The sequence below is a fragment of the Kitasatospora sp. RG8 genome (assembly GCF_017813315.1).
GTDB lineage: Bacteria > Actinomycetota > Actinomycetes > Streptomycetales > Streptomycetaceae > Kitasatospora.
Window position 1 is genome coordinate 1 of the sequence record NZ_JAGIYX010000004.1, and the last position, 57,671, is coordinate 57,671.

Below are 57,671 nucleotides of genomic sequence, written 5' to 3' on the forward strand. Positions count from 1 at the left end.
CGCCGCGGGGAGGCCCCCGCCCCCGACGCCCCGCCGCCGGACCAGGCCGCGCCGCCCCTGGTGGTCGTCGACGCAGCCCCGCCGGCGGGCATCCGCAGCCGCCCCGGCCGGCCCTTCCCCGGCGGCCCCGGCCCGGAGCCGGGCGGCCCGGGCGACCACAACGAGGGCAACCTGCTCGACGTGGTCAGGGTCGCCATCGCGATCCTCGACACCGCGGGCCGGGTGGTCCTCTGGAGCCCGGCCGCCGAGGAACTGCTCGGCTGGCCGAGCGAGCTGCTGGTCGGCCGCCGGATCGACGAGCTGATCCCGGACGAGGAGCAGGTCGGCCGGATCCGCGCGGCGATCCAGGACACCCTGCGGCACGGCCGCTGGGCCGGCCCCGCCGAACTGCGCGACCGCGACGGCGCACCCGTCGCCCTCGACGCCCGGATCTCCCTGCTGGTGGACGGCGACGGCACCCCGTTCCTCCAGGTCAACCTGGCCGAGGCGGGCGCCGTCCGGGCCGTCGAGCGGGACCTCGCCGTCCGCGACGCGCTGTTCGAGCAGTCCCCCCTGGGCATCGCCATCCTCGACACCGACCTGCGCTACACCGCGGTGAACCAGACCCTGGCCGAGATGAACGGCATGGCCACCGAGGACCACGTGGGGCTCACCACCGGCGAGACCCTGCCCGAGCGTGCCGCCGACGAGATCACTGCGATCCAGCGCCAGGTGCTGGCCACCGGCGAGCCGGTCATCGACGTCACCCTCGCCTCGCCGGTCACCGCCCGTTCCGGCTACCGCTCGATCTCCTACAGCCGGATGACCGACCGGGCCGGCCGGGTGCTCGGGATCTCGGGCACCGTGATGGACGTGACCGAGCGCTACCGGGCGGTGGCCAAGGTCGAGCACGCCCGGCGCAGGCTCTCGCTGCTGAACGAGTTCGGCTCCCGGGTCGGCGACCTCCTGGACGCCTCCCGGATCGCCCAGGAGCTGGCCGGTGCCGTCGTCCCCCGGCTCACCGACCACTCCGCGGTGATCCTGCTCCAGGCCGTCGCGCACGGGGACGACCTGCCCCGGCACGGCCACGACCGGCGCACCTCGCTGCTCCAGCTGGGCACCGCCTCCGTCCAGGACGGCCCCGAGGTCGAAGTGATGCTGCGCCGCGGCGCCAGGATCACCTTCGCCGAGGACTCCGCCTGCGGCCGGGTGCTGCGCACGGGCGTCCCGGAGCTGCTCTCCGGCGCCGACCAGCTGGACGACGTCACCTACCCGGGCGACCCCAAGATGCAGGCCGCCCACGACCTGGGCGTCCACTCGATGCTGGTGGTGCCGCTGCGCGCCCGCGGCATCGTGATCGGCCTGCTGCTGGTCAGCCGGGCCGGCTACCGCGAGGGCTTCGACCGCGACGACCTCGCCTTCACCGTCGAGCTGGCCGACCGGGCCGGCAGCTCGCTGGACAACGCCCGGCTCTACGCCCGCGAGCGGACCGCCGCACTGACCCTGCAGCGCACCCTGCTCCCGCAGCAGGTCCCACAGCCGACCGGCGTGGAGGTCGCCTACCGGTACGTGCCCGGCAGCAGCGGCACCGAGGTCGGCGGCGACTGGTTCGACGTCATCCCGCTGCCCGGGGACCGCACCGCACTGGTGGTCGGCGACGTGATGGGGCACGGCCTGCGGGCCGCCGCCACGATGGGCCGGCTGCGGACCGCCGTGCGCGTCCTGGCCGCCCTGGACCTTCCGCCGGACGTGCTGCTGCGGCACGTCCACGAGCTGGCCGACGACCTCGCCCAGGGGCCGGACGAGGCCCTGCTGGCGACCTGCGTCTACGCGGTGTTCGACCCGGCCACCGCCCGGCTGACGGTCGCCAAGGCCGGCCACATCCCACCCGTGCTGATCGTGCCGGGCGAGGGGGCCGAGGAGCCGACCCGCAACGGCGGCCCGCTGCCCGGTGGCGCCGGACGGATCCTCGACCTGCCCTCCGGTGCCCCGCTCGGCGTCGGCGGCGTCCCGTTCGAGGCGGTCGAACTGAAGATCCCCGAGGGCAGCCTGCTCGCCCTCTGCACGGACGGCCTGGTGGAGTCCCGGGACAAGGACCTCGACGTCGGCCTCGGCCGGCTGGTCACCGTCCTCCAGCAGCCCCACGCCTCGATCCAGGCCGCCTGCGAGGCGGTGCTGGACACCATGGAGCAGGGCCGCGAGCCGGACGACGTCGCGCTGCTGCTGGCCAGGCTCGGCCACGGCCAGGCCGGCACCCCGACGGCCGGCTGGACGCTGCCCGCGGAGCCGACAGCCGTTTCCCGGGCCCGCCGGCTGGTCCGCGCCACGCTCGCCGAGTGGGGCGTCGAGGCGCTGACGGACACCGCGGAGCTGCTGGTCAGCGAGCTGGTCACCAACTCGGTCCGCTATGCGAGCGCACCCATCGGCGTACGGTTGACGCTGGGCGAGACGCTGCTGGTCGAGATCTCGGACCCGCTGCCCGACCCGCCCCGCGAACGCCACGCGGCCGAGGCCGACGAGGGCGGCCGGGGCCTGGAACTCGTCCGCCGGCTCGCGCTCCGCTGGGGCGCCCGGGCGGAGGGCATGGGCAAGGTCGTCTGGTTCGAGCAGCCACTGCCGGGTAATGAGCCCGACGAGCCGTGAGCGAACGCGGCGAGCCAACCGTCAAGAGGTGCGCGCGGGCGGACGTCCTCCGCCGGGCGCAGCCGGGCGGGTACCGGGGCCGAGCAGGACGCGAGTAGAACGGAGCCGCATATGCCAACGGGAGGCCGGGGGGAGCGCGCGCTCCGGAAGGGGGCGCGAGCGTGGCATTGTGGTTGCGCGGGCGGTAGGACAAAAACCTTCGCCCGATCTGATGTTGTGATGTTGAGGGCGTGTGAACGTACCCCTCGATGATGAATACTCGGTCTTCTCGGCATCCGGACGGTCGCGGGTTTGGAGGGGTCGGTCCGTTGAACAGCACCCCGGCGCGTAGTGCGCCGAGCAGCAGCGGTCATGCCGCTGTGCCCGGGCAGGCCGGTTCCCCACACCTGCCCGCCCCGGCGGCTTCCCAGGCCGCACCCCCCGGGCAGGGCCAGGCCGCCCGCCCGGCGGCCGGCACCGGCCAGTGGGGCGCCGGGGACCCGGGCTCGATCTACGACTACATCCGGGTCGCCACCTTCGCGATCGGCCCGGACGGCCGGATCAGCCAGTGGAGCGACCGCGCCGCGGAGTTCTTCGGCCTGCCCGCCGTCGAGGCGGTCGGCTCGGACCCGATCACCACCTTCGTGCCGCGCGAGCTCTGGCAGCGCGGCCGCGCCCGGCTGGAACGCACCCTGGCCGGCGAGGAGTGGGTCGGCACCGCGCCCTACCGTGACGCCACCGGCGGCGAGGGCCTCGCCGAGCTCTACCTGATGCCCGACACCGCGCTGCCCACCGCGGGCGCCACCTGTCTCGCCGTCGACCTCGGCCGGCTGCGCCGGATCGAGACCGACCTCGCGGCCTCCGAGGCCGTCTTCGGCCAGACGCCCACCGGCTTCATCCTCTTCGACGACCGGCTCCGGCTCCAGCGCGTCAACGACGCCTTCGCCTCCGGGATGGGCCTCGCTCCCACCGACCTCGAAGGCCTCACCGCGCACGACCTCTTCCCCAGCTCCGAGGCCGACCGGCTGACCGCCGCGCTGCGCAAGGTGCTCGCCACCGGCCAGCCCGTCTTCGACCTGCGCTTCCACTCGGCCGTCCCGACCCGCGAGGGCAACCGGCTCTGGGCCGTCTCGCTCTACCGGCTCGACGGCTCGGCCGGCCGGCCGATGGGCGTGGCCGGGCAGGTCTCGGACGTCACCAGCCGGCACGTGGCCGAGCGCGAGGCCGACGGCGTGCGCCGCAACCTGGCGCTGCTCAACGAGGCCAGCGCCCACATCGGCTCCACGCTCGACCTGGAGACCACCGCCAAGGAGCTGCTGGACGTCGTCGTCCCGCCGTTCTGCGACCTCGCCACGGTCGACCTCTACACCGCGCTGCTCTCCGGCGAGACCGTCCCCAGCGCCGGCCGCTACGGCGACGGCGTGCTCACCGACGGCAGCGGCGAACTGCGCCGGGTCGCCGTCTCCAGCGTGGTCGGCGGAGCCTCCTCGGTGCTCGGGTCGGTCACCGGCCTGCCGATCGCCGAGGCCGGCGGCACCCTCTGCTACCCGCGCCGCTCCCCGCACGCGCGGGCGCTGCGCACCGGCCGCAGCGTCGTCCCCGAGCCCGGGCCCGACCCGCTGTTGCGCTCCACGCTGATCGTCCCGCTGGTCGCCCGCGACCAGGTGCTCGGTCTGGTCCAGCTCTCCCGGGCGATCGGCAGCGAGCCCTTCGACGCCCGCGACGTCGCCATCGCCGAGGAGCTGGTCGCCCGGGCCGCCGTCTGCATCGACAACGCCCGGCTCTACCGCCGCGAGCACGAGCGCGCCCTGATCCTCCAGCGCAGCCTGCTGCCCCCGGGCAACCCGGCCGCCAGCGGACTGGAGATCGCCTGCCGCTACCTGCCCAGCAACAACAACACCGAGGTCGGCGGCGACTGGTTCGACGTCATCCCGCTGCCCGGCAACCGCACCGCCCTGGTCATCGGCGACGTGATGGGCCGCGGCCTGCGCGCCGCCGTCGCCATGGGCCAGCTGCGCACCGCCGTCCGCACCCTGGCCATGCTCGACCTCGACCCCGCCGAGGTGCTGACCGCCCTCGACGAGATCGCCCGCGGCCTCGGCGACGACACCGCGCCCGCGGCGCCGCCCGCCCCGTACGGGCGGCTCACCTCGACCGCCGACGAGGAGGCCCGCGAGGTCTACCTCGCGACCTGCGTCTACGCGGTGTACGACGCCGTCACCCGCCGCTGCACCTTCGCCAACGCCGGCCACCTGCCGCCCGTCCTGCTCAGCCCCGGCGAACCCGCCCGGATGCTCGACGTGCCGCCCGGCCTGCCGCTCGGCGTGGGCGGCGAGCCGTTCGAGGAGGTCGAGCTGACCCTGCCGGACGGCGCCGTGCTCGGCCTCTACACCGACGGCCTGGTGGAGAGCCGCAAACACCAGCTCGACGAGGGCCTGCGCGCCTTCCGCACCGCGCTGTCGGCCGGCGGCAAGGGCCTGGAGGACCTCTGCGACCACGTCCTCGGCGAGCTCAACCCGCACCACGGCGAGGACGACATCGCCCTGCTGATGGCCAAGGTGCACGCCTTCCCCGAGGACGCCGTCGGCCAGTGGTTCCTGCCGCCCGAGCCCACCTCCGTCGCCAAGGCCCGCGAGCAGGCCTGCAGCTGGCTGCTGGCGCGCGGCCTGGACGAGCTGGTGGACACCACCGAGCTGCTGGTCAGCGAGCTGGTCACCAACGCGCTGCGGCACGGCAGGGGCGAGATCCGGCTCCGGCTGCTGCGCGACAGCTCCATGGTCTGCGAGGTCTGGGACGACGGCTACGCCCAGCCGCGCCAGCGGCGTGCCCAGGAGACCGACGAGGGCGGCCGCGGGCTCCAGCTCGTCAGCCTGCTGGCCGAGCGCTGGGGCAGCAGGCGCACGCCCAAGGGCAAGATCGTCTGGTTCGAGCTGTCGCTCTGACCCGGACGGGCTGTCGGCCGTCCGGGTGCAGTCGCCCGCCGGCCCGCCGTGTCGGCGGGCCGGGCCGCGGCCCGGCGGCGTTCGATGGCCGCCATGCGCGTCCGCCAGCCCACCGCAGCCGCCGTCGCCGCGCTGCTGCTCGCCACCGGGCCCCTGGCCGGCTGCTCCGGAGCCCCGGCCCCGGCCCGCACCCCGGCGCCCGTCCCGTCCTCCGCCGCCCCCACCGCCGTCACCGGTGACGTCCGCCCGTACGACCGGGCCGGGGTCCGGGACGGCGGCACGCTGCGCTGGGCGCTGGACGCCGTCCCCGCCACGCTGAACGTCTACCAGTCCGCGGCGACCGCCGACTCGGCGCTGCTCGCGCACGCCCTCTACCCCGCGCTGTTCCGGCCGGACGAGCACGGCCGGGCCGTCCCCGACCCGGACTACCTGCTCGGCGCCGAGTCCACCCCGCCCGGGCGGCTGCCGCAGGTCGTCACCTACCGGCTCAACCCGCACGCCGTCTGGAGCGACGGCACCCCGCTCTCGGCCGCCGACTTCTCCGCCCAGCGGGCCGCCCTCTCCGGCCTCGACCCCGCCTACACGGGCACCCGCCCGGCCGGCTACGACGCGATCGACTCGATCACCCAGGGCGCGGACCCCGCCGAGGTCAAGGTCACCTTCCGGCAGCCCTGCGCCGAGTGGCGGGCGCTCTTCGGACCGCTGTACCCCGCCGCCGTGACCGCCTCCCCGGTGGCCTTCAACCGGCCGCTGGCCGGCGGTCCGCAGCCGACGGCCGGGCCGTTCGTGCTCTCCGGGCAGGACGGGTACGACCCGGCGGGCGGGCGGGTCACCCTGGTCCCCAACCCGCTCTGGTGGGGGGACGAGCCCAAGGCCGACCGGATCGACTTCCTCGCCACCCCGCCCGAACGCCGGCTCGACGCGCTCGACCAGGACCGGCTGGACATCGCACCGATCACCGCGGCCGTCGACCGGGCCCAGGCGGCGCCCGGCACCTCGGCCGACCGCGCCGAGGCCGCCACCCAGGCGTTGCGCCGGGCCGAGGCGCTGCCCGGCGTCACCGTGCACCGGGCCGCCGCGGCCTCGCTCACCCAGCTCACCCTCAACGCCGCCCGCGCCCCGCTCACCGACCCGGCCGTCCGGCAGGCCCTCGCCCGGGCCGTCGACCGACGGCGGATCGCCGACGCCGCCCTCACCCCGCTCGGCCTCGCCCCCGCCCCGCTCGGCAGCCACCTGTTCGCCGGGGACCAGGACGGCTACCGGGACAACGCGGACGCCCTCGGCCCGGCGGACGCGGGCAGACTGCTGGACGCGGCCGGCTGGAAGCGGCCCAAGGGCGGTGGCACCCGGACCAAGGACGGCCGGCAGCTCTCGCTCACCCTGCTGATCCCCTCGGACTCCGCGACCGCCCGCCGCACCGCCGACGCGCTGGCGACCGGCCTCGCCGGGGCGGGCATCGCCGTCCGCCCGCAGGCGGTGCCCGCCGAGACCTTCGTCCGGACCGGCCTCGCCACCGGCGGTTACGACCTCGCCCTCTTCTCCTGGCCGGCCGGCCCCACCCCCGCCGTCGACCAGCGCCCCGTCTACGCCAAGCCCCGCCCCGGTCCGGACGGCGCCCTGGAGACCGGCGCCAACTACGGCCGCTCCGGGACGGAGGAGATCGACCGCCTCTTCGACCGCGCCGCCGCCGAACTCGACCCGGCCGCCCACCTCGCCCTCCTCCAGGAGGCGGACACCCGGATCTGGCAGCTCGGCCACTCGGTGCCGCTGTTCCAGCGCCCGGAGCTGGTCGCCGTCCGGACCGGCATCGCCGGCGCGGGCGCCTGGGGCTACGGCTGGCCCCGCTTCCAGGACGTCGGTCTGCTCACCGGCTGACCGGGGCCGCCCCGGTGCCCGCGGAGGCCCGCCCGGCCGGGGTCAGGAGGCGTCCGCCGGGTGAACGGGACGTGATCCAGCTGTGATCTTGATCCCGCCCGACCTGCTCGTTTCGGCCCACCTGGGCGGTTCCCCGTACGATAGGAGGAAGCCGTGGCATGTCCTGCCCGGCGGGTGGACCGGTAGTAGCAGGCGGAACGGGCGGCGGCGATCAACAGGGATCGCCGGTCGGCGTCTCGCGGCCGGGCGCCGTAACCCACGATTCCGGGAGAATCCGCTAGGCATGCCCACGCGCAACGACATCCGTAACGTCGCCATCGTCGCCCACGTCGACCACGGCAAGACCACCCTGGTCGACGCCATGCTCAAGCAGGCCGGTGCGTTCGCCGCCCACCAGCAGCTCGACGACCGCATGATGGACTCGAACGACCTGGAGCGCGAGAAGGGCATCACCATTCTCGCGAAGAACACCGCCGTCAAGTACCACCCCAAGGACGGCGGGGCCCCGATCACCATCAACATCATCGACACCCCCGGTCACGCCGACTTCGGTGGCGAGGTCGAGCGCGGTCTGTCGATGGTGGACGCGGTCGTCCTCCTCGTGGACGCCTCCGAGGGCCCGCTTCCGCAGACCCGCTTCGTGCTCCGCAAGGCGCTCACCGCGCGCCTGCCCGTCATCCTCTGCATCAACAAGACGGACCGCCCGGACGCCCGGATCGACGAGGTCATCAACGAGACCTACGACCTGTTCCTGGACCTGGACGCGGACGAGGACCAGATCGAGTTCCCGATCGTCTACGCCTGCGCCCGTGACGGCGTCGCCTCGCTGACCAAGCCGGAGAACGGCACCGTTCCCGCGGACAGCGACAGCCTGGAGCCGTTCTTCTCCACCATCCTGGAGCACGTCCCGGCCCCGACCTTCGACGAGGACGCGCCGCTCCAGGCCCACGTCACCAACCTGGACGCCGACAACTTCCTCGGCCGCATCGCGCTGCTCCGCGTCGAGCAGGGCGAGCTGCGCAAGGGCCAGACCGTGGCCTGGATCAAGCGCGACGGCACCATCTCCAACGTCCGCATCTCCGAGCTGCTGATGACCGAGGCGCTGACCCGCAAGCCGGCCGAGGTGGCCGGCCCGGGTGACATCTGCGCCGTCGCCGGCATCCCGGAGATCATGATCGGCGAGACCCTGGCCGACACCGAGAACCCGATCGCGCTGCCGCTGATCACGGTGGACGAGCCGGCCATCTCGATGACCATCGGCACCAACACCTCGCCGCTCGTCGGCCGCGGTGGCTCGGGCAAGGGCGCGGACGCCAAGGCCGCGGTCAAGGACCGCAAGGTCACCGCCCGCCAGGTGAAGGACCGCCTGGACCGCGAGCTGATCGGTAACGTCTCGCTGCGCGTGCTGGACACCGAGCGCCCGGACGCCTGGGAGGTGCAGGGCCGTGGTGAGCTGGCGCTGGCCATCCTGATCGAGACCATGCGCCGCGAGGGCTTCGAGCTGACCGTCGGCAAGCCGCAGGTGGTCACCAAGGAGGTCAACGGCAAGACCCACGAGCCGGTCGAGCGCCTCACGGTGGACGTCCCCGAGGAGCACATGGGCGCGGTCACGCAGCTCATGGGCGTCCGCAAGGGCCGGATGGACAACATGTCCAACCACGGCTCGGGCTGGGTCCGGATGGAGTTCGTCGTGCCGTCCCGCGGCCTGATCGGCTTCCGGACCGAGTTCCTCACCAACACCCGCGGTACGGGCATCGCGCACTCGATCCACGAGGGTCACGAGCCGTGGTTCGGCAACCTGACCACCCGCAACAACGGCTCGCTGGTCGCCGACCGGGCCGGTGTGGTCACCGCCTTCGCGATGACCAACCTGCAGGAGCGCGGCGTGCTCTTCTGCGACCCGGGCACCGAGGTGTACGAGGGCATGATCGTCGGCGAGAACTCGCGCGCCGACGACATGGACGTCAACATCACCAAGGAGAAGAAGCTCACCAACATGCGTTCCTCGAACGCGGATGTTGCCGAGTCGATCGTCCCGCCGCGCAAGCTCTCGCTGGAGCAGTCGCTGGAGTTCTGCCGCGAGGACGAGTGCATCGAGGTGACCCCGGAGACGGTTCGCATCCGTAAGGTCGTCCTCGACCAGAAGGACCGCGGACGCACTGCCTCGCGGGCCAAGAAGGCGTGATCTCTTCCTTCTGAGGGCCCTTTGGCCTGAATCGATCGCCCCCCTTTCCAATGGAGAGGGGGGCGAACGTTTTCAACTACTCCAAGTTGTCGACGCGCGTATAAACGGAATAGCGCTTACCACGGCAGGGTGTCCGCTGAGCGAACGTGACAGTCCGTCATTCATGACGACTGTCCGTTTAATGCCTGTCTGGGTATGCCTCATATGTCCGATTTTCGAAACTTACCGACCGTTCATGTGACCTAATTGAGATCGGCAGTGGTCACTTTCGTGTCCGTGCGTGACACATAGTGGGTGCAGTCAGGCTCGGGTCAAGGGTTAACGCGCAGGGGTGCGCGCCGAAACCACGAGCGCGGACGGCACAACGGAAGCGGCGTCAGCCGCCCGCGGTGCTCTCCTCGTTGGAAAGTCGATTTCAGGAGGCATCCCCCATGCGCGGTGCAACCCAGACCAAGTGGATCGTCGCGGCGACCGCTATCGCCCTCGCGGCTACCGCTTGCAGCACCAGCTCGAAGAGCGAAGACAAGGCTTCTTCTGGCGGTGGCAGCATCGCCGTCCAGCTCGGTGAGCCGCAGCACGGTCTGGTTCCGCAGAACACCGCGGAGTCGGAGGGCACCGAGGTCGAGAACGCCCTCTTCGCCGGCCTGGTCGACTACGACTTCAAGACCAACGCCCCGACCCTGCGCGTGGCCGAGTCGATCGAGACCGCCGACAGCAAGGTCTGGACGATCAAGCTGAAGGACGGCTACACCTTCCACAACGGCGAGAAGGTCACCGCCAAGTCCTTCGTCAAGGCGTGGAACTGGGGCGCCAACCAGGACAACGCCGCCGAGGGCCTCCCCTTCTTCGCGAAGATCGAGGGCTCCGAGGAGCTGGCCCCGGGCAAGGACAAGAAGCCCACCGCCACCGAGCTCAAGGGCCTGAAGGTCGTCGACGACAAGACCTTCACCGTCACCCTGTCGGCGCCGTTCTCGCAGTTCAAGACCATGCTCGGGTACAACCCGTTCTACCCGCTGCCGGAGGCGTTCTACGCCGACCCGAAGGCCTTCGGCGACAAGCCGATCGGCAACGGCCCGTTCGAGATGGACGGCAGCTGGGAGCACAACAAGCAGATCAAGGTCAAGCGCTACGAGAACTTCCCGGCCTCGGACGGCAAGGCGAAGCTCCAGGGCGTCACCTTCAAGATCTACGACAACCTGGACACCGCGTACAACGACCTGCGCGCCGACAACATCCAGGCCACCGACAAGCTCCCGATCTCGGCCCTGGCGACCGTCAAGAGCGAGTTCGGCGACCGCTACATCTACAAGCCGGAGTCCGGCGTCGGCTACATCGGCTTCCCGATCGCCAGCAACCCGGCCGCCTACGGCAAGCCGGAGATCCGCAAGGCGATCTCGATGGCGATCGACCGCGAGGCGATCACCAAGACCATCTTCTCGGGCACCCGCGTCCCGGCCGACGACTTCGTCAACCCGCTGATCCCGGGCTACCGCAAGGGCGCCATGGGCGACGCGGCGAAGTACGACCCGGCCAAGGCCAAGGAGCTGTGGACCACCGCCGGCGGTGTCCCGAACAACACGATCGAGCTCGGCTACAACGCTGACGGCGGCCACAAGGAGTGGGTCGAGGCCGTCGGCAACCAGCTGAAGAAGAACCTCGGCGTCGAGGTCACCTTCAAGCCGTTCGAGAAGTTCGGCAAGATCCTGGACGCGCTGGGCGCGAAGCAGTACCAGGGTGCCTTCCGCATGGCCTGGTCGATGGACTACCCGTCGATCGAGGACTACCTGCGCCCGATCTTCTCCAAGGTCGCGATCGAGAACGGCTCGAACTACGGCGGTTACGTCAACGACAAGTTCGAGGCGCTGCTGGACCAGGCCGACCAGGCCAAGACGGACGACGAGGCCATGAAGCTGTACCAGCAGGCCGACGACGTCCTGGTCCAGGACCTGCCGTACATCCCGGTGTACACCTACATGTCCTCCGCGGCGTACAGCAAGAAGATCAAGAACTTCGACACCGACGCTCAGGGCCGCATGAACCTGGCCGACGTCGAGCTCGCCGGCTGATCCGGTAGTCAGACGAACGGGGGCGGGAGGACCGGACCACAGTCCGAGTCCTCCCGCCTCCCTTCCTTGTCCGAAAGTGTGGAGGTCTGATGGGCCGCTATGTCATCCGCCGACTGATACAGGCGATCCCTGTCCTGCTCGGTGCGACGCTGCTGATCTATGCGTTGGTCCACTATCTGCCCGGTGACCCGGTGCAGGCGCTGGCCGGCGAGAAGCGAGCCGACCCGATCGTGGCGGAGATGATCCGCCAGAAGTACCACCTGAACGACCCCTTCCTGGTCCAGTACTGGAACTACATCTCGGGGGTCTTCCAGGGGGATCTCGGTGAAAGCCTGACCGGTCGCGCTGTGACCGACATGATCAGTGAGGCGTTCCCGTACACCGTCAACCTCGCCCTGGTCGCCTTCATCATGGAAGCGGTCATGGGCGTGCTGGCGGGTGTCATGGCGGCCCTGCGCAAGGGCAAGTTCATCGACCAGCTGGTGCTCATCAGCACGCTGTTCGTGATCTCGATCCCGGTCTTCGTCACCGGCTTCATCCTCCAGCTGGTGCTGGGCGTGAAGCTGAAGAACGACTACGGCATCGACTTCTTCCCGGTCTCCTTCAACGAGGAGGACGGACTGCGGGCCTACCTGCTGCCGGCCTTCGTCCTGGCGTCCACCTCGCTGGCGTACGTCGCCCGTCTGACCCGCACCAGCCTGATGGAGACCATGCGCGCGGACTACGTCCGCACCGCGGTCGCCAAGGGCCTGAAGCGCCGTCGGGTGATCGGCCGTCACGCGCTGCGCAACGCGCTGATCCCGATCGTCACCTTCCTCGGTGCCGACCTGGGCGGCCTGATGGGTGGCGCGGTCATCACCGAGAAGATCTTCAACATGCACGGCATCGGCGGCCTGCTCGCCCAGTCCGTGTACCAGAAGCAGGGCACGGTGATCGTCGGCATGGTCACCCTGCTGGTGATGATCTACCTCATCACCACCCTGCTCGTGGACCTGCTGTACGCCGTGCTCGACCCGAGGATCCGCTATGAGTGACACGATCACGAAGGGCCCCGAGGCCCAGCCCGAGGACAACAGCCCGAAGGCCGACCCGGCGAAGAACCAGAAGCCGGAGCGCGTCGCCAGTCTCTGGTCGGACGCGCTGGGCGACCTGCGCCGCAACCCGGTCTTCATCATCGGCGCCGTGCTGGTGTTCTTCCTCCTGGTCATCTCCGCGGTGCCCGGGTGGTTCACCGACGGCAGCCCGTTCGACGGCGGCGCCTGCGACCTCGCCAACTCCCTGAAGCGCCCGAGCGCGGAGCACTGGTTCGGCTACGACGTGCAGGGCTGCGACGTCTACACCCGCACGGTGTGGGGCGCGCGCAACTCGATCATCGTCGGTGTCCTGACCACGCTGCTGGTCACCGTCGCCGGTTCCCTCCTCGGCCTGCTGGCCGGCTGGAAGGGCGGCATCGTCGACAGCATCCTGTCGCGCTTCACCGAGATCTTCTTCTCCATCCCGCTGCTCCTCGGCGGCATGCTGATCATGTCGATGCTCGGCAAGGGCAACGCCTACACCGTCTCGCTGGTGATGGCGATCCTCGGCTGGCCGCAGATCTTCCGCATCATGCGGGCCTCGGTGCTGTCCAACAAGCACAACGACTACGTGATGGCGGCCCGTGCGCTGGGCGCCAGCAGCAGCCGGATCACCTTCCGGCACATCGTGCCGAACGCCATCGCTCCGGTCATCGTGATCTCCGCGATCAGCCTGGGCGTCTACATCGGCGCCGAGGCGGCGCTGTCCTACCTCGGCATCGGCGTGCAGTCCCCGGAGATCTCCTGGGGCCTGATGATCAGCGACGCGTCGGTCCGCTTCCTGGCGGCCCCGCACGTCCTGCTCTTCCCGTCGGCCGCGCTGAGCGTCACCGTGCTGGCCTTCATCATGCTCGGCGACGCGGTCCGCGACGCCCTCGACCCGAAGCTCCGCTGAGAGAAGAGGTGACGACCCGATGACCACCGTGATCGAGAAGAACCAGAAGAGCGGCCGCCTTGAGGTTGGCACCCCGCTGCTGGAGGTCAAGGACCTCCACGTGGAGTTCCACACCCGGGACGGCGTCGCGAAGGCCGTGAACGGCGTCAACTACTCCGTGTCCGCCGGTGAGACCCTGGCGGTGCTCGGCGAGTCCGGCTCCGGCAAGTCGGTGACCGCCCAGACCATCATGGGCATCCTCGACATGCCCCCCGGCAAGATCAGCCAGGGCCAGATCCTCTTCCGCGGGCAGGACATGCTCGCGATGAAGGAGGAGGAGCGCCGGCTGATCCGCGGCCAGAAGATCGCGATGATCTTCCAGGACGCGCTCTCCTCGCTGAACCCGGTGATGACCGTCGGTGCCCAGCTCGGCGAGATGTTCCGGGTGCACCGCGGCGCCTCCAAGAAGGAGGCGCGGGAGAAGGCCATCGAGCTGATGGAGCGGGTGCGCATCCCCGCCGCCAAGCAGCGCGTGGGCGACTACCCGCACCAGTTCTCCGGCGGCATGCGCCAGCGCATCATGATCGCCATGGCGCTCTCCATGGAGCCCGACCTGATCATCGCCGACGAGCCCACCACCGCCCTGGACGTCACCGTCCAGGCCCAGGTGATGGACCTGCTCGCCGAGCTCCAGGCCGAGTACAACATGGGCCTGATCCTGATCACCCACGACCTCGGCGTGGTCGCCGACGTCGCGGACAAGATCGCCGTCATGTACGCGGGCCGGATCGTCGAGACCGCCCCGGTGCGCGACCTGTACGCCAACCCGGCGCACCCCTACACCAAGGGCCTGCTCCGCTCCATCCCGCGCCTGGACCAGAAGGGCCAGGAGCTGTACGCGATCAAGGGCCTTCCCCCGAACCTGCTGAAGGTTCCGGCCGGCTGCGCGTTCAACCCCCGCTGTGACTTCGCCACCGACCTGTGCCGCACGGAGATCCCGAAGCTGCACCAGGTGTCCGACAAGGACGGCAAGGAGCTCACCGGCCGCCGCAGCGCGTGCCACCTCTGGAAGGAGACCCTCCATGGCTGAGCCCATCCTGGAGGTCAAGGACCTGGTCAAGCACTACCCGCTGACCCAGGGCATCCTCTTCAAGAAGCAGGTCGGCGCGGTCAAGGCGGTCGACGGCATCTCGTTCGACCTGATGAAGGGCGAGACGCTCGGCATCGTCGGCGAGTCCGGCTGTGGCAAGTCCACGCTGGCCAAGGTGCTGATGAACCTGGAGCGGGCCACCTCCGGCCAGGTCCTGTTCAAGGGCGAGGACATCTCCAAGCTGTCCGGCGCGGCCCTCAAGGCCGTCCGCCGGAACATCCAGATGGTGTTCCAGGACCCGTACACCTCGCTGAACCCGCGCATGACGGTCGGCGACATCATCGGGGAGCCGTTCGAGATCCACCCCGAGGTGGCTCCGAAGGGCGACCGCCGCAAGGCCGTCCAGGACCTGCTGGACGTCGTCGGCCTGAACCCGGAGTACATCAACCGGTACCCGCACCAGTTCTCCGGCGGCCAGCGCCAGCGCATCGGCATCGCCCGCGGCCTCGCGCTCAAGCCCGAGATCATCATCTGCGACGAGCCGGTCTCCGCCCTGGACGTCTCCGTCCAGGCGCAGGTCATCAACCTGCTCGACCAGCTGCAGAGCGACTTCGAGCTGTCGTACATGTTCATCGCGCACGACCTCTCCATCGTCCGGCACATCTCCGACCGCGTCGGCGTGATGTACCTCGGCAAGATGGTCGAGATCGGCACCGACGAGGAGATCTACGACAACGCCACGCACCCGTACACCCAGGCGCTGCTCTCCGCGGTGCCGGTGCCGGACCCGACGGCGCGCGAGAGCCGTGACCGGATCATCCTGACCGGCGACATCCCCTCGCCGGCCAACCCGCCGTCCGGCTGCCGCTTCCGCACCCGCTGCTGGAAGGCGGAGGACCGCTGCTCCACCGAGGTCCCGCTGCTGGCGGTGCCGGAGGTGCTGAGCGGCCCGGCCAAGCACCAGTCGGCGTGCCACTTCGCCGAGGTGCGGGAGACGGCCGCCGCCGTCTGATCCCGAGCGTTCCCCGGAAGGGCCCGCGGCCGTCGTGCCGCGGGCCCTTCCGGCGTTCCGTCAACTCCTGGTGGGGTCCCTTGCACCCGTCCGGGGGTACCCGACTCGCGCCGTCACCGGGGCGAGCTTCTCATGGGGTGTGATGCGACACACACCTTGAGGAGGGACCTCCATGCCCGCAGCCACTCGTGCTCGATGGGTCCTCGCCGGCGCGACATCCGTGGCCCTGGTGGCCAGTGGGTGCAGCAGCAGCGGAGGCGGCGGCAGTTCGTCGGACAGCAGCAAGACCTTCAGCTACCAGAGCAGTGAGCCGCAGAACCCGTTGCAGCCGGCGAACGCGAACGAGACCGGTGGCGGTCGCATCATCCAGAACCTCTTCAAGGGGCTGGTGGACTACGACCCCAGCAACGCCACGATCCGGATGCAGGTCGCGGACAGCATCAACACCAGCGACTCGCAGACGTTCAACGTCACGCTGAAGAGCGGCTGGACCTTCCACGACGGCACGCCGGTCAAGTCGAACAACTTCGTGGACGCCTGGAACTGGGCCGCGACCACCACCAACAACCAGATCAACAGCTCCTGGTTCTCCGACATCGAGGGCTACCAGGACGTCCACCCCGCCAGTGGCCAGCCGACCACGACCAAGATGTCCGGCCTGACCGTCGTCGACGACACGCACTTCACCATCAAGCTGAGGAACAAGGTCTCGTACTTCGAGTACAAGCTCGGGTACATCGCCTTCTCCCCGCTGCCGGACGCCTTCTTCAGCGACCCGACCGGGTACGGGCAGAAGCCGGTGGGCAACGGCCCCTACCAGTTCGTCAGCTGGGACCACAACCAGCAGGTGGTCACCAAGACCTACCCGAACTACCAGGGCGTCGACAAGCCGAAGAACGGCGGCGTCGTCTTCAAGATGTACAGCACCGCCGAGGCCGCCTACGCGGACCTGCAGTCCAACAACCTGGACGTGATGGACCAGGTCCCGCCGTCCGCGCTGGCGACGTACAAGAACGACCTCGGCGACCGGGCGATCGACTCCCCGCAGGGTGCCATCCAGAACGTCGGCTTCACGCTGTACCAGGCGGACTGGGCCGCACCGGAGAAGGCCCAGGTCCGTCAGGGCATCTCGATGGCGATCGACCGCGACACCATCACCAAGACGGTGCTCCAGGGGTCGCGCGCGCCCGCCAGCGCCTGGGTCGCCGAGGGAGTCGAGGGGTACAAGGCGGGCCAGTGCGGCGAGTTCTGCACGTTCAACCCGGACAAGGCCAAGCAGCTGATCGCGCAGGGCGGCGGCGTCCCGGGCAACAAGCTGGCCATCACCTACAACGCGGACGGCGGCCACAAGGAGTGGGTCGACGCGGTCTGCAACTCGATCCGGCAGAGCACCGGCGTGGACTGCGTCGGTGACCCGAAGCCCGACTTCAAGACCGCCCGTGCGGCGATCACCGGCCACCAGATCGACGGCATGTTCCGGACCGGCTGGGTGCAGGACTACCCGCTGAACGCCAACTTCCTCGCCGACGTCTACCGCACCGGCGCCGCGTCCAACGACTTCGGCTACAGCAGCGCGCAGTTCGACAAGCTGTCCACCCAGGCGGACCAGGCGGACAGCGTCCAGGGCTCGGTGACCGGCTACCAGCAGGCCGAGGCCGTGCTGGCCACCGACATGCCGGCGATCCCGCTCTGGTACTACCGCACCAACTCGGGCTACTCCAGCAACGTCCAGAACGTGGCGTTCGACTCCTTCGGGAACCCGGCCTGGACCCAGGTCGAGGTCAAGGGCTGACAGTCACCCGTGCCGGCCCCGCCCTCCCCGCACGGGGGGCGGGGCCCGGGCACTAGGTCCGACGGCCCGCCGCCCCCGGTCGCGGGCCGACCAGTCACCCAGTCACCCAGTCACCTAGGAAGGAGGCTCGGATGGGAAGTTACGTGCTGCGGCGGGTGCTGCAGATGATCCCGGTGTTCTTCGGCTCCACATTCCTGATCTTCCTGATGGTCTACACGCTGCCGGGCGACCCGGTCGCGGCGCTGTTCGGGGACAAGGCGGCCGACCCGGCGGTGGTGGCCAACCTGAAGCACCGGTACTACCTCGACCAGCCGCTGTGGAAGCAGTACCTGCACTACATGGGCAACCTGTTCCAGGGCGACTTCGGGACGAGCTTCACCGGCCGGTCGGTCACCGACATCATGGCGGACGCCTTCCCGGTCACGATCCGGCTGGCCCTGATGGCCTTCGCCTTCGAGCTGATCGTGGGACTGGCGCTGGGCCTGGTCTCCGGCCTCAGGCGGGGCAGCATCCAGGACACCCTGGTGCTGGTCCTGACCCTGGTGGTGATCTCGATCCCGGTGTTCGTGCTCGCGTACATCGCCCAGACGATCTTCGCGACCAACCTGGGCTGGGTCACTCCGACCGTCCAGAACTCCAAGGACCTCTCCCAGCTGATCCTGCCCGCGATCGTGCTGGGCTCGCTCTCCCTCGCGTTCGTCGCCCGGCTCACCCGGACGTCGATCGGGGAGAACCTGCGGGCGGACTACATGCGCACCGCGGTCGCCAAGGGCCTGCCCCGGCGGACCATCATCTCCCGGCACCTGCTGCGCAACTCGCTGATCCCGGTGGTCACCTTCCTGGGCACCGACCTCGGCGCGCTGATGGGCGGCGCGATCGTGACCGAGGGGATCTTCAACGTGCAGGGCATCGGCAACGTCCTGTACCGGGCGATCAACCAGAAGGAGGGGCCCACCGTGGTCGGCATCGTGACCGTCCTGGTGATCGTCTACCTCGTCGCCTCCCTGATCGTCGACCTGCTCTACGCGGTCCTGGACCCGAGGATCCGCTATGCCTGACGTGCACGACGAGAGCTCGTACGAGCGGCACCCCAAGCCCGGCGTCGACCACCTGGACTTCGCCGGCGAGCAGGGCATGGCGGTCGAGCTGGAGACCCTGGTGGAGGGGGACCCGGCCAAACGGGAGGAGGCCCGCAGCCTCTGGGGCGACGCCTGGCGGGACCTCCGGCGGCGCCCGATCTTCCTGATCTCGGCGCTGCTGATCGTGCTCCTGATCCTGATGTCGATCTTCCCCTGGGCGTTCACGGACGCCAACCCCCGGAAGTCCGACCTGATCCACGACTTCCTCAAGCGTCCGGACTGGACGGACTTCTTCGGCGCCGGCTGGTTCGGCTACGACGGCCAGGGCCGGTCCATCTACGCCCGGGTGATCTACGGGGCCCGGGCGTCGATCACCGTCGGCATCTTCGTGACCCTGGGGGTCACCCTGCTCGGCGGGCTGACCGGCATGATCGCCGGGTACTTCGGCGGCGCGGTGGATGCCGTGATCTCCCGCATCATCGACATCTTCTTCGGCATTCCGCTGCTGCTCGGCGCGCTGGTCCTGCTGGGGGCCTTCTCCGCCCGCACGGTGTGGAGCGTGGTCATCGCCCTGGCGGTCCTCGGCTGGACGCAGATCGCGCGCGTCATGCGCGGTGCCGTCCTGACCGTCAAACAGGCCGACTACGTGGTGGCCGGGCGGGCGCTCGGCGCGGGCACCGGGCGACTGATGTTCCGGCACATCCTGCCGAACGCGCTCGCCCCGGTGATCGTCGTCGCCACCATCGCCCTGGGCGGCTACATCGCGACCGAGGCCACCCTGAGCTTCCTCGGCATCGGGCTGCAGGACCCGACCATCTCCTGGGGCATCGACATCGCCTCCGCGCAGAAGGTGATCCGGACCGCCCCGTACGTGCTCTTCTTCCCGGCCGCGGCGCTCTCCATCACCGTGCTGGCCTTCATCATGCTGGGCGACGCGGTCCGCGACGCCCTCGACCCGAAGCTTCGCTGAGCGAGGGGACTCATCGTGACCACAGCTGTCGACACCGGCAAGCCGAACCGGGAGGCGCCCTACGAGGGGCCGCTGTTGGACGTCCGCGACCTGCACGTCGAGTTCGTCACCCGGGACGGGGTGGCCAGGGCGGTCAACGGGGTCAACTACAGCGTCCGGGCGGGGGAGACGCTCGCGGTGCTCGGCGAGTCCGGTTCGGGCAAGTCGGTGACCGCGCAGGCGATCATGGGCATCCTGGACATGCCGCCCGCCCGGATCCCCCGGGGCGAGATCCGGTTCCGCGGCCAGGACATGCTCAAGATGGGGAGGGAGGAGCGGCGGAAGGTCCGCGGGCAGAAGATCGCGATGATCTTCCAGGACGCGCTCTCCTCGCTCAACCCCGTGCTCACCGTGGGGTTCCAGCTCGGCGAGATGTTCCGCGCCCACCACAACGCCTCGCGCAAGGAGGCCAAGGAGAAGGCCGTCGAGCTGATGGACCGGGTCCGCATCCCCGCCGCCAAGCAGCGGGTCAACGACTACCCGCACCAGTTCTCCGGCGGCATGCGCCAGCGCATCATGATCGCGATGGCACTGGCGCTGGAGCCGGACCTGATCATCGCCGACGAGCCCACCACCGCCCTGGACGTCACCGTCCAGGCCCAGGTGATGGACCTGCTGGCCGAGCTCCAGGCCGAGTACCACATGGGCCTGATCCTGATCACCCACGACCTCGGCGTGGTCGCCGACGTCGCGGACAAGATCGCCGTCATGTACGCCGGCCGGATCGTCGAGACGGCGCCCGTGCACGAGCTGTACGCGCGGCCCGCCCACCCGTACACCCGCGGCCTGCTGGACTCCATCCCGCGCCTGGACCAGAAGGGCCAGGAGCTGTACGCGATCAAGGGCCTGCCACCCAACCTGCTGCGGATCCCGCCGGGTTGTGCCTTCAACCCGCGCTGCCCGCGGGCCCAGGAGATCTGCCGCGGCCAGGTGCCGGAGCTCTTCCCGGTCACCGAGGACGACGGCAGGGAGATGGCCGGGCGGGGCAGTGCCTGCTTCTTCTGGAAGGAGACCCTCCATGACCGCTAACGGGGCCAGCGCGCTGGGGCCGGTGGTGCCGGAGGAGGTCGCGTTCGCGCAGGAGGTGCCGCCGGGCGAGCCGATCCTCGAAGTCCGGGACCTGGTCAAGCACTTCCCGCTCACCAAGGGCATCCTCTTCAAGAAGCAGGTCGGCGCGGTGAAGGCGGTGGACGGCGTCTCCTTCGACCTCGTCCAGGGCGAGACGCTCGGCATCGTGGGGGAGTCGGGCTGCGGCAAGTCCACGCTGGCCAAGGTGCTGATGAACCTGGAGCCGGCCACCGGCGGGTCGGTGCGCTACAAGGGGGAGGAGATCTCCCACCTCTCCGGGGCGGCCCTCAAGGCCGTCCGCCGGAACATCCAGATGGTGTTCCAGGACCCGTACACCTCGCTGAACCCGCGCATGACGGTCGGCGACATCATCGGGGAGCCGTTCGAGATCCACCCCGAGGTGGCTCCGAAGGGCGACCGCCGCAAGGCCGTCCAGGACCTGCTGGACGTCGTCGGCCTGAACCCGGAGTACATCAACCGGTACCCGCACCAGTTCTCCGGCGGCCAGCGCCAGCGCATCGGCATCGCCCGTGGCCTCGCACTCAAGCCCGAGATCATCATCTGCGACGAGCCGGTCTCCGCGCTGGACGTCTCCGTCCAGGCGCAGGTGATCAACCTGCTGGAGCAGCTCCAGGGCGAGTTCAACCTCTCGTACATGTTCATCGCGCACGACCTCTCGATCGTCCGGCACATCTCCGACCGCGTCGGCGTGATGTACCTGGGGAAGATGGTCGAGATCGGCACCGACCTGGAGATCTACGACCACGCGACCCACCCGTACACCCAGGCGCTGCTCTCCGCGGTGCCGGTGCCGGACCCGACGGCGCGCGAGAGCCGTGACCGGATCGTGCTCACCGGGGACGTGCCGTCGCCGGCCAACCCGCCGTCCGGCTGCCGCTTCCGCACCCGCTGCTGGAAGGCGCAGGAGCGCTGCGCGGTGGAGGTGCCGCTGCTGGCCGGGCCCGTGTGGCTGGACGGGCTCGCCCGGCACGACTCGGCGTGTCACTTCGCGGCGGAGCGCGAAAATGAGCAGAGCGCGGCGGAGCGCGAGATCGGGCAGAGCGCGGCGGAGCGCGAGAGCGGGCCGTCCGCCGCCGAGCGCGAGAGCGGGCCGTCCGCCGCCGAGAGTGAGAACGGTGGGGGGTCCGCCCCACCGCCGCCGGAAACCGGTTGACACGGTCGTCCGGATCCCGAACCAGGGCGCGTCCTCCCATCGGAGGGCGCGCCCTCGCGTTGTCCTGCGGAAACACGGAATTCCCCGACCGAATTTGATCATTACGCTCCGTAAAGCATCGAATACCGGAGAATATTGTTCGTTATCCGGAATCCGGAGTACCGGCCTCCGTGCGCGATATGCAGGAATTTGGCGAGCATTGTCACGACTTGGTCTGAGCATGTAATTGAAAAGAGATGTGACGTGGATTCCGTCGGAGGGGTCGGGTGATCGATAGTTGCTCTGCGCGTATCAGTGGTCACCTCGCCAACTGTGCGGATCGGCCCTGAGATGTCGATCCTCGCCATGCCCGGCACACCGAGTGGCGGGGCGCCGTTCGTTCGTAAGCCCCTAAATCGAGGAGCAGTTGAATGAGGCTCACCAAGACGATGCGTTGGACCGCGCTGGCGGCCTGCACCGCGCTTGCGATCTCCGCGTGCAGCACCGGCAGCGACAAGAAGTCCTCGGACCAGGCGAACGGCGGGGGCAAGAAGGGCGGCTCGATCAGCATCGAGTCGGGTGAGCCGCAGCACGGCCTGGTGCCGCAGAACACGGCGGAGTCCGAGGGTGCCCAGGTCCTCTCGGCGCTCTTCGCCGGCCTCGTCGACTACGACCACAAGGACAACTCGCCGAAGCTGCGGGCCGCCGAGTCCATCGAGACCAGCGACGCCACGACCTGGACGATCAAGCTCAAGGACGGCTACACCTTCCACAACGGCGAGAAGGTCATCGCGCAGAACTTCGTCGACGCCTGGAACTACGGGGCGAACCAGGACAACGCGCAGGAGGGGCTGCCGTTCTTCGACAAGATCCTCGGCTCCGACGAGCTGGCGCCGGGCAAGGACAAGAAGCCCGCCACCGACAAGCTCAAGGGCCTCAAGGTCGTCGACGACAAGACCTTCACGGTCACCCTCAAGGCGCCGTTCTCCCAGTTCAAGACCATGCTCGGCTACACCGCGTTCTACCCGCTGCCGAAGGCGTTCTTCACCGACCCGAAGGCCTTCGAGGACGCGCCGATCGGCAACGGCCCGTTCCAGATGGACGGCAAGTGGGAGCACAACAAGCAGATCAAGGTGAAGCGGTACGAGAACTTCCCGGCGGCCGACGGAAAGGCCAAGCTGGATTCCGTCACCTTCAAGATTTACGACAAGCTGGATACCGCGTACAACGACCTGCGCGCGGACAACATCCAGATCACCAACAAGCTCCCGATCTCGGCGATGTCGACGGTCGCCCAGGAGTTCGGTGAGCGCTACATCTACAAGCCGGAATCCGGGGTCGGCTACATCGGATTCCCGATCTCGACCAATCCGGCGTTCGGGAAGCCCGAGCTGCGCAAGGCGATCTCGATGGCGATCGACCGCGAGGCGATCACCAAGACCATCTTCTCGGGCACCCGCAAGCCCGCCGACGACTTCATCAGCCCGATCATTCCGGGCTACCGCCAGGGTGCGCTCGGCGACGCCGCCAAGTACAACCCGGCGAAGGCGAAGGAGCTCTTCACCCAGGCCGGCGGTCTGCCCGGGAACACCCTGGAGATCGGCTACAACGCGGACGGCGGCCACAAGGAGTGGATCGAGGCGGTCGGCAACCAGCTGAAGAACAACCTCGGCATCGAGGTCACCTTCAAGCCGTTCGAGAAGTTCGGCGCGATCCTCACCGCGCTGGGCGACCACAAGTACTCCGGCGCCTTCCGGATGGCCTGGCAGATGGACTACCCGTCGATCGAGAACTACCTGCGGCCGATCTTCTCCAAGATCGCGATCGACAACGGCTCCAACTACGGCGGCTACGTCAACGAGGACTTCGAGGCCCTGCTGGCCAAGGCCGACAGCGCGAAGAGCGACACCGAGGGCATCAAGCTCTACCAGCAGGCCGACGACATCCTGATCAAGGAACTGCCGTACATCCCGGTGTACACGTACATGACCTCCGGCGCCTACACCAAGGCCGTGAAGAACGTGATCATCGACGCCCAGAACCGCATCGACCTCGCCAACGTCGAACTGGCCTGACCGCGACCCAGCCGACCGGCACGACCTGACGGGTGGCGCGGGTGATCCCCGCGCCATCCGGCAGCGGCGTGCCCCGAGCCACGAGGAGGCCGCATGGGCCGCTATGTGGTCCGCCGGATCATCCAGGCCATACCGGTGATTCTCGGCGCGACGTTCCTGATCTACGCACTGGTCTTCCTGCTGCCTGGCGATCCCATCACGGCACTGGCCGGTGAGAAGCGGCAGGACCCCGCCGTCGTGGCGGTCCTGCGCGACCGCTACCACCTGGACGACCCGTTCTTCGTCCAGTACTGGGACTACCTGGTCGGCCTGTTCAAGGGCGACTTCGGTGAGGACTACCGCGGCAACCAGGTCGTGGACGTCATGAAGACCGCCTTCCCCTACACCATCAACCTGGCGGTCACCGCCCTGGTGATCGAGATGGCGGTGGGCGTCACCGCGGGTGTGATCGCCGCCCTGCGGCGCGGCAGGTTCATCGACAACGTGGTGCTGATCTCGACCCTGATGGTCATCTCGATCCCGGTCTTCGTGATCGGCTTCGTGCTCCAGCTGATCCTCGGGGTGAAGCTCAACACCGACTACGGCATCGACTTCTTCCCGGTCTCGTTCAACGAGGACGCGGGCTTCCGGTCCTACCTGCTGCCGGCCTACGTCCTCGCCTCCACCTCGCTGGCGTACGTCGCCCGGCTCACCCGGACCAGCCTGATCGAGGTGATGCGGGCGGACTACGTCCGGACGGCGGTCGCCAAGGGGCTCTCGCCGCTGCGGGTGGTGGTCCGGCACGGGCTGCGCAACGCGCTGATCCCGATCGTCACCTTCCTCGGCATGGACCTCGGCGGGCTGATGGGCGGGGCGGTGATCACCGAGGGCATCTTCAACATCCCCGGGGTCGGGCACCAGCTCTTCCAGTCCGTCTACCTGCGCGAACGCACCATCGTGGTGGGCATCGTGAGTGCCCTGGTGCTGGTGTACCTGCTCGCCAACCTGGTGGTCGACCTGATGTACGCCGTCCTGGACCCGAGGATCCGCTATGAGTGAGCCGACGAAGAGCGAGAACACGAGGGCGGCGATCCCGGGGCAGCCCGGCTCCGGGTCCGCCACGGGCGGGCCGGCTGCCGAGGCCGCCACGGCCACCAAGGACGGGAAGGACGGCAAGGACGGCAAGGGCGGGAGCGGCGGCAAGGGCGGCGAGCGGGTCGCCAGCCTCTGGACCGACGCCTGGTACGACCTGCGGCGCAACCCGCTGTTCCTGATCGGCGGGTTCCTGGTGCTGTTCATGGTGGCGCTGGCCGTCGCCCCACAGCTGTTCACCGACGCGGACCCGAGGGCGGGGGGCTTCTGCAACCTGGCCGACTCGCTGAAGCGGCCCAGCGCGGACCACTGGTTCGGCTTCGACGTCCAGGGCTGCGACATCTACACCCGCACGATCTGGGGCGCCCGCAACTCGATCATCGTGGGCATCCTGACCACGACCCTCGTGGTCGCGGTCGGCGGTGCGCTCGGGCTCTGGGCCGGCTGGACCGGCGGGCTCTGGGACAGCTCGCTCTCCCGGCTCACCGAGATCTTCTTCGCCATCCCGCTGCTGCTCGGCGGCATGCTGATCATGTCCACCTGGGGCAAGGGCAACGCCTGGACGGTCTCCGCCGTGATGGCCGTGCTCGGCTGGCCGCAGATCTACCGGCTGATGCGCTCGGCGGTGATCTCCAACAAGCACAACGACTACGTGGTCGCGGCCAAGGCGCTCGGCGCCGGCACCGGACGGATCGTCACCCGGCACATCCTGCCGAACGCGGTCGCCCCGGTCATCGTGGTCTCGACGATCAACCTGGGCGTCTACATCGGTGCCGAGGCCGCGCTCTCGTACCTCGGGATCGGCATCCAGTCCCCGGCGATCTCCTGGGGCCTGATGATCAGCGACGCGCAGTCCCGCTTCCTGACCGCCCCCCATGTGCTGCTCTTCCCGGCCGCCGTGCTGAGCATCACCGTGCTGGCGTTCATCATGCTCGGCGACGCGGTCCGCGACGCCCTCGACCCGAAGCTGCGCTGAGGAGGGCCACGGACGATGAGTGACACGACGAGGCTGTCGAAGGACGCGGTACCGCGCCAGAACACGGTGGAGGTGACCGGCGGCGGCAGGGAGAGCCTGGTGCCCGGCACCCCGCTGCTGGAGGTCGACGACCTGCACATCGAGTTCCACACCCGGGACGGCGTGGCCAGGGCCGTCAACGGCGTGAGCTACGCGGTGTCGGCGGGGGAGACGCTCGCGGTGCTCGGCGAGTCCGGTTCGGGCAAGTCGGTGACCGCGCAGGCGATCATGGGCATCCTGGACATGCCGCCCGGGAGGATCACCGCCGGCTCGATCCGGTTCCGCGGTGAGGACCTGCTCACCATGAGCCCCAAGGAGCGCCGGGCGGTGCGCGGCCGGAAGATCGCGATGATCTTCCAGGACGCGCTCTCCTCGCTCAATCCGGTGCTCAGCGTGGGCTACCAGCTCGGCGAGATGTTCCGGGTGCACCAGGGCGCCTCGCGCAAGGAGGCGAAGGAGAAGGCCGTCGAGCTGATGGAGCGGGTGCGCATCCCGGCCGCCAGGCAGCGCGTGGGCGACTACCCGCACCAGTTCTCGGGCGGCATGCGCCAGCGCATCATGATCGCGATGGCGCTGGCACTGGAGCCGGACCTGATCATCGCGGACGAGCCCACCACCGCCCTGGACGTCACCGTCCAGGCCCAGGTGATGGACCTGCTGGCCGAGCTCCAGGCCGAGTTCAACATGGGCCTGATCCTGATCACCCACGACCTCGGCGTGGTCGCCGACGTCGCGGACAAGATCGCCGTCATGTACGCGGGCCGGATCGTCGAGACGGCGCCGGTGCACGAGCTGTACGCGCGGCCCGCCCACCCGTACACCCGCGGCCTGCTCAACTCGATCCCGCGGCTGGACCAGAAGGGCCAGAACCTCTACGCCATCCAGGGTCTGCCGCCGAGCCTGCTGCGGATCCCCGACGGCTGCGCGTTCAACCCCCGCTGCGACCGGGCGGCGGACCGCTGCCGCACCGAACTCCCGCGGCTGGTACCGGTGCTGGACGCCGACGGGGCCGACCTGCCGGGCCGCCGCAGCGCCTGCCACTTCTGGAAGGAGACCCTCCATGGCTGAGCCCATCCTGGAGGTCAGGGACCTGGTCAAGTACTACCCGCTGACCCAGGGCATCGTCTTCAAGAGGCAGGTCGGCGCGGTGAAGGCGGTGGACGGCGTCTCCTTCGGCCTGGAGAAGGGCGAGACGCTCGGCATCGTGGGGGAGTCGGGCTGCGGCAAGTCCACGCTGGCCAAGGTGCTGATGAACCTGGAGCGGGCCACCGCCGGCGAGGTCCGGTTCAAGGGCGAGGACATCACCCGGCTCTCCGGGGCGGGGCTGAAGGCGGTGCGGCGGAACATCCAGATGGTGTTCCAGGACCCGTACACCTCGCTGAACCCGCGGATGACGGTCGGCGACATCATCGGGGAGCCGTTCGAGATCCACCCCGAGGTGGCGCCGAAGGGCGACCGCCGCAAGGCCGTCCAGGACCTGCTGGACGTGGTGGGGCTCAATCCGGAGTACATCAACCGGTACCCGCACCAGTTCTCCGGCGGACAGCGCCAGCGCATCGGCATCGCCCGGGGGCTGGCGCTGAAGCCGGAGGTGATCATCTGTGACGAGCCGGTCTCCGCGCTGGACGTCTCGGTGCAGGCGCAGGTGATCAACCTGCTGGAGCAGCTCCAGAGCGAGTTCGGGCTGTCGTACATGTTCATCGCGCACGACCTCTCGATCGTCCGGCACATCTCGGACCGGGTCGGTGTGATGTACCTCGGCAAGCTGGTCGAGATCGGGACGGAGGACCAGATCTACTCCCACCCGACCCACCCGTACACCCAGGCGCTGCTCTCCGCGGTGCCGGTCCCGGACCCGACCGGGCGCGAGCAGCGCGAGCGCATCCTGCTCAGCGGCGACCTGCCGTCGCCGGCCAACCCGCCGTCCGGCTGCCGGTTCCGCACCCGCTGCTGGAAGGCCGAGGAGCGCTGCTCCGCCGAGGTCCCGCTGCTGGCGGTGCCCTCCGCGCTGACCGGGCCGGCCGCGCACGAGTCGGCGTGCCACTTCGCCGAGGTGCGGGACGTGATCGGCGCGGGCTGAGCCGTCCGCCCGGCTGGACCGGGCCGGGCACCGGGGTCCGCCGACTCCGGTGCCCGGCCCCCTACTTGGTGAAGCCGACGTTCTCCCAGACGATGTCGGAGAGTCCCTGTGCACCGATGTTGGCGAGGTCGGCGCGGGCGCCGTACAGCTGCGGGCGCTGGTAGAGCGGCAGGATGCCGGCCACCTTCCACAGCTCGCCGTCGGCCTGGTTGATGGCCTCGAAGGCGGTGGCGGCGTCGGTCGCCGCCGAGGCCCGGTCGAGGGCGGAGTCGACGGCGGGACTGCCGGCCTGGGACTGGTTGGTGCCGCCGTTCTGGGCGAAGTTGGCCCGGTTGCCGCTGGCCGGGAACGGCGTGCCGAGCAGCGAGTACGCGGCGATGTCGAAGTCGTGCCGGTTGACGTACTTGTCGAAGAAGTCGTTGGCCTTCGCGGGGACGACGGTCACCCTGATCCCGACGTCCCTGAGCATCCGGACGGTGGCGTTGGCCTCGTTCTGGGCCTGGGTGACGCCGGCGGGGATGACCATCCGCAGGCTGAGCTCCTTGCCGTCCTTCCTCCGGACGTCGCCGTCGAGCTTCCAGCCGGCCGCGTCGAGCTTGCGGACGGCGTCGGAGGGGTCGTAGCGGCTGAGGCCGAGGGAGTTGTCCCGGTAGGCGTTCTGGTTGGCCACCAGCAGGTGGCTGTTGAGGGTGACGGCCGGCCAGTCGAGCCCGGCGAGGTCGGTGCGGGTGATGACGTCCCGGTTGATCGCCTGGAACACGGCCTGGCGGACGGTCGGGTCGGTGAGCGCGGGGCTCTTGCTGTTCAGGGTGAACTGGCGGAAGTCGGGCCCGCCGGCGCGGCGCACGGCGGCGCCCTTGGTGCTCTTGATCAGCTGGTAACCGGCCACGTCCGGACCGTTGTTGAAGAAGTCGACCGTGCCGTCGCCGAAGGCCCGGGCCATGGTGTTGGGGAGCATGGCGTGGAAGACGATCCGGTCCAGCATCGGCTTGTCGCCCCACCAGGCCGGGTCGGCGGCCAGGGTGACGGTCTGCGCCGCCTTGTCCAGCTTCTCGACCTTGAAGGGTCCGGCGGTGACCGGGATCGCGTCCGCGTAGGCGGTGTTGAACAGCTCCGGGGTGGCGACCCTGCTCGCGGGCAGCAGCGGGGCGTTGGCGGCGCCGTTGAACATGGACTGCCACTCGGAGAACGGCCGCTCGAAGGTCATCACGGCCTGGAACTCGTCCTTGCCCTTCTCGACCGCCGTGACCAGCTCGAAGCCGGTGCTGCTGGAGGCCTTGTAGGCCGGGTCGGTCCCGTTCAGCGCCCGCCAGTTGGCCTCGATGTCGCGCCAGGTGATCGGGGTGCCGTCGGACCACCGGGCCTTCGGGTTGAGCGTCCAGGTGACGACCTGGCGGCCGTCCCGCACCTCGGCGTGGGCATCCTGCAGGTAGGCCGGGTTGACGGTCTGGGTGCCGGCCGCGTCGGAGCGGAAGAAGGTCGGCAGCAGCGGCTTGGTGACGGTGATGGTCGAGGACTCGCTGCCGTCGGCGTGGACCGGCGACCACTGGCTGGAGAACTGGGCGATCGCGACGTTCAGGGTGCCGCCCTGGCGCAGGTCGGCGCGGTCGTGCGGGTTGACGTCCACGGCGGTGAGCTTGGGCGTCTCCAGCGTGCTCGGGAGGGCCGCGGAGCCCTGGTCGCCGGTGCAGGCGCAGAGCGTCAACGAGAGCGAGACGGCGGTGAGACAGGCGACCAGGGCCGTGCGGCGTGACAGGTGGCGGCGGCCCATGGTGGTTCTCCCGATGCAGATGTGACAGGCGGCGTGCGTGGTGCGGCGTCACATCTTGCTGACCGGGGAGCGGAGTTGTCGAGGGGCGGGCCCGGATCGGGCCCGCCCCACGGGAAAACGGGTCAGGCGACGGTGAACTTGAAGGTGCGGTCCTTGTCGCCGGTCTTGTCCATCACCGAGGTGATGGCGTCGGCGACGTCCTGCGGGGTGATCGCGGCGGTCTGGCCGTTCTTCTTGACCTTCACCTTGTCGAACACGCCGGCCAGCTGGCTGTTGAGCGCGTCCAGGTCCCACTTGGGCGCGATCTTGCCGGAGGCGTCCGGGACCAGGGTGAGCGTCTTGGGGGCCGTCTTCGGGCCGAAGTCCCAGGTCTTGGCGCCGGCCACGAGGTGGATCCTGCCGTTCACCGCGGACTTCCCGAGGCTGTCCGCGGCGGCCTGCAGGGCCTGCGGGGAGATCTTGGGCTGGGCGGCCGTGACGGTGAGCGCGACGGGCTGCTCGGCCTTGCCCGCGGCGCGGTCGCGGTAGGCCGCCTCGACCTGGTCGACGGCGGAGGCGGAGTCCACCGCCTGGCCGGCCTTGCCGGGCACGACGACCGGCTCGCCGTTGTCGCCGAACTTGACGTAGCCCTCGGTCAGGCCCTGCCCCGAGCCGGCGGCCAGCGTCTCCAGGGCGGCCTTGAGCTTGGCCCGGTCCACCTTGACCTCCGGCGGCACGGCCTTCTCGTCGCCCTTCAGCGAGGTGATCACGTCGACCGGGCTGTACGAGTGCTGGGTGAGCTTGTCCACGGTGGCCGTGGTGTCGAAGCTCAGCCCGGCGACGGCCGGGTCGAGGTCCAGCGTCTGGTCGCCGATCTTCAGCTTGACCGGCTGCTGGCCGGCCTTGCCGACGCTCTCGTCGAGCTGGTGGATGGCCTGGTCGCGGTTGCTGCCGCCGATGTCCGTGCCGAGCACCACGGTGCCCTTGGGGATGTCGGACTGGTTCATCATCAGGCCGGTGCCGTACGCGGCGGCGCCCAGGAAGAGCACACCGCCGACGCCGTAGACGCCGAGCTTGACGAGCTTCTTGCCGGAGCCGCCCCGCTTGGCCTTGGCGGCCTCGGTCTTCGGGGCCGCCGGCTTGGCGGACTCGCCCGGCCGGGGGCCGGGCGCGGGCACCGGGGTGGCGCCGGCCGGGGCCTCGCCGTCCGGGCCGGGGCGGGCGCCCGGGCGCGGCTGGGCCGGGGAGGTGTTGAACGGGTCGGCCGGGGCGGCGGGCTCGCCCTGGCGGCCGGGGGCGCCCGGGAAGAGGCTGCCCGGGGCGGCGCCGCCGTACGGCTCGGCGCCGGCCGGGGGCCGCTGGGCGGCGAACGGGTCGGTGGCGGCCGGGGCGGAGGCGAACAGGCCCGGCTGCGGGGCGCCGTTCTGGGACGGGCCGTTCTGGGGCCGGCCGGATATGGCGGAGGGCGGTGCGGCGTCCTCGCGGATCGGCTCGAAGCCGTCGACCGAGGTGTCCTCCGGGTTCGCACCGCCGGCCGGACGACCCTGGCCCTGCGGCTGCGGACGGCCGCCGCCCTGCGGGTTGCGGCGCGGCAGGTCGCGCTTGGGGGCGAAGGGGTCGGCGGGCGCGCCCTGGGCGAACGGGGCGTCCTCGTACACGCCGGCCTCGTCGGCCGGGGTGTCCTGTCCGGCGCCGAACGGCGAGGCGGGCGCACCGGTGGGGCGCGGCGCGGGCGCGGGTGCGGAGGCCTGGGCGGGCAGCGGGCGGCCGCCCTGGCGGGCCGCGCCGGTGCCCTGCTGCTGCGGACGGCCGGCGTTCTGCGGGCGCGCGCCGTTCGGGCGGGCCTCGGCAGCGGGGGCGGGCGATGCGGCCGCGGCCGGTCCGGCGGCGGCCGCAGCCGCGGCGGGGGCGGGCTCGGCGGCCGCGCCCTTCTTCTGGCGCGGCCGGAACCAGGCGCCGGTGGACTCGGACTCCGAGGTGGCCGGCGGGATCTCCCACTCGGGCGGCAGGTTCGGCGGGGTGGCCGTCCGGGGGCTGCCGTCCATCACACCGAGCACGGGGGAGGACGGGGCGGCCGAGCGGTGCCGGGGGCCGGCCGGATCGGCGGCGGGCGGGTTCTCCTCGCCGGGGCCGTCCTCGCTCTTGACGGTGGAGCGGACCACCACCGGCGGGATCGGACGGGAGCCGGGGATGTTGATCCGGACCCGCGTGGTGAGCGTGGTCTCGGTCTTCGGGGCCTCGTCCTCGTCACCCGGCGCCGAGCCCTCGACGGCACCGGCACCCGAGCGGTCGCCGCCGGGGAACCCCGGTGTGCCGTAGGGCGGGGTGCCCGACGGGTAGGCGTCCGGACCCGTGCGCCGAGGCGTCGGGTGGGCGTTCTCAGATTCGCGGCTGCTCAATGCTGCTCTGCTCCGGGTTCGCGGGCGGGCCGTGCGGCGCGACCGCGGGTTCGTGGGCGCCGGGCCTGGCGGGCGGCGGTCGGGTACGGCGTTCTGCGGCACCACCATACTGGGAAGAACTGGGGGGCGAACCGGTTCGGATAAAACCTGATACGTCCGGTTCCTCCGGTATGAGAGTACGACCGGGTGGTCCTGACTGCTCGTCGTACGCGGTACGGTACGCGGCCCCGCGGGGCGGTCAGCGCGGGGGGCCGGGCACCCCGGGGAACCAGCTGGTGCGGGTCGGCAGGGTGGCACAGATCACGCCCAGGATCGATCCGACGAACAGCCAGGCGAGCGACGTGGCATTGGTCCAGAGCACATTGTCCCCCTCCGGCCGAGGGACCATCAGGAGCAACAGGGCGAGGAACCAGCCGGCCGCGGGCAGCGCCGCGCCGAGCCGGGTGCCGGTCACCCGCAGGCCCGCGTAGAAGGTCGCCGCGGTGGCGGCCAGGGCCAGCAGGACTCCCACGGGCGGCCACAAGGCCTGCACAAATGCTCCGCAGACCGACACCGCGATGCCCAGCAGAAAGAACAGGACATAAGCCGCGATCCGCCCGGCCAGCGGGGGCTGGGGCTCCTTCAGGCGCTCCTCCCGGGTGCCGAGGACGGCCACCGTGATCGACCGGCGGGGCGCCTTCTTCACGGCGGGCGCCTGCTTGTCGGTGGGCGCCTGCTTGTCGGCGGGCCCGGTCATCGGGTGCTCCCCTCGGCGGTGCGGGTCGCGACGGCGTCGCCCGTGGCGGGGGCGTCGTCCGCGGTGGTGTCCAGGCCGGCGAAGAGGTCGGTCTCCGGCAGCTGCGGCCCGGCCTGGCCGCGCACCAGCTGGTAGTACTCGGTGGCGACCAGTGGCTGGCCGAGGTTGTTGGAGAGTGCGAACGAGGTGCCGTCCACGGTGATCTGGGTCGCGTGCGCGGCCATCGCGGCGGCCTTGCGGGCGGCGTACGCGGCGCCGTCCAGCACGGTCGTGACCACGGCGTCGTCCACCACGCCGGGGACGTCGGCCGGCTGCGCGACTCCGGGGAACCGCGCCTCGGCAGCGGTCCGGGCGAGGCCCTCCCCGAGCACCGAGCGGGGCATCCGGTTCCAGTACACCTTGGCGATCCGCCAGGCCGGGCCGAGCTCGGGCCGGTACGCCGGGTCGGCGGCCAGGTCGTGCGCGCGCATCGCGACCCGGTGCGCCTGGATGTGGTCCGGGTGCCCGTAGCCGCCGTTCTCGTCGTAGGTGACCAGCACCTGCGGCCGCACCTCGCGGACCACCGCGACCAGGTGGCCGGCCGCCTCGTCCACGTCGGCCTGCCAGAAGCAGTCGGGCACGTCGTTGTCGGGGACGCCCATCATCCCGGAGTCGCGGTAGCGGCCCGCTCCGCCCAGGAAACGGAAGTCGGCGACGCCGACCGCGCGCATGGCGTCGGTCAGCTCGCCGATCCGGTGCGGGCCGAGGGCGTCGTCCCGGTCCGCCGTGAGGTGGGCCAGCTCCGGCACGATCACCTCGCCGCCCTCGCCGAGGGTGCAGGTCACCAGCGTGACGGTTGCGCCCTCGGCGGCGTACCTGGCCATCGTGGCGCCGTTGCCGATCGACTCGTCGTCGGGGTGGGCGTGGACCAGGAGCAGGCGGCGGCCGGTAGTCATGGGAGGAAGCCTAAGCCGTGTCCGGCGGGGGCCCGGCGGGCGGCCGCGGGGAGTCAGAGCTTCAGGCCGTTGATCATCCCGGCGAGGTTGCTGGTGACCTCGCTGATCGAGGGGGCGATGGAGCTGGACGCCAGGTAGAAGCCCAGGAGCGCACAGACGATCGCGTGCGCGAGCTTCAGACCGGAGCGGCGGATCAGCACCACCACGATGACCAGCAGCAGCATGGCTGCGGAGACGGACAGGGCCATGTCGGCTCACACCCCTTCTCGGGTGCGCCGCCCCTCGGGAGGACGGCGGTCGGGACCGTGGGGACCTTCGGTCGGGTGACCGGGGCCCGGGACGGGGCCGACGATCACTCGCTGGACCAGTCATACCCGATGGGTGAGCGGAGCATTACGTTCAGTGAGTCTGCACACGCCGGGGCGTGGTGGCACGAACGGGGCGCATGGGCCGGTCGGAAGGGGTGTGGGGCCGTTCGGCGCACGCTTGGGGACGATGCTCCGAACGAGTGATCACAATGCACCGGGTGGTGGCACCGGAACGTCATAGGGTCTGGTGCCATGACCTCCCACACCCCTGCGGACACCTTCCCGAGGCAGTACGCGCGCACCCTGCGCTACACCGTCGGCGCTCCCCGGTCGTTCTCCGTCGCATCCGACGGCTCCCGGGTCGTCTTCCTCCGTTCGCGCTCCGGCAGCGACCGCGCCAACCTGCTCTGGACCCTCGACACCGCCACCGGCGAGGAGCGGATCGCCGCCGACCCGGCCGTCCTGCTCGGCGGCGGCGAGGAGGACCTCTCGCCGGCCGAGAAGGCCCGCCGCGAGCGCAGCCGCGAGGGCTCCGCCGGCATCGTCGGCTACGCCCTGGACGGCGCCGGCACCCTGGCCGCCTTCGCCCTGTCCGGCCGGCTCTTCACCGCCGACCTGGTGGCCGGCACCACCACCGAGCTGCCCGCCGAGGGCCCGCTGCTGGACCCGCGGCTCTCCCCGGACGGCACCTTCGTCGCGTACGCCAACACCGCCGGCGAGCTGCGCCTCACCCGCACCGACTCGACCGCCGACTGGGCCTTCGCCGAGCCGGACGGCCCGAACGTGACCTGGGGTCAGGCCGAGTTCATCGCCCAGGAGGAGATGGACCGCGACCGCGGCTTCTGGTGGTCCCCGGACAGCGACCGGCTGCTGGTCGAGCGCGCCGACGACAGCCCGGTGCGCCGCTGGTGGATCGCCGACCCGGCCAACCCCGGCAGCGAGCCCGCCGAGATCGCCTACCCGGCCGCCGGCACCGCCGACGCCGAGGTCGGACTCTGGGTCCTCGGGCTGGACGGCACCCGGGTCGAGGTCGACTGGGACCGCGCCGCCTTCCCGTACCTGGCCCGGGTGCACTGGTCGAAGGGCGGCGTGCCGCTGCTGCTCGTCCAGGCCCGCGACCAGCGCAGCCAGCGGATCCTGGGTGTGGACGTGGAGACCGGCGTCACCGAGGTGCTGCACGAGGAGCACGACGACGCCTGGCTGGAGCTGTTCCCGGGCGTCCCGGCCTGGACGCCGGACGGCAAGCTGGTCCGGATCAGCGACATCGAGGAGGTGCGCGAGGCCCCGCAGCAGGGCGGTGACGGGCCACGGGAGGGCGTCCGGGCGCTGGTGATCGGTGACCAGGCCGTCACCGGGGCCGACCTGCACCTGCGCTCGGTCCTCGCCGTGACGGCCGACGAGGTCTTCTTCACCGCCTCCGGCGGCGCCGGCGAGACCGACCCCGAGCCCGGCTGGATCGCCGTCGGCCGGATCGGCCACGACGGCAAGCGGCTCGGCTGGGAGGCCGCCAACGGCCGCCCGTTCACCTCCGTCACCAGCGCCGTGCACGCGGCCGGGATCACCGTCCGGGCCACCGCCGAGCCCGACCTGCCCGGCACGCTGGTCCAGGTCGCCCGCGACCTGCCGGAGGGCGTGGTGGTGGACGACATCGCCACCATCGAGTCCTACGCCGAGACCCCGGTGATCACCGCCCGCCCGGTCTTCCGCTACGCCGGCGAACGCCGCATCCCCGCCGCGGTCTTCCTGCCCACCGGCTACGACCGGGAGCGGGACGGCCTGCTGCCCGTCCTGATGGACCCGTACGGCGGTCCGCACGGCCAGCGCGTCGTCCAGGCGCACAACCCGCACCTCAACTCCCAGTGGTTCGCGGACCAGGGCTTCGCGGTGATCGTCGCCGACGGGCGCGGCACCCCCGGGCGCGGTCCGGCCTGGGAGAAGTCGATCGCGTTCGACTTCGCCGGCGCCACCCTCGACGACCAGGTGGACGCGCTGCACGCGCTCGCCGGGGAGTTCCCGCTCGACCTCGGCCGGGTCGCCATCCGCGGCTGGTCGTACGGCGGCTACCTCTCCGCGCTCGCCGTGCTGCGCCGCCCGGACGTCTTCCACGCGGCCGTCGCCGGCGCCCCGGTGACCGACTGGGAGCTGTACGACACCCACTACACCGAGCGCTACCTCGGCCACCCCGCCGAGCGGCCCGAGGTGTACGCGGCCAACTCGCTCAGCGGGTACGCGGCCGGGCTGGAGCGCCCGCTGATGATCATTCACGGCCTCGCGGACGACAACGTGGTGGCCGCGCACACCCTGCGGCTGTCCTCCGCCCTGCTCGCGGCCGGCCGCCCGCACACGGTGCTGCCGCTGTCCGGCGTGACGCACATGACGCCGCAGGAGGAGGTCGCGGAGAACCTGCTGCTGCTCCAGGTCGACTTCGTCAGGAAGTCGCTGGGGATCTGACCCCGCCCCTGGTGGCCTGCGGCTGCGGCGGCCGGTACCCGTGACCCGGGTGCCGGCCGCCGGCATGACATCCGTCATGCCGAAGGCACGACGGCGGGCACTGACGCCGTACCGGGCCCGCGCGGAACCCTGAGGTGGTGCGAACGACACCAGCAGGGGAGAGGACCGGGGCGATGAGCGCGGAGGTGGCCGCCTTCCGGGGCGTCGGCAAGAACTACGGGCGGGTGCGGGCCGTCGACGGGCTGGACCTGGTGCTGCGGCCGGGGGAGACCGTCGCCCTGCTCGGCCCGAACGGCGCCGGCAAGTCCAGCAGCCTCGACCTGCTGCTCGGCCTGCGCGAGCCGGACCGCGGCACCGTCTCGCTGTTCGGCGGCACCCCCCGCGCGGCGATCGCGGCCGGCCGGGTCGGCGCGATGCTGCAGAGCGGCGGGCTGATGGCCGACGTCAAGGTCCGCGAGCTGGTGAGGCTGGCCTGCGACGTCCACCCGCGCGGCCGGGCCGTCCGGGAGGTGCTGGAGGACGCCGGGATCACCGACCTGGCCGAGCGCCGCGTGGACCGGCTCTCCGGCGGCCAGGAGCAGCGGGTCCGCTTCGCCCTGGCGATCGCCGGCGCCAGCGACCTGATCGTCCTGGACGAGCCCACCACCGGTATGGACGTCTCCGTCCGGAAGGCGTTCTGGTCGAGCATGCGGGCGCAGGCCGACGCCGGGCGCACGGTGCTGTTCGCCACCCACTACCTGGAGGAGGCGGACTCGATCGCCGACCGCGTCCTCGTCCTGCACCGCGGCCGGCTGATCGCCGACGGCACCTCCGCCGAGATCAAGGCGAAGGCCGGGGCCCGCCGGATCACCTTCGAACTCCACGAGGCGGACGGCCCGTTCGACGAGTCGTCGCTGCGCGCCCTGCCCGGCACGCTGGCGCTGGACGTCAGCTCCCGGGTGCCGGGGGTGCGGACGGTCCGGATCCGGACCGCGGACGCCGACGCGGGCGTCGCCGGGCTCTACCGGGAGGGCCTGTACCCGCGCGGCCTGGAGGTCACCGGCCTGGGCCTGGAACAGGCCTTCCTCACCATCACCGGCGAGCAGGACGCCGCCGGCACCAGCGAGCTCACGACGGAGGCCGTGCGATGACCACCCTGATCCGGCTGGAGGTCCTGCGCACCCTGCGCAACAAGAAGTACCTGCTCTTCACGGTCCTCTACCCGGCGCTGATGTACTTCTTCTTCATCCACGCGTACGGCACCGACACCTCGGCCGGCGGCCTGCCGGTGAAGACCTACTTCATGGTGTCGATGGCCACCTTCGGGGCCGTCGGTTCGGTGCTGACCGGCACCGCGCAGCGGATCTCGCTGGAGCGCCAGAGCGGGTGGACCAGGCAGCTGCGGCTGACCGCGCTGCCCGGCCGCGCGTACACCGTGGCGAAGATCGCCGCCAGCGCGGTGACCACGCTGCCCGCGATCCTGGTGGTGTTCGCGGTCGGCGCGGCCCAGGGCGTGCAGCTGGGCGCGGGGCAGTGGGCCGGCCTGGTGGCGGCGCTCTGGCTGGGGAGCTTCGTCTTCGCGGCGCTGGGGGTGGCGTTCGGCTACGCGGCCGCGCCGGACTCGGTGCAGACCATCGTGATGATCGCCTACATGGCGATGGCGCTCTTCGGCGGGACGTGGTTCCCGGTGACCGGCACGCTGGAGACGGTCGCCCGGTTCAACCCGGTGTACCTGTACAACAGGCTGGCCACCTTCACCCGGCCCGGGCACTCGCTCGACCTGGTCGCGGTGGCCGGACTGACCGGCTTCCTGGTGCTCTTCACCGCCGCCGCGGCCGCGCTGTACCGCCGGGACACCCGGCAGGCATGATGGCGTCCATGTCAGACACGCCCCTCACCAGCCGATCCGACGAGCAGCCGGAGACGGGGGCGGGGCGGGTGTCGTTCATGAACGTCCCCGGGGCGCCGGTGGAGACCAGGCGGCAACTGCTGGTCAAGGTCAGCTGGATGCTGCTCTGGATGGTCTACCTGGCCTACCCGGTCGGCGACCTGCTCCAGCAGAAGCACACGACGGCCGCCACGGTGGCCGGCTGGGCCGCCCTGGTCGCCTTCGTCGGCGCCTACGTCAGCCTGGTGGTCTTCCGCTCCCGGCCCGGGGCGCCGCCGCGGGCCGCGCAGGCGGTGGTGGCGATGATGGTCGTCATCGCGGTCGTCGCCGCCTTCGGCCTCGGCACCTCCTGGCTGACGCTGTTCACCTACGCCTCGGTGGCGGTCGCGATCATCGCGCCGCCGCGGTACGGCCTCGCCGGAGTGGGCGCGATGGCGGGGCTCACCGTGGTGGTCGGGCTGCTCAGCCAGGCCGACCCCGGGGCGATCCCCACCATCGGGCTCACCGCCTTCCTCTCCGGCGTCGCGATGACCGGGCTCCAGCGGCTGGTCACCACCATGCAGGAGCTGCGCGAGGCCCGGGCCGCCGTGGCCCACCTCGCCGCCTCCGAGGAGCGCCTGCGGCTGGCCCGGGACCTGCACGACCTGCTCGGGCACTCGCTGTCGCTGATCACGCTGAAGAGCGAGCTGGCCGGCCGCCTCATGGACGGCGGCAACGAAGGGGCGGCGCGGGCGCAGGTCGCCGACATCGAGCAGGTGGCCCGGCAGTCCCTGATCGACGTCCGGGAGGCCGTGACCGGGTTCCGCCGGCCCACCCTGCCGGTCGAACTCGCCGCCGCCCGTACGGCGCTGGCGGCCGCACAGGTCCATCTGGAGGCGGCGCCGGAACTGGTCGACGCCTGGCCGGGGCTGGCCCAGGAGGAGGCGGGCGCGCTGGCCTGGGCGCTGCGCGAGGCGGTCACCAACATCGTCCGGCACGGTGACGGCGCCACGCTCTGCACCGTGCGGGGGGACGAGGTGTGGGAGGGCGGCGGCGAGCGGTACGCCGTCCTGGAGATCGCCGACAACGGCGCCGGGCCGGGCAAGTCGGCGCCGGGGAACGGGCTCTCCGGACTCGACGAGCGGCTGGCACTGGTCGGCGGCCGGCTGGAGACCGGGCCGGGCGAGCGTGGGAGGGGTTTCCGGCTGCGGGCGCTGGTGCCGCTGCGGGAGGTCTCCAGCCCCGCGGCCAACGCTTCCTAGGCGTCGGGGAGTTCGAGGACGAAGCGGGCGCCGCGCGGGGAGGGGTGACCCGCAGGGTGCCGCCGTGCCGGGCGGCGGTGTCGGCCGCGACGGCCAGTCCGGGGCCGCTGCCGCCGGCGTCCCGGCTGCGCGCCTCGTCGAGCCGGGTGAACGGCTCGAAGTGCACACGCCCCGGGCCGTGAGGGCGGCCGGGCGGAGCCGGGGCCGGAACCGAACCCGTCCGGGCGGGCGTCTGCCAGTCATGCCCACTGCTCTCGTACTCGGAATCGACCCGCATGCCGTGCCGGGCACGGACGGTGACGCCCTGCGGGCGGCCCTCGACGCCGAACTCGCCCGCTTCGGCGATCACGGCATCGAGGCGGCCATGACCTTGATCCCCTTGGACGAATCCGCCGAAGCCACGGTGATCGCGGCCCTGGGCTCGCGCGCGTGGGACGTCGTGGTCATCGGCGGTGGCATCCGCAAGACCGAACAGCTCCTGCCGCTCTTCGAGCAGGTCGTCAACCTGACCCGTCGCCACGCCCCGGGCGCCGCGATCGCTTTCAACACCAACGGCGGCAACAGCGTCGAGGCCGCCCGGCGCTGGCTGTAGAGGTGCCGGTGGAGCGGGAGGCCGGCCGGTCCGGCCTCCTACTCCACGTGCTCCCCGGCGAGCAGGCCCGGCAGCTCGCGCATGTCGTGGAACACCACCGTCCCCGGGCCCTCCAGCAGTGCGGCGTCCGTCAGGCCGCCCGCGTAGCCGAAGGCGCGCATGCCGGCCGCGCGGGCGGCCTGGACGCCGGGGCGGCTGTCCTCGACCACGGCGCAGACCGCCGGGTCGACGCCCATCCGCCGGGCCGCGTACAGGAAGAGGTCCGGTGCGGGCTTGCCGTGGGCGACCTCGGTGGCGCTGTGGATGCGGCCGGCGAAGCGCTCGTAGAGCCCGGTGCGCCCCAGGGTGTGCCGCATCTTCTCGTGCGAGCCGCTGGAGGCGACGCAGGTCGGCAGGGTGATCGCGTCCAGTGCCTCGGGCAGGCCGTCGACGGCCTCCAGCCGGGTGTCCACCTCCTCCCGGTGGAGCTGTTCGAACCGCTGCCACCACAGCGCCGCCGTTTCCGCACCGAGGCGCTCCTCGATCTGTGCGCTGATCGACGCCTGCGAGCGGCCGATGAACCGCGCGATCACCTCGGCCTCGGTGAGCGGCCAGCCCAGCTCCGCCCCCAGGGCGATCTGGACGCGGGCGGCGATGCGCTCGCTGTCGACGAGGACGCCGTCGCAGTCGAATATGACGAGTTCAATCGGCTTGATCATCCCGGCAGCCTAGGGCCTTTCGCCGAACTCCCGTCGTCCGGCGGGCAGACGGGGGTCCGAGGGCGGGGCCGGTGTCGCCGGTGTCCGGCCGGGCGGCTATGCGCTGGTCCGGGCCCGCAGTGCCCGGGTGAACCAGCCGAACACCGCGGCCAGGCTCTCCGGCACCGGCCAGCCGTTGATCACCGACAGCAGCTGCCAGTACCGCTCGGCGCGCGGGTCGCCGGCCGTCTCCAGCCGCCGCAGCAGCCAGTGGCGCAGCTCCGCGTCGTCCGGCCGGCCGAAGGTCTCGGCGTACTGCGCGGTGAGGCCGTCCACCACCGCGTCGGCTGCCGCGGACTCCGGGGCGACGCGGGCCGCGAGCGCCGCCCCGACCTGCTCGCGGACGGTCGCCGTGAGCGCGTGGTGCAGCCCGCCGGGGTCGCCCGCGGCGCGTTCGGCGGCCTGGTGCTCCGCCATCCTCCGCACCGAGGCGCGGAACCCGTCGTCCTGGACCAGTTCGCCCAACTCCACCCACGCCTCGACCTGTGGGGCGCTCGGCTCGTCGGGCAGTTCGGGCATGGCCGCGCGCATCATCGCGACGAACTCCGGGTTGGCGTCCAGGCCGCCGAACGCCTCGTCGATGAAGTCGCCGATCAGGCGCCGCCGTTCGGCGTCCGAGAGCTTGGCCAGCTTGTGCATGAGTCGCATCTCCTCTGGTGTCGAGCCGCGTTCGGCCACCGCCCGCAACACCGCACGGCGCAGCCGGAGCGTGCGGATCTGCACGTCCAGCGCCTCGGCGTGCGCGGCGGCGACCTCCCGCAGCGGTGCTTCCCGCTCCAGTACCCGCCGGACGGTGGCGAGGTCGAGTCCCAGCTCGCGCAGTGTCCGTACCAGGTCGAGCCGGGCCAGTGCGTGGACGTCGAAGCGGCGGTAGCCGGCCGGCGTCCGGCCGGCGGGGGGTACGAGCCCCTCGTCGGCGTAGAAGCGGATCGCCTTGACCGTCAGCCCGGTCCGCCGGGCCAACTCGCCGATCGAGTACCGCACATCGTCGTCGTCCACGTGCTCCACTCTGGCGTCTCCCCCTACCGGAGACTCAAGCGGATTCTCCGGGGGCGCACGCGTCCGGCGTCCGGGCGGGCCGCGACCGCGGTGCCGGGCGTGCGCCGGCCGGTCGGTGGGGCGGGCCCGGGCACCCGGCGTCCGCCGCCGGTCCGGTAGCGATCTTGTCCCGGGCGGCCGGACGTCCCTAGGCTGACCCGATGGGCCTCTTCGACGCATTGACCGGTACCAGGCACCCCGGCGGCGGTGTCGCCCCGCGTTCCGCCGAGGACGTCCGGGCGGCGCTGCTCGGGCTCAACGGGCCCGACGTGCCCTACGTCGTCCGGAACGGCACCGCCTCCGAGGGTGCCGACCTGGTGGCGGAGTGGCGGATCCGGGATCCCGCCTGGCGCACCTTCTTCGCCCGGACCCAGCCGACCCGGACCGTCACGACCCGGATGCGGCTGGTCCCGGCCGGCCACGAGGTCCGTGCCCTCGACGAGCAGCAGGAGGTCACCTGGGTCGGGGACACGCCGAGGCCGGCGTCGTCGCGCGAGTACTCCCGAGGGCGGGTGACCACGGTCTCGCGGGACTGGAAGGTCGACCGCGGGGCCGACGGCCGCCTGCAGGCGACGGAGGTGTCCCGCTTCGACACCGGGGAGATGAAGGGCCTGCTGCAGGAGGCGGTCCTCGGTGCGGGATGGACCTGGCGCGGAGTGCTCTTCAGGCTGTGACCGGCCTGCCGGGGCCTGCCCGCCGTGCCCGCCGTGACCGGGTCCGGCGGGCCGGTGCCGGAGCGGCGGCGCGGCACCGGCCCGCCCGTGCGCTGCCGAGGCCCCGTCGGACAGGCTCTAGGGTCGGCTCCCATGAGTGAGATTCAGAGCGGTGCCGCCCCCTCCGTCCGCGTACTGCTGGCGGAGGACCAGGGCATGGTCCGGGAGGCGCTGGCCGCGCTGCTCGGGCTGGAGGGGGACATCGACGTCGTCGCGCAGGTGGGCCGGGGCGACGAGGTGGTGGCGGCGGCGATCGCCAACGACGTGCAGGTCGCGGTGCTGGACATCGAGATGCCCGGGATGACCGGCATCGACGCGGCGGCGGCGCTGCGGAAGGAGCGGCCGCAGACCAAGGTGGTGATCGCGACCACCTTCGGCCGGCCCGGCTACCTGCGGCGGGCGATGGAGTCCGGCGCGGACGCCTTCCTGGTGAAGGACGCCCCGGCGTCCGAGCTGGCCGAGGCGATCCGCCGGGTGCTGCGCGGCGAGCGGGTGATCGACCCGGTGCTGGCCGCCGCCGCGCTCGCGGAGGGGGCCAACCCGCTGACCGCCCGCGAGCGGGACGTGCTGGCGGCCGCCGCCGACGGTGCGGTGAACGCGGACATCGCCAAGCGGCTGCACCTCTCCGAGGGGACGGTGCGCAACTACCTGTCGATGGCGATCCAGAAGACCGAGGCCCGCAACCGCACCGAGGCGGTCCGGATCGCCCGCGAGAAGGGCTGGCTGTAGGGCACGGCGGAAGGGCCGGCCGCGGGGCCGGGCCGTGGGGCCCGTTCCCGGACTCTCGCCCGTTCCCGGACTCTCGCCCGTTCCCGGACTCCCGCCGCCTCCGGGCGGACGACGGGAGTCCGGGGACGGGCGCTAGTTCAACCGGTGCCGGGCCGCCCGGGCGTCCAGGCGGACGCGGGAGGCGGTGTCCGGGTCGAAGGCGTCCAGGATCTCCGCGTACGCGTCCATCTCGGCCGAGCCGGCGAGGAAGTCGCCGGTGCGGACCAGCAGCTCGGCCCGTTCCAGGCGGAGCTGCGCCGGGTGACGGGGGAGGAGCAGGGCGAGCTCGGTGGCCCAGAGCTGGGTGCGGGCGTGCTCGGGGCGGTCGGCGGCCCAGGCCCGGATGTTGCCGAGCACCCGGTGGACGATGTCCAACGGCTGCGCGGGGGTGAGCAGTTCGGTGGTGAACCGATGGCCGGTCCGGCCGACCAGAGCGGCCACGTCGTCCAGGTCGAGCAGCCGCCCGCCGTGGAACGGGTCGGCGAAGACGTACTCCTCCTCGCCGCCCGGGCCGCCGACCGCGACGATGAAGTGGCCGGGCAGGGCCACGCCGTGGACGGTCAGCCCGGCCCGCCGGGCGACGGCCGTCCACACCAGCGAGAGCGTGATCGGCAGCCCGCGGCGGCGCCGCAGCACCTCCGGGAGCAGCGAGGACTCCAGCCTCCGGTAGTCGGACTGCCGCCCGTGGAACCGCTCCCGCCCGCCGAGGACGGCGGCCAGCAGCGCCGCGGTCTCCTCCGGCCCGGCCGGCGCGCGCTCGGCGACGGCCTGCCGGACGGCGGCGGCATGCCGTTCGAACGCCGCCTCGCAGGCGGCCAGCAGGGCCTCCAGGGTGGGCGGGTCCGAGGGGTCGTCGGGGTCCGGGGCCGGGCTGTGCTCGGCGGCGGCGAGCAGGCAGAGCAGCACCGGATCGGGATGCTCGGCCCGGGCCTCGGTCCGGAAGCGTGCTCTGCTCTGCTCGGTCACGGTGGCTGCGACGGCTTTCGTACGACGGGCGGACAACAGACGGGCGGACAACAGACGGGCGTACGGGCGTACAGGCGGTACAGGCGGTACGGGCGGGCGGACGGCCCCGGGAGCGTTCTACCCCCGGGGAAGGCGTGCGTAGTGGTAAGTGTGACTGGTCGTGAAGCCAAGTCCGTCATAGAGCGCGATCGCAGCGTCGTTCTCGGCCTCGACCTGGAGGTACGCACCGGTGGCGCCCTCCTCGGCGGCCCGGGCCGCGAGCACCGCCATCACCGCGGAGGCCTGGCCGGCCCGGCGGGCGTACGGGGCGACCTCGACCGCGCCGAAGCCGGCCCACGGGCCGTCGATGACGCAGCGTCCGATGGCCAGCGGCGGCTGCCCGGGCTCGCCGGGCACGGTGGCGAACCAGACCGACGGGCCGCCGTGGACCACCCGCCCGGCCGCCTCCTCCACCGCAGGGTCGTCCGTCACCCGCCGGTACAGCGACATCCACTCGGTGCCCGCCGTGCGTGCGAGCCGGACGCGGTCCAGCGCGGGACGGGATCCCTGCCGGGCCAGCGGTGCCAGCCCGGCGACCCGCACCAGGGTCGGCGAGTACGCCGCGCCCAGCCGGTCCAGTTCGGCCCGCAGCCCCTCGGGCGAGCCGGGGGCGCTGACCTCGACCCAGGCCGGCAGCCCGCGCGCCGCGTACCAGTCCTGCACGGCGGTGAGCGCCGCACCGAGCGGCAGTCCGGGGTCGCCGAGCGTCTGGACGGAGTTGGCCCGCCGGGTGAACCCGGCCGAGGCGCGCAGCGTCCACGCGCCGAGCGGCTCCTGCTCGACGGCGGGCCACCCGCGGGCGGCGATCCGCTGGAGTTCGGCCGGCGTGGCGGCCGGCAGCGGGGCCCGCCGGGCCGGGAAGAGCGGCACCACCTTGCCCGCGACCAGCAGGTTCTCGGCGAAGGAGACCGGGGCGCCGCTGCGCGGGGCGACCGTCAGCCCACGATCGTCCCAGGATGTGAGAACACCGATCACATCGCGGAACACCGGCCGATCGTCCGCGATCTCCGCGACACGCCGGACGGAAACCCGTCGTCCCACGTCAGCGCGGTCCATCCGGACCTCGGGACGGTCCTGAACCGGTCCGCCAGCCGCCATCTGGGCACCTCCTGTGCATTTGCGGTCTCCGACCCGCGATACTAGGGGCGGGCATCGACGACGCCGCGCTCACCCGCGCACGCGAGCAGAACAGAACGGGCCGCAAGGGCCCTTCCGAGGAGGAACGACAGCGTGACCTACGTCATCGCGCAGCCTTGTGTCGACGTCAAGGACAAGGCGTGCATCGAAGAGTGCCCGGTTGACTGCATCTACGAGGGCGAGCGATCGCTCTACATCCACCCGGATGAGTGTGTCGACTGTGGCGCTTGTGAGCCGGTCTGCCCGGTCGAGGCGATCTTCTACGAGGACGACACTCCGGAGGAGTGGAAGGACTACTACAAGGCGAACGTCGAGTTCTTCGACGACCTCGGTTCGCCCGGTGGTGCCTCGAAGCTCGGCCTGATCGAGCGTGACCACCCGTTCATCGCCGCTCTGCCGCCGCAGAACGCCGACCACTGACGATCGGTGGCAACAGAGCTGTGAGCACCAACGACAGCACGCACGCGCCGTTCCCGGGCCACCCGGGGGCGGCGCGCCGCGTTTCCGACCTCCTGCCGGTCTTCCCCTGGGACAAGCTGGAGCCGTACAAGCGGAGCGCGCTCGCCCACCCCGGCGGCCTCTGCGACTTCTCGGTGGGCACCCCGGTGGACCCGGTCCCCGAGGTGGTCCAGAAGGCGCTGGCCGCCGCGACCGACACGCCCGGCTATCCGACGGTCTGGGGCCCGGTCGAGCTGCGCGAGGCGATCGCCGCCTGGCTGCGCCGCCGGGTCGGTGCCGAAATCGGCCCCGGGGCGGTCCTGCCGACGGTCGGCTCCAAGGAGCTGGTGGCCTGGCTGCCGACCCAGCTCGGCCTCGGCCCGGGCGACCAGGTCGCCTACCCGCGCCTGGCCTACCCGACCTACGAGGTGGGCGCGCGGCTCTGCGGCGCCGAGCCGGTCGAGTACGACTCGGTGGACGAGCTGGACGGCTCGCGGGTGCGCCTGCTCTGGGTCAACTCGCCGTCCAACCCGACCGGCCGGGTGCTCGGCAAGGACGAGCTGCGCCGCGCCGTGGAGTGGGCCCGGGAGCACCGGGTGCTGCTGGTCAGCGACGAGTGCTACCTGGAGCTGGGCTGGGAGGCCGACCCGGCCTCCGTCCTGCACCCGGACGTCTGCGGCGACGGCCACGAGGGCCTGCTGGCCGTGCACTCGCTCTCCAAGCGCTCCAACCTGGCCGGCTACCGCGCCTCCTTCGTGGCGGGCGACCCGGTGGTGGTCGGGGAGCTGCTGGAGGTGCGCAAGCACGGCGGCATGATCGTCCCGGCGCCGGTCCAGGCGGCGACGGTCGCGGCGCTCGCGGACGACGCGCACGTGGCCGAGCAGCGCGGGCGGTACGCGGCCCGGCGCTCGGCGCTGCGGGCCGCACTGGAGGCGTACGGCTTCCGGGTGGAGCATTCGGAGGCGAGCCTGTACCTGTGGGCGACCCAGGACCGGCCGTGCTGGGAGACGGTGGCCGAACTGGCCGGGCTGGGCATCCTGGTGGCGCCCGGCGACTTCTACGGGCCGGCCGGCGAGCGGTTCGTGCGGGTCGCGTTCACCGCGACCGACGAGCGGGTCGCGGCCGCCGTGGAGCGGCTGCGCGCCTGACCGCGGGCACGACGAAGGGGGCCGGCGTCCGGGACGGGACGCCGGCCCCCTTTCGCGTCGGGACGGGGGATCAGCCGATCGGCAGGCCGCCGAGGCCACCGCCGCCGAGACCGCCGAGGCCACCGAGCAGGCCGGTGATCGGGGAGAGGCCGGACAGCGGGGAGTTCGGTCCGAGGTCGGCGCCGCCGAGGCGGTTGGCCGAGCCGTGCTCGGCCAGGCCCAGCACGTCGGCGCCGGGCAGGGCGGACGTGGCCTCGGCCGGCAGCGCCCGGCCCAGCGCGCCGAGCGGCAGCGCGTCGGTGACGGCGTTGGCGCCGGGGACGGCACCGGTGAGCGCGCCCGTGCCGGGCAGGCCCTGGGTCAGACCGGCGGTCTGCGAGAGCCCGCCGACCGGGTTGGCGCCGGCCCCGGCGCTGCGGCCGGCCGCGCCGTGGCCGCCGGTGACGGCGTCGCCGAGCTTGCCGGCCAGCGCGGAGGCGACCTTCGGGGTGATGGCGGAGAGCTCGCCGGTGGTGGCGGCCGTCTTGTCGACCGGCGCAGTGAGCGAACCGGCCTTCTCGTTGGCCTCGGGGAGCTGGTGGGCGACGATGTTGCCGGTGGCGTCGGAGGCGGCCGGCACGCCCGCGGCGACGGTCGCGGCGCCGGTGTTCCCGGCGGCCCGGCCCAGCTCGTGGGTGGTGTGCTGCAGGGTGGAACCCGCGTCGGTGCTGGTCAGCTGGCCCAGCGGGGCGGCCAGGTCGGACTTGGGCAGCAGGGCGTCGGCGGCGGACGCGGAGCCGGCCGCGACCAGCGGGGTCGCGCCGGCCGCCACGAGCAGCGCGGCCTGGGCGATCCGGCGCGTGAGGGGGTGAGACATGGGGCTCCTCGAAGGGTCTGGGTCCGTCCCGTCCGCCGGGCGGACGAGGGTATTACCGCTTCAGAAGCCAGAAGGTTTCGGCCGGAGCAAGGAAAAGAACAGGCCGACGATCGGATGGTATGCCCGATGTCGGGGGTGCCGGCCGGCCCGGCGGCGGGGGTGCGCGCACGGCGGGCCAAGGCAGAGACGGTTCTGCACCCCGGGCCGCCGCAACCGATCCGCCGTCCACCGGGGTTGACCCGAATCACCCGTCCGGCGGCAACCCGGACACCAGTGCGTCAGCGCGTGACGGTACCCGTCCCCGCGCCCTCACGGACGGGTGTCCTGCATTTGCCGCCACGCCCCTCGCGGACGGGCGCAGCGCCCCCGCCGCCGGCGCGGCTACGCCTTCGCCGGTCCCGCCAGCGAGACCAGCACCAGCTTGGTCGAGGTGCCGGTCGGCTGCGGCTTCCAGCCGTCCTCGGACTTGGCCTTGCGCCAGATCTTCCCGTCGTACGCGACCGTCTCGATGCCCAGCTGCTGCGCCTGCGCCACCGCCCAGTGCGCCACCGCCCAGCCGTTCTCGCGCTCGGCGTCCGGGCCGGCGTCGGTGCTGGCGGCCGGGTCCGGGGTGAGCGAGACGGCGCTCTCGGCGCCCTTGATGGAGGAGGAGTAGCCGGTGGCCGGCGACACCGTGCGGCCGAACTCGCGGCGCACCCGGTCGCTGAGCACCTGCGCCCGGTCCGGCCGGCCGGCCGGGGTGGCGGAGGCCGCGGCGGCGGGAACGGCCGATGCGGACGCGGCCGCCGAGGCGGTGTCGTCCGGGTCCGGCTCGGCGAAGTCGTGCACCACGCAGTTGAGCGAGGCCGCCTCGCGGCCGGTCAGCGCGGAGGCCAGCAGGGTCGCCTTGGTCTCGTGCTTGGCGTACGCCTGCGGGTAGCCGCTCTTCTGCACCTGCTGGGCCGCGTCGGTCAGCGGCAGCCGGGTGTAGCCGGGGACCTTGACCAGGCCGTCCAGGAACTTGTTGGTCGCGTAGACCGGGTCGCTGATCTGCTGTGCGGTACCCCAGCCCTGCGAGGGCCGCTGCTGGAACAGGCCGACCGAGTCCCGGTCGCCGCCGGTCAGGTTGCGGATCTTGGACTCCTGCATCGCGGTCGCCAGCGAGATGGTCACCGCCCGGTCCGGGAGGCCGCGGGCGTGGGCCACGGCGGCGATCGTCGCCGCGTTGGCCGCCTGCGGGACTTCGAGCGTGCCCTCGCCGGCCGCCGTCTTCACCCTGCAGCCCTCGGGCGTCAGCAGCTTCTGGTCGCGCAGCCAGAACAGGCCCACGGCGACGACCGCGAGCACCACCAGCCCGATCAGCACCGCGCGCAGCGGCCTGCGGCGCCGCCCGGGCGTCGTGTCGCCGCCCTGCCCGCCGCTCCTCTTCCTGGCCACCGCCGCCCCTCTCCACCGTGCTTTCTGCTCCGACACCGTACCCACTCGGACGGATGTGCGGCGCCCGCGGTTCTCGGATTCGCGGCGGCGCCGTCCGCGACCACCGCCCCACCCGCCCGCGGTTCACGGCCGCCACCGCCCGCGGGACTAGGCTGGACGACCATGAGCAGCCCGAAGACGCCCCTGGACCTCACCCTCGACGGCGGTGCGCTGACCGCCCGGCTCGTCGACTTCCCGTCGGTCAGCGGCGACGAGCAGGCGCTCGCCGACGCCGTGGAGACCGCCCTGCGGGCCTACCCGCACCTCACCGTCGACCGGTACGGCAACAACGTCGTCGCCCGGACGAACCTGGGCCGCGCCGAACGCGTCCTGCTCGCCGGCCACCTGGACACCGTGCCGATCGCCGACAACGTGCCGTCCTACGTCGAGGGCGACCTGCTCTACGGCTGCGGCACCTCCGACATGAAGTCCGGCGTCGCCGTCCAGCTCCGGCTGGCCGCGACCCTGCCCGAGCCCAACCGGGACCTCACCTACGTCTTCTACGACTGCGAGGAGGTGGAGGCCCACCGCAACGGCCTCGGCCACCTGGCCAAGGAACACCCGGACTGGCTGGCCGCCGACTTCGCCGTGCTGATGGAGCCCAGCGGCGCCACCGTCGAGGGCGGCTGCCAGGGCACCCTGCGGGTGCAGGTCCGGCTGACCGGCGTGCGCGCCCACGCGGCCCGCAGCTGGCTCGGCGACAACGCCATCCACCACGCCGCCGAGGTGCTCGCCCGGCTCGCGGCGTACGAGCCCCGCCGGGTGGAGATCGACGGCCTGGAGTACCGCGAGGGCCTCAACGCCGTGCGCATCGACGGCGGCGTGGCCGGCAACGTGATCCCCGACGAGTGCGTGGTGACGGTCAACTTCCGCTACGCGCCGGACCGCAGCGAGGCGGAGGCCGAGAAGCACGTCCGCGAGGTCTTCGACGGCTTCGAGGTGGTCGTCACCGACTCCGCGCCGGGGGCGCTGCCCGGCCTCGCCCAGCCCGCCGCGCAGGCCTTCCTGGCCGCGACCGGGGGCGTCGCCCGGGCCAAGTTCGGCTGGACCGACGTCGCCCGGTTCAGCGCGCTCGGCGTCCCCGCGGTCAACTACGGCCCCGGCGACCCGAACCTGGCGCACAAGCGCGAGGAGCACTGCTCGCTCACGGCCATCGCCGAGACCGAGGACCGGCTCCGCGCCTGGCTGACCAGCTGACCGGTCCGACGGGTGGACCGGAGGAGCGGCAGCTGAACGCCATCTTCCGGTCGCCCAACCGACCTTCCACCGTTGCCTGAAAACCGGGATCAACGGGCGTAGGGTTTCGTCATGACAGGCACTGGAGACGAAAAGCACTACGGTCACGGTCCCGAGCGGGTGGGCGAGCCGCGCCCGAAGAAGGCATGGCCCGAGAAGCAGAAGGGTCCGGTGCTGGTGCGCCGGGACCAGGTCGGCGAGAGCACGACGGACCAGCGCCTGCTGGACACCACGGGCCCGACCGACTGGCTCCACACCGATCCGTGGCGGGTCCTGCGGATCACCTCCGAGTTCGTCGAGGGTTTCGGCGCGCTCGCCGAACTCCCGCCCGCGATCAGCGTCTTCGGCTCGGCCCGGACGGCGGTCGACTCGCCCGAGTACGCGGCCGGCGTGGCCATCGGCCGGGCACTGGCCGAGGCCGGCTACGCGGTGATCACCGGCGGCGGTCCCGGGGCGATGGAGGCGGCCAACCGCGGTGCCTCGGACGCCGGCGGCCTGAGCGTCGGCCTCGGCATCGAGCTGCCCTTCGAGCAGGGGCTCAACGAGTTCGTCGACCTCGGGCTGAACTTCCGTTACTTCTTCGTCCGCAAGACGATGTTCGTGAAGTACTCGCAGGGCTTCGTGGTGCTGCCCGGCGGCCTCGGCACGCTGGACGAGCTGTTCGAGGCGCTGACCCTGGTCCAGACGAAGAAGGTCACCCGGTTCCCGGTGATCCTGTTCGGCAGCGAGTACTGGGGCGGCCTGGTCGACTGGCTGAAGAACACGCTGGTCGCGCAGGGCAAGGCGGCCCCGCACGACCTGGAGCTGTTCCACATCACCGACGACATCGACGAGGTCATGAAGATCCTCGCCGACGCCCGCCGGCCGGTGAACGAGATCTAGGGACGCCCTGGCACCGCCCAGGGCGTCACGCCAGCCCCCGGCGGGCCACCGCCGGGGGGCGGGTGCCCCGGATCGAGGCGACCATGTCCAGCACCTGCCGGGTCTGCGCCACCTGGTGCACCCGGTAGACCTGCGCGCCCAGCCAGGCCGAGACGGCGGTGGTGGCCAGGGTGCCGAGCAGCCGCTCGTTCACCGGCTTGTCCAGCGTCTCGCCGACGAAGTCCTTGTTGGAGAGCGAGACCAGCACCGGGAACCCGGTCGCGGTCATCTCCGGCAGCCGCCGGGTCGCCTCCAGCGAGTGCCGGGTGTTCTTGCCGAAGTCGTGCCCCGGGTCGATGATCACCGCGTCCCGCCGCACGCCCAGCTCCACCGCGCGCTCGGCCAGCCCGACCGTCACCCGCAGGATGTCCGCCATCACGTCCTCGTAGCCGACCCGGTGCGGCCGGGTACGCGGCTCGGCACCGCCCGCGTGGGTGCAGACCAGGCCGACGTCGTGACGGGCGGCCACCTCGGCGAGCTTCGGGTCCACCCCGCCCCAGGCGTCGTTCAGCAGGTCCGCACCGGCCTCGCAGACCGCCTCGCCGACCTCGTGCCGCCAGGTGTCCACGCTGATCACGGCCTCCGGGTGGCGCTTGCGCAGCTCCGCGACGAAGGGCACGGTGCGGCGCAGCTCCTCCTCGACCGTCACCTCGTCGCCCGGCCCGGCCTTCACCCCGCCGATGTCGAGGATCGCGGCGCCCTCGGCCACCGCGCGGTCGGCGGCGGCGAACGCGGCCTCGTCGGCGAAGGTGGCCCCCTTGTCGAAGAACGAGTCGGGCGTGCGGTTGACGATCGCCATGATCACCAGCTCGTCGTCACCGAATTCCCGTGGTCCCAGGCGCAGTGCCACCGATGTCTCCTCCACAGCTGCTGCGGGTGCGATGATGGCCCCCGGCCTCTCGGGAACCATGCTGTCATGATCGGACAGACGGGCACCCGTACCGGGGGCCGACCGGAAATTTCGGGAGGACAGCACGTGTTCTGGGTGATCGTGGTGGCCATGGCCGTGGTGGTCGGCGGCGCCGCGCTGGTGGCGCTCGGCGGGGGCGGCTCGCTGCCGGAGGCGGTACAGGACCGGATCGCCGCCAGGCTTCCGCAGGACCGTCCGCTGAGCCAGGACGACGTGGACGGCATCAGGCTGCCGATGGCCGTCCGCGGCTACCGGATGGACGAGGTGGACGACGTCCTCGACCGCCTGGGCGCCGAACTCGCTTACCGGGACGCCCGGATCGCGGAGCTGGAGGCCGTCGCGGCGGTGCGCGGCGCCGTCGAGGCGACCGGCGGCCCGGACTCCGGCGCCGAACCGCTCCCCGGCCTGGAGGAGTTCGCCAAGGTGGTCGAGCCCGCGAACCTCACCAAGCAGCCCGAGGACGTGAAGCCGGCGGCGGACCAGTGACCGCGGACGGCGCCCCGGTCGGCCCGGACGGGCTGCGCCGCTGCGCCTGGGGCGACTCGACGGACGACTACCGGGTCTACCACGACACCGAGTGGGGCCGCCCGGTGCACGGCGACGACGCGCTGTTCGAGCGGGTCTGCCTGGAGGCCTTCCAGTCCGGGCTGTCCTGGCTCACCATCCTGCGCCGCCGCGAGGGCTTCCGTGCCGCCTTCGCCGGCTTCGAGATCGCCAAGGTCGCCGAGTTCGGCCCGGCGGACGTCGAGCGGCTGCTCGGCGACACCGGCATCATCCGCAACCGCGCCAAGATCGAGGCGGCCGTGGCCAACGCCAGGGTCGCCCTCGAACTCGACGGCGGCCTGGACGCGTTGATCTGGCAGTACGCCGGCGACCCGGACCGGCCGGCCCCCCGCACGCTGGACGAGGTGCCGGCCGTGACGCCCGAGTCGACGGCCCTGGCGAAGGCGCTCAAGAAGGCCGGCTTCCGCTTCGTCGGCCCGACCACCGCGTACGCGCTGATGCAGGCCTGCGGGCTGGTCGACGACCACCTGGCGGACTGCCACGTCCGCCAGGCCGTCGACGGCGGCCGGGGCGCCGGGGAGTCCCGGAAGTCCTGACGGCCCGGAGCCCCGAGGGGCCGGAGGGCCTGGAGTCCCGAGGGGCCGGAGCCCTGAGGGGCTGGAGCCCTGAGGGGCTGGAGGGCCCGGAGTCCTATCGGCCCAGGTACTTCGGCTTCTCCTTGGCGATGAACGCGCGGACCGCGATCCGGTGGTCCTCGCTCTCGCCCGCCATGGTCTGGAGCTCGTCCTCCTTGTCGAGCAGCTCGTCCAGCGAGTGCGAGGCGCCGTACGCCAGCGACTCCTTGATCGCGCCGAGCGCCACCGTCGGGCCGTCTGCCAGCTCCTTGGCGAAGACCCGCGCGGTGGCGGCCAGCTCGGCGGCCGGGACGACCTTGGTGGCCAGGCCCAGCTCCATCGCCTCGGTGGCCTTCACCGTGCGCGGCAGCATCAGCAGCTCGGTCGCCTTGGCGTGCCCGACCAGCCGGGGCAGCGTCCAGGAGGCGCCCGAGTCGGCGGTCAGCGCGATCCCGGCGAAGGCGGTGTTGAAGCCGGCCGTGTCCGAGATGATCCGGAAGTCGCAGGCGAAGGCCAGCGAGGCGCCCGCGCCCGCGGCCACGCCGCCGACGGCCGCCACGGTCGGCTTGCGCATCCCGGCCAGCGCCCGCATCAGCGGGTTGTAGTGTTCGGCGACGGTCTTCAGCGCGCCCTCGCCGGTCTCCTCGGCGCGCTTCAGCAGCCCGAGGTGCTCCTTGAGGTCCTGCCCGACGCAGAAGGCCCGTTCGCCGGCCCCGGTCAGCAGCACCGCCCGCACCGCCGGGTCGTCGGCCGCGGCGGTCACGGTGTCCCGCAGCGCCACCTTGGTCGCGACGTCCAGGGCGTTCATCGCCTCGGGACGGTTGATGGTGATGACGGCCAGGCCGCCGTCGAGCTCGTACAGCACGGAATCGGACATGGGCGAGGGGCTCCCTTGTGATCGTCACGGGTCGGTCCTGTGTCAGGATGCCGGAGCACGCGGCCGGGTGGGGAGTGTGAGGTATCGCACCTTCCGGTGACGTACGGACCGGCGCCGCGCCGGGGCTTATGGCGGGAAATGTGCCGCTTGGGGCCGGTCCGGCCCTGGTTGCACCGAGAGTGATGTTGGTCATCAGGCCGTGGCATGCGGGATAATGGCTTCCGATCAATGCGTTCGATACCGGCGGTGGACGGACTGCCGGTGCGTAGCTGAGCGGTTGCAGGAAGGGGAACGAGCATGGCGGCCATGAAGCCGCGGACGGGTGACGGCCCGCTCGAAGTCACCAAAGAGGGGCGGGGCATCATCATGCGCGTTCCGCTCGAAGGCGGCGGACGCCTTGTGGTGGAGCTCACGCCTGACGAGGCCGACGCCCTCGGCGAGGCCCTCAAGAAGGCCTGCGGCTGACCGCAGCGGGTGCTCGCCATCTCCTTGAGATGTGCTGCCGGGCCCGGGTACGACGAATTCGTCGGCCCGGGCTCTGTGGTTCCCGGGCCTGCAAGGAACTGGGCCTGCAAGGAACCCGGGCCTGCGCGACCCGGGCTGTGGCCGGACCAGCCGGACCAGCCGGACCAGCCGGACCAGCGCGGACCGCCGGACGGCCCGGGCTCTAGCGCTTCACCGCGCAGAGCAGCCCGTCGGAGACCGGCAGCAGCGCCGGCAGCAGCGACTCGCTCTCCCGGACGTCCCGCACGAGGTCCCGCACCGCGTGGGTCTGCGGGTCCTGGAGCTCGGGCTCGGCCAGCCGGCCCTCCTGGAAGACGCCCTCGAAGCAGACCATGCCGCCCGGCCGCAGCAGCCGCATCGACTCCGACAGGTACTCCCGGGACTCCGCCGGGTCCCCGTCGCAGAACACCAGGTCGTACTGGCCGTCCGCGAGCCGGGGCAGCACCTCCAGCGCCCGGCCCGGTATGAACCGCGACCGGTTGGCCGCGAACCCGGCCGCCTGGTAGGCCTCCCGGGCCAGCTGCTGGCGGACCGGTTCGGAGTCGACGGTGGTGAGCACGCCGTCCGGCCGCATCCCGCGCAGCAGGTAGACCCCGGAGACACCCGTGCCGGTGCCGATCTCGGCCACCGCCTTGGCGTCCAGCGCGGCGGCCAGCAGGCGCAGACAGGCCCCGCCGCTCGGTCCGATCGCCTTGATGCCGGTCCGCGCGGACTGTGCCCGGGCGTACGTCAGCACCGCATCCTCGCCGACGTAGGTGTCGGCGAGGGCCACGCGGGCGGGCCCGAACTCGCTGATGGCTGCCTCTTTCGGAGCCCCGGGCGGTGGCCCGGCGCGGAGCGGATGTCGAAGCGGATGTCGATATTTCCTGCCACAGATTACTGGCCGGGCGGGAACCGCGTACGGCGGCGGGCCGTTGGGTGGGACAGGGACCGGGCGAGCCGACGCCCCCGGCCCGTGATCCGGCTTGACGGCCCCGGGCACATTTATCCGGGCTTGACGGGTGAGGTGGATATGGTGGTGGCCCTGCTGGGCAGAAGAGCCGACCGAGGAGGTGTGGCCGAGGGCGACGTCCCCGTGCGGCGGCACGTCCGCAGCACCACGTCGGTCCGTACGCCGAAGCCCGTGATGAACCAGCCTGCGCACTCCCCCCTGGACCAGCCGGCCGCCGCGACGCCGGCCGCCGGTACCACCGAGGCCCCCGCCGCCCTCGCGAGCTTCGCCGAGGGTCCCGACGCGCAGACCTGGACTCCGCCCACGTGGGAGGAGATCGTCGAGGCCCACAGCGCCCGCGTCTACCGCCTCGCGTACCGCCTGACGGGCAACCAGCACGACGCCGAGGACCTCACCCAGGAGGTCTTCGTCCGGGTGTTCCGTTCGTTGTCGACCTACACCCCCGGCACGTTCGAGGGCTGGTTGCACCGGATCACCACCAACCTCTTCCTGGACATGGTCCGCCGCCGCCAGCGCATCCGCTTCGACGCGCTCGGCGAGGACGCCGCGGAACGCCTGGCCAGCCGCGAGCCCAGCCCGGCCCAGCACTTCAGCGACACCCACTTCGACGCCGACGTCCAGCAGGCGCTGGACACCCTGGCCCCCGAGTTCCGCGCGGCCGTGGTGCTCTGCGACATCGAGGGCCTCTCCTACGAGGAGATCGCGGCCACGCTCGGCGTCAAGCTCGGCACCGTCCGCAGCCGGATCCACCGCGGCCGCTCGCACCTGCGTGCCGCGCTCAAGCACCGCGCCCCCGGCGCGGCCCCCGGCCGTGAGCGCCGGGGCGGCTCCGAGGAGCCGGTGCCGGTGGGCGCCGTCGCGGGGGAGGCCCCCGCAGCGCCGGGCGGGCGCGGGCGGAGGCGATCGTGAGCGGAACCGGCCGGCCGGGGCCGGACGCGACCGGCAGGCCCACCGGCCGCCGGAGCGGCTGGCCCCAGCTGGGCCGCCGCGGCCAGGACGGCACCGACGCGCCCGTGCCGCCGGCCGCCGCACTGCCGGGTGAGCCCGCGCTGCGCGCGGTCGCCGTCCGACCCGCCGAGCCCGTCGAGGAGCACCACCTCGGGGAGCGGCTCTCCGCCTTCGTCGACGGCGAGCTCGGCCACGACTCCCGCGACCGCGTCCAGGCCCACCTGGCGACCTGTCCGCAGTGCCTCGCCGAGGCCGACGAGGGCCGCGCGGTCAAGCACCTGCTGACCCGTACCGACACCCCCGGCCCGTCCTCCGGTCTGATGGCCCGGCTGATGGCCGTCGGAGCGCTCCCGGACGACCTCCCGGGCGACCGCTCCCCGGCGGCCGACCGGCCGCGCCGGGACGACGACGACCTGCCCGGCGGCGGCCTCCCCGCGGCCGGGGGCACGCTCGGCGGCAGCCGGCTGAACGGCGGCTCCTTCGGCCGCGGCGCCGGCGCCTCCTTCGGCGCGGGCGCGCTCGGCGCCGACGCGCCGGTGCCGGGGATCGACCCGAGGGCGTTCGGGCGCGG

At 72.0% G+C, this 57,671-nt stretch carries 49 protein-coding genes (1 of these 49 running past the window's edge); 35 read left to right on the top strand and 14 right to left on the bottom strand.

Features of this window, described 5'->3' with window-relative positions:
* The 19 genes from J5Y04_RS07695 to J5Y04_RS07785 all read left to right on the top strand — a co-directional run.
* Positions 1-2,622 (top strand): SpoIIE family protein phosphatase (locus J5Y04_RS07695; RefSeq protein ID WP_307852991.1); only part of this gene is annotated, 2,622 nt, incomplete at its 5' end.
* A 308-nt stretch (positions 2,623-2,930) separates the two neighbouring features.
* A complete protein-coding gene (locus J5Y04_RS07700) occupies positions 2,931-5,543 on the top strand; it encodes a SpoIIE family protein phosphatase (protein WP_245204465.1) in 2,613 nt (870 codons plus the stop codon).
* 93 nt (positions 5,544-5,636) lie between these two features.
* Positions 5,637-7,418, top strand: a complete 1,782-nt coding sequence (locus J5Y04_RS07705) for an ABC transporter family substrate-binding protein (protein ID WP_209411117.1) — start codon at positions 5,637-5,639, stop codon at positions 7,416-7,418.
* A gap of 283 nt (positions 7,419-7,701) precedes the next feature.
* On the top strand, positions 7,702-9,603 hold the full coding sequence (gene typA, locus J5Y04_RS07710) for a translational GTPase TypA (RefSeq protein ID WP_209411118.1): 1,902 nt from the start codon (positions 7,702-7,704) through the stop codon (positions 9,601-9,603).
* Positions 9,604-10,034: 431 nt separating this feature from the next.
* Positions 10,035-11,669 carry an ABC transporter substrate-binding protein gene (locus J5Y04_RS07715; RefSeq protein ID WP_209411119.1) on the top strand — a complete coding sequence of 545 codons (1,635 nt, stop codon included), beginning with the start codon at positions 10,035-10,037 and terminating at the stop codon, positions 11,667-11,669.
* A gap of 89 nt (positions 11,670-11,758) precedes the next feature.
* Complete coding sequence (locus J5Y04_RS07720; protein ID WP_209411120.1) at positions 11,759-12,703, top strand: ABC transporter permease; 945 nt, start codon at positions 11,759-11,761, stop codon at positions 12,701-12,703.
* Positions 12,696-13,637 carry an ABC transporter permease gene (locus tag J5Y04_RS07725; protein ID WP_209411121.1) on the top strand — a complete coding sequence of 314 codons (942 nt, stop codon included), beginning with the start codon at positions 12,696-12,698 and terminating at the stop codon, positions 13,635-13,637. The genes J5Y04_RS07720 and J5Y04_RS07725 overlap by 8 nt, the downstream gene beginning before the upstream one ends.
* Before the next feature lie 19 nt (positions 13,638-13,656).
* Entirely contained in the window at positions 13,657-14,706 is a 1,050-nt protein-coding gene (locus J5Y04_RS07730) for an ABC transporter ATP-binding protein (RefSeq protein ID WP_209411122.1), read from the top strand.
* Positions 14,699-15,718: an ABC transporter ATP-binding protein gene (locus tag J5Y04_RS07735; RefSeq protein WP_209411123.1), complete on the top strand. Its 1,020-nt coding sequence runs from the start codon at positions 14,699-14,701 to the stop codon at positions 15,716-15,718. Before J5Y04_RS07730 ends, J5Y04_RS07735 begins: the two co-directional genes overlap by 8 nt.
* Before the next feature lie 172 nt (positions 15,719-15,890).
* Entirely contained in the window at positions 15,891-17,510 is a 1,620-nt protein-coding gene (locus J5Y04_RS07740) for an ABC transporter substrate-binding protein (RefSeq protein ID WP_209411124.1), read from the top strand.
* Positions 17,511-17,641: 131 nt separating this feature from the next.
* On the top strand, positions 17,642-18,568 hold the full coding sequence (locus J5Y04_RS07745) for an ABC transporter permease (RefSeq protein ID WP_209411125.1): 927 nt from the start codon (positions 17,642-17,644) through the stop codon (positions 18,566-18,568).
* A gap of 76 nt (positions 18,569-18,644) precedes the next feature.
* Positions 18,645-19,559, top strand: a complete 915-nt coding sequence (locus J5Y04_RS07750) for an ABC transporter permease (protein WP_245204487.1) — start codon at positions 18,645-18,647, stop codon at positions 19,557-19,559.
* Positions 19,560-19,574: 15 nt separating this feature from the next.
* On the top strand, positions 19,575-20,627 hold the full coding sequence (locus J5Y04_RS07755) for an ABC transporter ATP-binding protein (RefSeq protein WP_209411127.1): 1,053 nt from the start codon (positions 19,575-19,577) through the stop codon (positions 20,625-20,627).
* Complete coding sequence (locus J5Y04_RS07760; RefSeq protein WP_245204466.1) at positions 20,617-21,840, top strand: ABC transporter ATP-binding protein; 1,224 nt, start codon at positions 20,617-20,619, stop codon at positions 21,838-21,840. The genes J5Y04_RS07755 and J5Y04_RS07760 overlap by 11 nt, the downstream gene beginning before the upstream one ends.
* Positions 21,841-22,250: 410 nt before the next feature.
* Entirely contained in the window at positions 22,251-23,894 is a 1,644-nt protein-coding gene (locus tag J5Y04_RS07765) for an ABC transporter substrate-binding protein (RefSeq protein WP_209411128.1), read from the top strand.
* Positions 23,895-23,987: 93 nt separating this feature from the next.
* Positions 23,988-24,932, top strand: a complete 945-nt coding sequence (locus J5Y04_RS07770; RefSeq protein WP_209411129.1) for an ABC transporter permease — start codon at positions 23,988-23,990, stop codon at positions 24,930-24,932.
* Entirely contained in the window at positions 24,925-25,941 is a 1,017-nt protein-coding gene (locus tag J5Y04_RS07775) for an ABC transporter permease (protein ID WP_209411130.1), read from the top strand. The genes J5Y04_RS07770 and J5Y04_RS07775 overlap by 8 nt, the downstream gene beginning before the upstream one ends.
* Before the next feature lie 15 nt (positions 25,942-25,956).
* Positions 25,957-27,048, top strand: a complete 1,092-nt coding sequence (locus J5Y04_RS07780; protein WP_209411131.1) for an ABC transporter ATP-binding protein — start codon at positions 25,957-25,959, stop codon at positions 27,046-27,048.
* Positions 27,041-28,060 (top strand): ABC transporter ATP-binding protein, encoded by a 1,020-nt coding sequence (locus J5Y04_RS07785; protein WP_209411132.1) that lies wholly within the window; start codon positions 27,041-27,043, stop codon positions 28,058-28,060. The genes J5Y04_RS07780 and J5Y04_RS07785 overlap by 8 nt, the downstream gene beginning before the upstream one ends.
* 61 nt (positions 28,061-28,121) lie before the next feature.
* Here the strand turns inward: J5Y04_RS07785 and J5Y04_RS07790 are convergent, their stop codons facing one another.
* From J5Y04_RS07790 to J5Y04_RS07810, 5 genes are all read right to left on the bottom strand, one after another.
* Positions 28,122-29,831, bottom strand: coding sequence for an ABC transporter family substrate-binding protein (locus J5Y04_RS07790; RefSeq protein ID WP_209411133.1), 1,710 nt, complete (start codon positions 29,829-29,831; stop codon positions 28,122-28,124).
* 122 nt (positions 29,832-29,953) lie between these two features.
* Complete coding sequence (locus tag J5Y04_RS07795) at positions 29,954-32,209, bottom strand: peptidoglycan binding domain-containing protein (protein ID WP_209411134.1); 2,256 nt, start codon at positions 32,207-32,209, stop codon at positions 29,954-29,956.
* 238 nt (positions 32,210-32,447) lie between these two features.
* Positions 32,448-32,945, bottom strand: coding sequence for a DUF6113 family protein (locus J5Y04_RS07800; protein WP_245204467.1), 498 nt, complete (start codon positions 32,943-32,945; stop codon positions 32,448-32,450).
* Positions 32,942-33,880, bottom strand: a complete 939-nt coding sequence (gene mshB, locus J5Y04_RS07805; RefSeq protein WP_209411135.1) for an N-acetyl-1-D-myo-inositol-2-amino-2-deoxy-alpha-D-glucopyranoside deacetylase — start codon at positions 33,878-33,880, stop codon at positions 32,942-32,944. The genes J5Y04_RS07800 and mshB overlap by 4 nt, the downstream gene beginning before the upstream one ends.
* 53 nt (positions 33,881-33,933) lie before the next feature.
* Entirely contained in the window at positions 33,934-34,128 is a 195-nt protein-coding gene (locus tag J5Y04_RS07810; RefSeq protein ID WP_209411136.1) for a DUF2304 family protein, read from the bottom strand.
* 312 nt (positions 34,129-34,440) lie between these two features.
* Here J5Y04_RS07810 and J5Y04_RS07815 point away from each other — a divergent pair, with 312 nt between their 5' ends.
* The 5 genes from J5Y04_RS07815 (at position 34,441) to J5Y04_RS07835 (ending at position 40,339) form a co-directional block, all read left to right on the top strand.
* Positions 34,441-36,639, top strand: a complete 2,199-nt coding sequence (locus J5Y04_RS07815) for a S9 family peptidase (RefSeq protein ID WP_209411137.1) — start codon at positions 34,441-34,443, stop codon at positions 36,637-36,639.
* A 173-nt stretch (positions 36,640-36,812) separates the two neighbouring features.
* Positions 36,813-37,769: an ABC transporter ATP-binding protein gene (locus J5Y04_RS07820; RefSeq protein ID WP_209411138.1), complete on the top strand. Its 957-nt coding sequence runs from the start codon at positions 36,813-36,815 to the stop codon at positions 37,767-37,769.
* Complete coding sequence (locus tag J5Y04_RS07825) at positions 37,766-38,488, top strand: ABC transporter permease (protein ID WP_209411139.1); 723 nt, start codon at positions 37,766-37,768, stop codon at positions 38,486-38,488. The genes J5Y04_RS07820 and J5Y04_RS07825 overlap by 4 nt, the downstream gene beginning before the upstream one ends.
* Before the next feature lie 8 nt (positions 38,489-38,496).
* Positions 38,497-39,747 carry a sensor histidine kinase gene (locus tag J5Y04_RS43165; RefSeq protein WP_305852821.1) on the top strand — a complete coding sequence of 417 codons (1,251 nt, stop codon included), beginning with the start codon at positions 38,497-38,499 and terminating at the stop codon, positions 39,745-39,747.
* Between the two features lie 241 nt (positions 39,748-39,988).
* Entirely contained in the window at positions 39,989-40,339 is a 351-nt protein-coding gene (locus J5Y04_RS07835) for a hypothetical protein (protein WP_209411140.1), read from the top strand.
* 38 nt (positions 40,340-40,377) lie between these two features.
* Here the strand turns inward: J5Y04_RS07835 and J5Y04_RS07840 are convergent, their stop codons facing one another.
* Positions 40,378-41,037, bottom strand: coding sequence for an HAD family phosphatase (locus J5Y04_RS07840; protein ID WP_209411141.1), 660 nt, complete (start codon positions 41,035-41,037; stop codon positions 40,378-40,380).
* A gap of 96 nt (positions 41,038-41,133) precedes the next feature.
* Positions 41,134-42,075: a MerR family transcriptional regulator gene (locus J5Y04_RS07845; RefSeq protein WP_374105962.1), complete on the bottom strand. Its 942-nt coding sequence runs from the start codon at positions 42,073-42,075 to the stop codon at positions 41,134-41,136.
* Positions 42,076-42,275: 200 nt separating this feature from the next.
* Between J5Y04_RS07845 and J5Y04_RS07850 the strand changes: the two genes are divergently transcribed.
* Both J5Y04_RS07850 and J5Y04_RS07855 read left to right on the top strand, forming a co-directional pair.
* Positions 42,276-42,788, top strand: coding sequence for a hypothetical protein (locus J5Y04_RS07850; protein ID WP_209411143.1), 513 nt, complete (start codon positions 42,276-42,278; stop codon positions 42,786-42,788).
* A 132-nt stretch (positions 42,789-42,920) separates the two neighbouring features.
* A complete protein-coding gene (locus J5Y04_RS07855; RefSeq protein WP_148643057.1) occupies positions 42,921-43,556 on the top strand; it encodes a response regulator transcription factor in 636 nt (211 codons plus the stop codon).
* Positions 43,557-43,688: 132 nt separating this feature from the next.
* Here the strand turns inward: J5Y04_RS07855 and J5Y04_RS07860 are convergent, their stop codons facing one another.
* Both J5Y04_RS07860 and J5Y04_RS07865 read right to left on the bottom strand, forming a co-directional pair.
* A complete protein-coding gene (locus J5Y04_RS07860) occupies positions 43,689-44,561 on the bottom strand; it encodes a transglutaminase-like domain-containing protein (protein WP_209411144.1) in 873 nt (290 codons plus the stop codon).
* Positions 44,562-44,678: 117 nt separating this feature from the next.
* A complete protein-coding gene (locus J5Y04_RS07865) occupies positions 44,679-45,698 on the bottom strand; it encodes a GNAT family N-acetyltransferase (RefSeq protein ID WP_209411145.1) in 1,020 nt (339 codons plus the stop codon).
* A 132-nt stretch (positions 45,699-45,830) separates the two neighbouring features.
* Here J5Y04_RS07865 and fdxA point away from each other — a divergent pair, with 132 nt between their 5' ends.
* The gene (gene fdxA / locus J5Y04_RS07870; RefSeq protein WP_030061559.1) at positions 45,831-46,157 is read left to right on the top strand and encodes a ferredoxin; all 327 of its coding nucleotides are present in this window, start codon (positions 45,831-45,833) and stop codon (positions 46,155-46,157) included.
* A gap of 20 nt (positions 46,158-46,177) precedes the next feature.
* Positions 46,178-47,323, top strand: a complete 1,146-nt coding sequence (dapC, locus tag J5Y04_RS07875; protein WP_209411146.1) for a succinyldiaminopimelate transaminase — start codon at positions 46,178-46,180, stop codon at positions 47,321-47,323.
* A gap of 70 nt (positions 47,324-47,393) precedes the next feature.
* Here dapC and J5Y04_RS43915 read toward each other — a convergent pair whose 3' ends face one another.
* Positions 47,394-48,179: a hypothetical protein gene (locus J5Y04_RS43915; protein WP_374105964.1), complete on the bottom strand. Its 786-nt coding sequence runs from the start codon at positions 48,177-48,179 to the stop codon at positions 47,394-47,396.
* A gap of 381 nt (positions 48,180-48,560) precedes the next feature.
* Positions 48,561-49,595 carry a hypothetical protein gene (locus J5Y04_RS07885; RefSeq protein ID WP_148643053.1) on the bottom strand — a complete coding sequence of 345 codons (1,035 nt, stop codon included), beginning with the start codon at positions 49,593-49,595 and terminating at the stop codon, positions 48,561-48,563.
* A gap of 162 nt (positions 49,596-49,757) precedes the next feature.
* Here J5Y04_RS07885 and dapE point away from each other — a divergent pair, with 162 nt between their 5' ends.
* The gene (gene dapE, locus J5Y04_RS07890; RefSeq protein WP_209411147.1) at positions 49,758-50,831 is read left to right on the top strand and encodes a succinyl-diaminopimelate desuccinylase; all 1,074 of its coding nucleotides are present in this window, start codon (positions 49,758-49,760) and stop codon (positions 50,829-50,831) included.
* A gap of 111 nt (positions 50,832-50,942) precedes the next feature.
* Positions 50,943-51,752: a TIGR00730 family Rossman fold protein gene (locus tag J5Y04_RS07895; RefSeq protein ID WP_209411148.1), complete on the top strand. Its 810-nt coding sequence runs from the start codon at positions 50,943-50,945 to the stop codon at positions 51,750-51,752.
* A 25-nt stretch (positions 51,753-51,777) separates the two neighbouring features.
* Here the strand turns inward: J5Y04_RS07895 and folP are convergent, their stop codons facing one another.
* Entirely contained in the window at positions 51,778-52,590 is an 813-nt protein-coding gene (gene folP / locus J5Y04_RS07900) for a dihydropteroate synthase (protein ID WP_162002536.1), read from the bottom strand.
* A gap of 177 nt (positions 52,591-52,767) precedes the next feature.
* On the opposite strand from folP, the gene J5Y04_RS07905 reads away from it, so the two are divergent.
* Positions 52,768-53,187: a DivIVA domain-containing protein gene (locus tag J5Y04_RS07905; protein WP_209411149.1), complete on the top strand. Its 420-nt coding sequence runs from the start codon at positions 52,768-52,770 to the stop codon at positions 53,185-53,187.
* A complete protein-coding gene (locus J5Y04_RS07910) occupies positions 53,184-53,801 on the top strand; it encodes a DNA-3-methyladenine glycosylase I (protein WP_209411150.1) in 618 nt (205 codons plus the stop codon). The genes J5Y04_RS07905 and J5Y04_RS07910 overlap by 4 nt, the downstream gene beginning before the upstream one ends.
* Positions 53,802-53,895: 94 nt before the next feature.
* Here J5Y04_RS07910 and J5Y04_RS07915 read toward each other — a convergent pair whose 3' ends face one another.
* Positions 53,896-54,696 (bottom strand): enoyl-CoA hydratase-related protein, encoded by an 801-nt coding sequence (locus tag J5Y04_RS07915; RefSeq protein WP_209411151.1) that lies wholly within the window; start codon positions 54,694-54,696, stop codon positions 53,896-53,898.
* 297 nt (positions 54,697-54,993) lie between these two features.
* On the opposite strand from J5Y04_RS07915, the gene J5Y04_RS07920 reads away from it, so the two are divergent.
* Entirely contained in the window at positions 54,994-55,161 is a 168-nt protein-coding gene (locus J5Y04_RS07920) for a DUF3117 domain-containing protein (RefSeq protein WP_014137929.1), read from the top strand.
* Positions 55,162-55,363: 202 nt separating this feature from the next.
* Here the strand turns inward: J5Y04_RS07920 and J5Y04_RS07925 are convergent, their stop codons facing one another.
* Entirely contained in the window at positions 55,364-55,972 is a 609-nt protein-coding gene (locus J5Y04_RS07925) for an O-methyltransferase (RefSeq protein ID WP_241002579.1), read from the bottom strand.
* A 354-nt stretch (positions 55,973-56,326) separates the two neighbouring features.
* Between J5Y04_RS07925 and sigE the strand changes: the two genes are divergently transcribed.
* Both sigE and J5Y04_RS41470 read left to right on the top strand, forming a co-directional pair.
* Positions 56,327-57,061, top strand: a complete 735-nt coding sequence (gene sigE / locus J5Y04_RS07930; protein ID WP_374105975.1) for an RNA polymerase sigma factor SigE — start codon at positions 56,327-56,329, stop codon at positions 57,059-57,061.
* Positions 57,058-57,671 carry the 5' portion of a zf-HC2 domain-containing protein gene (locus tag J5Y04_RS41470; protein ID WP_307852996.1) on the top strand. It continues 400 nt past the right edge of the window, so only the first 614 of its 1,014 coding nucleotides appear in the window; the start codon lies at positions 57,058-57,060; its stop codon lies beyond the right edge, outside the window. Before sigE ends, J5Y04_RS41470 begins: the two co-directional genes overlap by 4 nt.

Excerpts from the sequence above, each read along its gene's own strand:
- J5Y04_RS07705 (WP_209411117.1), top strand. The coding sequence starts at position 5,637 with ATGCGCGTCCGCCAGCCCACCGCAGCCGCCGTCGCCGCGCTGCTGCTC.
- typA (WP_209411118.1), top strand. The coding sequence starts at position 7,702 with ATGCCCACGCGCAACGACATCCGTAACGTCGCCATCGTCGCCCACGTC.
- J5Y04_RS07715 (WP_209411119.1), top strand. The coding sequence starts at position 10,035 with ATGCGCGGTGCAACCCAGACCAAGTGGATCGTCGCGGCGACCGCTATC.
- J5Y04_RS07720 (WP_209411120.1), top strand. The coding sequence starts at position 11,759 with ATGGGCCGCTATGTCATCCGCCGACTGATACAGGCGATCCCTGTCCTG.
- J5Y04_RS07725 (WP_209411121.1), top strand. The coding sequence starts at position 12,696 with ATGAGTGACACGATCACGAAGGGCCCCGAGGCCCAGCCCGAGGACAAC.
- J5Y04_RS07730 (WP_209411122.1), top strand. The coding sequence starts at position 13,657 with ATGACCACCGTGATCGAGAAGAACCAGAAGAGCGGCCGCCTTGAGGTT.
- J5Y04_RS07735 (WP_209411123.1), top strand. The coding sequence starts at position 14,699 with ATGGCTGAGCCCATCCTGGAGGTCAAGGACCTGGTCAAGCACTACCCG.
- J5Y04_RS07740 (WP_209411124.1), top strand. The coding sequence starts at position 15,891 with ATGCCCGCAGCCACTCGTGCTCGATGGGTCCTCGCCGGCGCGACATCC.
- J5Y04_RS07745 (WP_209411125.1), top strand. The coding sequence starts at position 17,642 with ATGGGAAGTTACGTGCTGCGGCGGGTGCTGCAGATGATCCCGGTGTTC.
- J5Y04_RS07750 (WP_245204487.1), top strand. The coding sequence starts at position 18,645 with ATGGCGGTCGAGCTGGAGACCCTGGTGGAGGGGGACCCGGCCAAACGG.
- J5Y04_RS07760 (WP_245204466.1), top strand. The coding sequence starts at position 20,617 with ATGACCGCTAACGGGGCCAGCGCGCTGGGGCCGGTGGTGCCGGAGGAG.
- J5Y04_RS07765 (WP_209411128.1), top strand. The coding sequence starts at position 22,251 with ATGAGGCTCACCAAGACGATGCGTTGGACCGCGCTGGCGGCCTGCACC.
- J5Y04_RS07770 (WP_209411129.1), top strand. The coding sequence starts at position 23,988 with ATGGGCCGCTATGTGGTCCGCCGGATCATCCAGGCCATACCGGTGATT.
- J5Y04_RS07775 (WP_209411130.1), top strand. The coding sequence starts at position 24,925 with ATGAGTGAGCCGACGAAGAGCGAGAACACGAGGGCGGCGATCCCGGGG.
- J5Y04_RS07780 (WP_209411131.1), top strand. The coding sequence starts at position 25,957 with ATGAGTGACACGACGAGGCTGTCGAAGGACGCGGTACCGCGCCAGAAC.
- J5Y04_RS07785 (WP_209411132.1), top strand. The coding sequence starts at position 27,041 with ATGGCTGAGCCCATCCTGGAGGTCAGGGACCTGGTCAAGTACTACCCG.
- J5Y04_RS07790 (WP_209411133.1), bottom strand. The coding sequence starts at position 29,831 with ATGGGCCGCCGCCACCTGTCACGCCGCACGGCCCTGGTCGCCTGTCTC.
- J5Y04_RS07800 (WP_245204467.1), bottom strand. The coding sequence starts at position 32,945 with ATGACCGGGCCCGCCGACAAGCAGGCGCCCACCGACAAGCAGGCGCCC.
- mshB (WP_209411135.1), bottom strand. The coding sequence starts at position 33,880 with ATGACTACCGGCCGCCGCCTGCTCCTGGTCCACGCCCACCCCGACGAC.
- J5Y04_RS07810 (WP_209411136.1), bottom strand. The coding sequence starts at position 34,128 with ATGGCCCTGTCCGTCTCCGCAGCCATGCTGCTGCTGGTCATCGTGGTG.
- J5Y04_RS07815 (WP_209411137.1), top strand. The coding sequence starts at position 34,441 with ATGACCTCCCACACCCCTGCGGACACCTTCCCGAGGCAGTACGCGCGC.
- J5Y04_RS07820 (WP_209411138.1), top strand. The coding sequence starts at position 36,813 with ATGAGCGCGGAGGTGGCCGCCTTCCGGGGCGTCGGCAAGAACTACGGG.
- J5Y04_RS07825 (WP_209411139.1), top strand. The coding sequence starts at position 37,766 with ATGACCACCCTGATCCGGCTGGAGGTCCTGCGCACCCTGCGCAACAAG.
- J5Y04_RS43165 (WP_305852821.1), top strand. The coding sequence starts at position 38,497 with ATGTCAGACACGCCCCTCACCAGCCGATCCGACGAGCAGCCGGAGACG.
- J5Y04_RS07835 (WP_209411140.1), top strand. The coding sequence starts at position 39,989 with ATGCCCACTGCTCTCGTACTCGGAATCGACCCGCATGCCGTGCCGGGC.
- J5Y04_RS07840 (WP_209411141.1), bottom strand. The coding sequence starts at position 41,037 with ATGATCAAGCCGATTGAACTCGTCATATTCGACTGCGACGGCGTCCTC.
- J5Y04_RS07850 (WP_209411143.1), top strand. The coding sequence starts at position 42,276 with ATGGGCCTCTTCGACGCATTGACCGGTACCAGGCACCCCGGCGGCGGT.
- J5Y04_RS07855 (WP_148643057.1), top strand. The coding sequence starts at position 42,921 with ATGAGTGAGATTCAGAGCGGTGCCGCCCCCTCCGTCCGCGTACTGCTG.
- J5Y04_RS07865 (WP_209411145.1), bottom strand. The coding sequence starts at position 45,698 with ATGGCGGCTGGCGGACCGGTTCAGGACCGTCCCGAGGTCCGGATGGAC.
- J5Y04_RS43915 (WP_374105964.1), bottom strand. The coding sequence starts at position 48,179 with ATGTCTCACCCCCTCACGCGCCGGATCGCCCAGGCCGCGCTGCTCGTG.
- dapE (WP_209411147.1), top strand. The coding sequence starts at position 49,758 with ATGAGCAGCCCGAAGACGCCCCTGGACCTCACCCTCGACGGCGGTGCG.
- J5Y04_RS07895 (WP_209411148.1), top strand. The coding sequence starts at position 50,943 with ATGACAGGCACTGGAGACGAAAAGCACTACGGTCACGGTCCCGAGCGG.
- folP (WP_162002536.1), bottom strand. The coding sequence starts at position 52,590 with ATGGCGATCGTCAACCGCACGCCCGACTCGTTCTTCGACAAGGGGGCC.
- J5Y04_RS07915 (WP_209411151.1), bottom strand. The coding sequence starts at position 54,696 with ATGTCCGATTCCGTGCTGTACGAGCTCGACGGCGGCCTGGCCGTCATC.
- J5Y04_RS07920 (WP_014137929.1), top strand. The coding sequence starts at position 54,994 with ATGGCGGCCATGAAGCCGCGGACGGGTGACGGCCCGCTCGAAGTCACC.
- sigE (WP_374105975.1), top strand. The coding sequence starts at position 56,327 with ATGAACCAGCCTGCGCACTCCCCCCTGGACCAGCCGGCCGCCGCGACG.